At 36.0% G+C, this 46,765-nt stretch carries 44 protein-coding genes and 2 pseudogenes; 33 read left to right on the top strand and 13 right to left on the bottom strand.

The window, feature by feature from the left end:
* From GNY06_RS06560 to era, 8 genes and pseudogenes are all read left to right on the top strand, one after another.
* A pseudogene (locus GNY06_RS06560) lies at positions 1 to 236 on the top strand (hypothetical protein); the annotation flags it as partial.
* 172 nt (positions 237 to 408) lie between these two features.
* Positions 409 to 2,574, top strand: coding sequence for a TonB-dependent receptor (locus GNY06_RS06555; RefSeq protein WP_166519320.1), 2,166 nt, complete (start codon positions 409 to 411; stop codon positions 2,572 to 2,574).
* 252 nt (positions 2,575 to 2,826) lie between these two features.
* Entirely contained in the window at positions 2,827 to 3,489 is a 663-nt protein-coding gene (locus GNY06_RS06550) for a hypothetical protein (RefSeq protein WP_166519319.1), read from the top strand.
* Between the two features lie 648 nt (positions 3,490 to 4,137).
* Positions 4,138 to 4,413: an SRPBCC family protein gene (locus GNY06_RS06545; protein ID WP_166519318.1), complete on the top strand. Its 276-nt coding sequence runs from the start codon at positions 4,138 to 4,140 to the stop codon at positions 4,411 to 4,413.
* Positions 4,414 to 4,428: 15 nt separating this feature from the next.
* Positions 4,429 to 4,863 carry an EVE domain-containing protein gene (locus GNY06_RS06540; protein ID WP_166519317.1) on the top strand — a complete coding sequence of 145 codons (435 nt, stop codon included), beginning with the start codon at positions 4,429 to 4,431 and terminating at the stop codon, positions 4,861 to 4,863.
* A 1,012-nt stretch (positions 4,864 to 5,875) separates the two neighbouring features.
* Entirely contained in the window at positions 5,876 to 6,685 is an 810-nt protein-coding gene (map, locus tag GNY06_RS06535; protein ID WP_166519316.1) for a type I methionyl aminopeptidase, read from the top strand.
* Positions 6,686 to 6,688: 3 nt separating this feature from the next.
* Entirely contained in the window at positions 6,689 to 7,456 is a 768-nt protein-coding gene (locus tag GNY06_RS06530) for a class I SAM-dependent methyltransferase (RefSeq protein ID WP_166519315.1), read from the top strand.
* A gap of 241 nt (positions 7,457 to 7,697) precedes the next feature.
* Positions 7,698 to 8,573, top strand: coding sequence for a GTPase Era (era, locus tag GNY06_RS06525; protein WP_166519314.1), 876 nt, complete (start codon positions 7,698 to 7,700; stop codon positions 8,571 to 8,573).
* Between the two features lie 48 nt (positions 8,574 to 8,621).
* Here the strand turns inward: era and GNY06_RS06520 are convergent, their stop codons facing one another.
* Entirely contained in the window at positions 8,622 to 10,022 is a 1,401-nt protein-coding gene (locus GNY06_RS06520) for an amino acid permease (RefSeq protein WP_166519313.1), read from the bottom strand.
* 143 nt (positions 10,023 to 10,165) lie between these two features.
* On the opposite strand from GNY06_RS06520, the gene GNY06_RS06515 reads away from it, so the two are divergent.
* Together GNY06_RS06515 and GNY06_RS06510 are read left to right on the top strand one after the other, a co-directional pair.
* On the top strand, positions 10,166 to 10,606 hold the full coding sequence (locus GNY06_RS06515) for a hypothetical protein (RefSeq protein WP_166519312.1): 441 nt from the start codon (positions 10,166 to 10,168) through the stop codon (positions 10,604 to 10,606).
* Positions 10,607 to 10,649: 43 nt separating this feature from the next.
* Complete coding sequence (locus GNY06_RS06510) at positions 10,650 to 11,885, top strand: MFS transporter (RefSeq protein WP_244614378.1); 1,236 nt, start codon at positions 10,650 to 10,652, stop codon at positions 11,883 to 11,885.
* A gap of 104 nt (positions 11,886 to 11,989) precedes the next feature.
* Here GNY06_RS06510 and GNY06_RS06505 read toward each other — a convergent pair whose 3' ends face one another.
* Positions 11,990 to 12,550 (bottom strand): TlpA family protein disulfide reductase, encoded by a 561-nt coding sequence (locus GNY06_RS06505; RefSeq protein WP_166519311.1) that lies wholly within the window; start codon positions 12,548 to 12,550, stop codon positions 11,990 to 11,992.
* 268 nt (positions 12,551 to 12,818) lie between these two features.
* Between GNY06_RS06505 and GNY06_RS06500 the strand changes: the two genes are divergently transcribed.
* Complete coding sequence (locus tag GNY06_RS06500; RefSeq protein ID WP_166519310.1) at positions 12,819 to 13,529, top strand: AAA family ATPase; 711 nt, start codon at positions 12,819 to 12,821, stop codon at positions 13,527 to 13,529.
* Positions 13,530 to 13,593: 64 nt separating this feature from the next.
* Here the strand turns inward: GNY06_RS06500 and GNY06_RS06495 are convergent, their stop codons facing one another.
* The 8 genes from GNY06_RS06495 to GNY06_RS06460 form a co-directional block, all read right to left on the bottom strand.
* A complete protein-coding gene (locus GNY06_RS06495; protein ID WP_166519309.1) occupies positions 13,594 to 16,353 on the bottom strand; it encodes a heavy metal translocating P-type ATPase in 2,760 nt (919 codons plus the stop codon).
* Between the two features lie 69 nt (positions 16,354 to 16,422).
* Entirely contained in the window at positions 16,423 to 16,995 is a 573-nt protein-coding gene (locus GNY06_RS06490) for a helix-turn-helix domain-containing protein (RefSeq protein ID WP_244614377.1), read from the bottom strand.
* A complete protein-coding gene (locus tag GNY06_RS06485; RefSeq protein WP_166519308.1) occupies positions 16,995 to 17,384 on the bottom strand; it encodes an acyl-CoA thioesterase in 390 nt (129 codons plus the stop codon). The genes GNY06_RS06490 and GNY06_RS06485 overlap by 1 nt, the downstream gene beginning before the upstream one ends.
* A gap of 260 nt (positions 17,385 to 17,644) precedes the next feature.
* A complete protein-coding gene (locus GNY06_RS06480; RefSeq protein ID WP_166519307.1) occupies positions 17,645 to 17,821 on the bottom strand; it encodes a histone H1 in 177 nt (58 codons plus the stop codon).
* Positions 17,822 to 17,979: 158 nt separating this feature from the next.
* Positions 17,980 to 18,453 carry a 50S ribosomal protein L9 gene (gene rplI / locus GNY06_RS06475; RefSeq protein ID WP_166519306.1) on the bottom strand — a complete coding sequence of 158 codons (474 nt, stop codon included), beginning with the start codon at positions 18,451 to 18,453 and terminating at the stop codon, positions 17,980 to 17,982.
* Between the two features lie 165 nt (positions 18,454 to 18,618).
* Positions 18,619 to 18,921 (bottom strand): 30S ribosomal protein S18, encoded by a 303-nt coding sequence (gene rpsR / locus GNY06_RS06470; protein WP_021347702.1) that lies wholly within the window; start codon positions 18,919 to 18,921, stop codon positions 18,619 to 18,621.
* 25 nt (positions 18,922 to 18,946) lie between these two features.
* Positions 18,947 to 19,288 (bottom strand): 30S ribosomal protein S6, encoded by a 342-nt coding sequence (gene rpsF / locus GNY06_RS06465; RefSeq protein ID WP_166519305.1) that lies wholly within the window; start codon positions 19,286 to 19,288, stop codon positions 18,947 to 18,949.
* Between the two features lie 148 nt (positions 19,289 to 19,436).
* Positions 19,437 to 19,997 carry a TlpA disulfide reductase family protein gene (locus tag GNY06_RS06460; protein WP_166519304.1) on the bottom strand — a complete coding sequence of 187 codons (561 nt, stop codon included), beginning with the start codon at positions 19,995 to 19,997 and terminating at the stop codon, positions 19,437 to 19,439.
* Positions 19,998 to 20,091: 94 nt separating this feature from the next.
* Here GNY06_RS06460 and GNY06_RS06455 point away from each other — a divergent pair, with 94 nt between their 5' ends.
* From GNY06_RS06455 to GNY06_RS06365, 19 genes are all read left to right on the top strand, one after another.
* Entirely contained in the window at positions 20,092 to 21,135 is a 1,044-nt protein-coding gene (locus GNY06_RS06455; RefSeq protein ID WP_244614376.1) for a flavin reductase family protein, read from the top strand.
* A 62-nt stretch (positions 21,136 to 21,197) separates the two neighbouring features.
* Complete coding sequence (locus GNY06_RS06450; RefSeq protein WP_166519302.1) at positions 21,198 to 21,779, top strand: SanA/YdcF family protein; 582 nt, start codon at positions 21,198 to 21,200, stop codon at positions 21,777 to 21,779.
* A gap of 195 nt (positions 21,780 to 21,974) precedes the next feature.
* Positions 21,975 to 22,595: a uridine kinase gene (gene udk, locus GNY06_RS06445; RefSeq protein ID WP_166519301.1), complete on the top strand. Its 621-nt coding sequence runs from the start codon at positions 21,975 to 21,977 to the stop codon at positions 22,593 to 22,595.
* Between the two features lie 2 nt (positions 22,596 to 22,597).
* Positions 22,598 to 22,951: an FtsB family cell division protein gene (locus tag GNY06_RS06440; RefSeq protein WP_166519300.1), complete on the top strand. Its 354-nt coding sequence runs from the start codon at positions 22,598 to 22,600 to the stop codon at positions 22,949 to 22,951.
* Positions 22,952 to 23,097: 146 nt separating this feature from the next.
* Positions 23,098 to 24,252 (top strand): class I SAM-dependent methyltransferase, encoded by a 1,155-nt coding sequence (locus GNY06_RS06435; protein ID WP_166519299.1) that lies wholly within the window; start codon positions 23,098 to 23,100, stop codon positions 24,250 to 24,252.
* Between the two features lie 68 nt (positions 24,253 to 24,320).
* The gene (locus tag GNY06_RS06430) at positions 24,321 to 24,587 is read left to right on the top strand and encodes a hypothetical protein (RefSeq protein WP_166519298.1); all 267 of its coding nucleotides are present in this window, start codon (positions 24,321 to 24,323) and stop codon (positions 24,585 to 24,587) included.
* A gap of 76 nt (positions 24,588 to 24,663) precedes the next feature.
* Entirely contained in the window at positions 24,664 to 26,052 is a 1,389-nt protein-coding gene (locus GNY06_RS06425; protein ID WP_166519297.1) for a dipeptidase, read from the top strand.
* 10 nt (positions 26,053 to 26,062) lie between these two features.
* Positions 26,063 to 26,779 (top strand): SDR family oxidoreductase, encoded by a 717-nt coding sequence (locus tag GNY06_RS06420; protein WP_166519296.1) that lies wholly within the window; start codon positions 26,063 to 26,065, stop codon positions 26,777 to 26,779.
* 74 nt (positions 26,780 to 26,853) lie between these two features.
* A complete protein-coding gene (locus GNY06_RS06415) occupies positions 26,854 to 27,600 on the top strand; it encodes an electron transfer flavoprotein subunit beta/FixA family protein (RefSeq protein ID WP_166519295.1) in 747 nt (248 codons plus the stop codon).
* A gap of 31 nt (positions 27,601 to 27,631) precedes the next feature.
* Positions 27,632 to 28,579: an electron transfer flavoprotein subunit alpha/FixB family protein gene (locus GNY06_RS06410; RefSeq protein WP_166519294.1), complete on the top strand. Its 948-nt coding sequence runs from the start codon at positions 27,632 to 27,634 to the stop codon at positions 28,577 to 28,579.
* A 76-nt stretch (positions 28,580 to 28,655) separates the two neighbouring features.
* Positions 28,656 to 29,249: a bifunctional nuclease family protein gene (locus tag GNY06_RS06405; RefSeq protein ID WP_166519322.1), complete on the top strand. Its 594-nt coding sequence runs from the start codon at positions 28,656 to 28,658 to the stop codon at positions 29,247 to 29,249.
* 32 nt (positions 29,250 to 29,281) lie between these two features.
* Entirely contained in the window at positions 29,282 to 30,658 is a 1,377-nt protein-coding gene (locus GNY06_RS06400) for a nucleoside permease (RefSeq protein WP_166519293.1), read from the top strand.
* Between the two features lie 472 nt (positions 30,659 to 31,130).
* Positions 31,131 to 33,587: a bifunctional aspartate kinase/homoserine dehydrogenase I gene (gene thrA / locus GNY06_RS06395; RefSeq protein WP_166519292.1), complete on the top strand. Its 2,457-nt coding sequence runs from the start codon at positions 31,131 to 31,133 to the stop codon at positions 33,585 to 33,587.
* Positions 33,588 to 33,598: 11 nt separating this feature from the next.
* The gene (locus GNY06_RS06390) at positions 33,599 to 34,525 is read left to right on the top strand and encodes a homoserine kinase (RefSeq protein ID WP_166519291.1); all 927 of its coding nucleotides are present in this window, start codon (positions 33,599 to 33,601) and stop codon (positions 34,523 to 34,525) included.
* Positions 34,526 to 34,539: 14 nt separating this feature from the next.
* Positions 34,540 to 35,829 carry a threonine synthase gene (gene thrC, locus GNY06_RS06385; protein WP_166519290.1) on the top strand — a complete coding sequence of 430 codons (1,290 nt, stop codon included), beginning with the start codon at positions 34,540 to 34,542 and terminating at the stop codon, positions 35,827 to 35,829.
* A gap of 43 nt (positions 35,830 to 35,872) precedes the next feature.
* Positions 35,873 to 36,283 carry a hypothetical protein gene (locus GNY06_RS06380; protein WP_176589985.1) on the top strand — a complete coding sequence of 137 codons (411 nt, stop codon included), beginning with the start codon at positions 35,873 to 35,875 and terminating at the stop codon, positions 36,281 to 36,283.
* An 18-nt stretch (positions 36,284 to 36,301) separates the two neighbouring features.
* Positions 36,302 to 37,480 carry an acetyl-CoA C-acyltransferase gene (locus GNY06_RS06375; RefSeq protein ID WP_166519289.1) on the top strand — a complete coding sequence of 393 codons (1,179 nt, stop codon included), beginning with the start codon at positions 36,302 to 36,304 and terminating at the stop codon, positions 37,478 to 37,480.
* 23 nt (positions 37,481 to 37,503) lie between these two features.
* Positions 37,504 to 38,967, top strand: a complete 1,464-nt coding sequence (locus tag GNY06_RS06370) for an MFS transporter (RefSeq protein ID WP_166519288.1) — start codon at positions 37,504 to 37,506, stop codon at positions 38,965 to 38,967.
* A gap of 438 nt (positions 38,968 to 39,405) precedes the next feature.
* On the top strand, positions 39,406 to 39,825 hold the full coding sequence (locus GNY06_RS06365; RefSeq protein ID WP_166519287.1) for a nucleoside-diphosphate kinase: 420 nt from the start codon (positions 39,406 to 39,408) through the stop codon (positions 39,823 to 39,825).
* 66 nt (positions 39,826 to 39,891) lie between these two features.
* Here the strand turns inward: GNY06_RS06365 and rpe are convergent, their stop codons facing one another.
* The 3 genes from rpe to GNY06_RS06350 all read right to left on the bottom strand — a co-directional run bounded on the left by rpe (position 39,892) and on the right by GNY06_RS06350 (position 42,157).
* A complete protein-coding gene (rpe, locus tag GNY06_RS06360; RefSeq protein ID WP_166519286.1) occupies positions 39,892 to 40,542 on the bottom strand; it encodes a ribulose-phosphate 3-epimerase in 651 nt (216 codons plus the stop codon).
* Positions 40,543 to 40,644: 102 nt separating this feature from the next.
* Positions 40,645 to 41,511, bottom strand: a complete 867-nt coding sequence (locus GNY06_RS06355; protein WP_099512797.1) for a sigma-70 family RNA polymerase sigma factor — start codon at positions 41,509 to 41,511, stop codon at positions 40,645 to 40,647.
* A gap of 298 nt (positions 41,512 to 41,809) precedes the next feature.
* Positions 41,810 to 42,157, bottom strand: coding sequence for a winged helix-turn-helix transcriptional regulator (locus GNY06_RS06350; protein ID WP_166519285.1), 348 nt, complete (start codon positions 42,155 to 42,157; stop codon positions 41,810 to 41,812).
* A gap of 95 nt (positions 42,158 to 42,252) precedes the next feature.
* Here GNY06_RS06350 and GNY06_RS06345 point away from each other — a divergent pair, with 95 nt between their 5' ends.
* The 3 genes and pseudogenes from GNY06_RS06345 to GNY06_RS15635 all read left to right on the top strand — a co-directional run.
* Positions 42,253 to 42,852: a nitroreductase family protein gene (locus GNY06_RS06345; protein WP_166519284.1), complete on the top strand. Its 600-nt coding sequence runs from the start codon at positions 42,253 to 42,255 to the stop codon at positions 42,850 to 42,852.
* Positions 42,853 to 43,181: 329 nt separating this feature from the next.
* The gene (gene uvrA, locus GNY06_RS06340) at positions 43,182 to 46,007 is read left to right on the top strand and encodes an excinuclease ABC subunit UvrA (RefSeq protein WP_166519283.1); all 2,826 of its coding nucleotides are present in this window, start codon (positions 43,182 to 43,184) and stop codon (positions 46,005 to 46,007) included.
* 628 nt (positions 46,008 to 46,635) lie between these two features.
* Positions 46,636 to 46,765 (top strand): annotated as a pseudogene (locus GNY06_RS15635) (IS982 family transposase); the annotation flags it as partial.

The raw sequence follows: 46,765 nt of genomic DNA, 5'->3' as shown, positions 1-46,765 counted from the left end.
TGCCATAGCTTTTAGAAAGAAAATTTACAGAAGTATTGAAGAACTGCAATTAGACTTAAACAAGTTGGTTGTCCTATTACAACAATGAAAGAACGCATACTGGAAAACATTGTTATGGTAAAACACCGATGCAGACGTTTTGGGATAGTAAACCTATTGCAAAAGAGAAATTATTGGAAACTCTTACAGTGGAACAAAAAATCCTTACTTTTGGAAGTAAGGATAATATTGAATAACTGATAATTATTTTAACTCTTAACTGTCAGATTAAGTCGGGGCTAGTACACTTAAACATAATCGGAGAACCAGAGTATCCTACTACACATCTTGAGATTTTACATAGTGATGATATGCTCAACTTATAGTTGAAAAAATTAAAATAACAAGTAATAATTATAATTTAAACGAATGTTAAAGAAATTATTTTATTTGGTCTTCATCTTCATCTATTCAATCATCTATTGTCAAACAGAGATTACAGGGATTGTAATAAGCTCCAATAAGGCTCCGGTTTCGGGAGCTAATGTTTACCTGGAAAATACAATTCTTGGCGATACCAGCAATGAAAAGGGACAATTTAGAATTGTTGTAGAAAAAGCTCAGATGCCTGAAAAAAAAATGGTATTAATTATTAATGCAATCGGATTTGATGATAAAAGAATAAACTTAGAAAATCATGGAACACCCACCCTGAATATTGGAAAAATTGTCCTTGAAAAGGGTTCTAAGTCTATAGATGAAGTTGTTATATCAGCAAATTCTGTTAGTATCGGAAAAAGCAGAGGGGTTGAGCGAATGAATTCGCTTGATGTCGTAATGACCGGAAGTTCCAACGGAGATATTGTTGGTGCTTTACAATCTTTACCGGGAACCCAGAAAGTGGGTGAAGATGGCAAGCTTTATATTCGTGGGGGCGACAGCAACGAACTGGGAACTTACATTGATGGAATGCATGTGTTTTCACCCTACACAGCAAGTGCTCAGGACACTCCATCCCGAGGAAGGTTTTCACCCTTTATTTTCAAAGGGATTAATCTATCTTTAGGGGGATATGAGCTGGAATACGGGCAAGCTTTATCATCTATTTTACCTATGGAAACAAAAGATGTATCAGGTGACTCAAAACTAGGAGTTAATTTTTCTCCATTAAGTGTTGGTGGAGGCGGAACCTTAGGAAGGAAAAACCGATCAGTCTCTTTTAATCTCAATTATACTAATCTTGGTGTTTACAATCAGATATTCCCAGATCGATACAATTGGAAGAAAGATTACAGCAACTTTTCCGGAGAAGGACAGTTTAAAAATACATTTAAAGACCAATCACAGCTTAAAGTTTACTGGGGATATAACAGGACGGATTTTATCAGAGAATATAAAGATATTAATACTTTCCAATCCAGAGATTTAGAATTTTCGGAAAACAATTATTATCTTAATACCACTTATCAGACTAAGCCTAAAAACGGGTTACAGTATTTTGTAGGACTGGCATTCTCAAGATTGGATGATCAGTATAGCAACACCAAGGTTATAGGAGATCATTTTAATGAAGGACAGCAGGAAATCCATTCAAAATTCAGGATCAAAAAAACATTTACAAAATATTATAAGATCACAACCGGTTTTGAGAATTTTATGAGAAATTATGATAACCAATATTATATGAATGGCAACAAGTTGCAGAATCAGAAGCTCCGCTATTTTATATCAGCACTTTTTGCCGATAATCAGTTGAGATTAAAAAAAGGACTATACACCAATATTTCGGCGAGACTGGAGTATAATGACTACAATAATTCATATGTTTTTTACCCTAGACTGTCTTTAGATTATATTTATGAAAAATTTCAGTCTTCATTGATATATGGTAGATATTATCAGTTACCCGGTAATATCATATTGGCAAAAGCAAATAACTTGTCACAAGAGGTTTCGGATCAGTATATTGCGAGTTTGAGCTATGAGAACAGTGGTATTGCCTTAAAAACAGAATTTTATTATAAAAAATACGCGAATTTATGGCTCTTGAAAGACAATCAGTATACCTCAAACGGATATGGTAATAGTAAGGGTTTTGATGTATATTTTTCGGATGACAGGTCTATAAAAAATATTAAATACTCTTTTTCTTATTCTTATAATGATTCTAAAAGGTTGTACAGTAATTATCCTGAACTTGCAAAACCTGCTTTTGCATCAAAACATAATATAAGATTAAATGCACAATATTTTATTTTACCCATTAAAATATATTTGGGAATGACCCATACATTTACAAGCGGAAGGCCATACAATAACCCAGGACTTTCAGGGTTTAATTCATCAAAAACACCTGTATATAATAGCTTGGATGTCAATGCGAGTATTCTCTTGAGTAAAAAAGTAATATTATACGCCTCTCTATCCAATGTATTGGGGCGACAAAATATTTTTACTTACCGATATGCAGATCAGGTAAACAGCAACGGGTTTTACAACAATGAACCTATTATTGCCCCAAGAAAAAGATTTTTCTATTTAGGTGTTTTCATCTCACTTAAAAACAACTCAGCGTATGATGTTTCAAATTTCTAAAAAAAATAGGGGTTCTGATTATTTTATCACTGGGCTTTACAGGATTTGCACAACATAAAATAGCCCTTACCGTTAATATTGAAAATAGCTATATAAAATTTGAGTAATAACGGAAGACTTAACAAGAGATGATCAGTTCCCAATGAGCCTTATGGAATTTCTCATCATCCTTCCGGAAATCCCTCTTTTGAAAATTCTTATTTTTAGGCAAGAAAAATAAAAAGTATATCAATTCACTAAAAAATTAATCTTATGAAATTAAAATTATCTCTGGCAATCCTTTTTTTATTACAACTTACTTGTATGGCTCAATCTAAGCTTTCTTCAGACAAACTTACAAGTAAAGATTATCTTGATTTAGCGCTGGAAAAAGTGAACACAGCTAAAAGCGAAAACGACTTACAAAACTCTATTAATGAAATCAAGAGAATAGAGGGATTAGATAAGAACTACTGGCTTCCTTCCTACTATGTTAGCTATTTTGAATTAACTCAATCTTTCTTTACAAGCCTTGACAAAAAAGAAGCTTTGTTAGCAGACGCAAAAGAAAGAATTGAAAAATTGTTAGAGGATAAATCTTCAGACCAATCAGAGCTGTATACTATTTTAGGATATTATTATTATGCGAAAATAGCTCAAAACCCTCATAAAAACGGACCAATATACTACAAAGATGTTATTGCCAATTATAAAAAGGCCATCTCCATCAATCCGGTTAATCCTAGACCTCGGTACTTATTAGACCTGTTTGAAGATAATGTAAACAGCTTTATGGGGAAAAAAGACTCTAATTTGTGTGAAAAATTACAGAAGGATAAAAAGCTATTTGAGGCCTTCAATATCGCCGATAAGAACTACCCAAATTGGGGAGAGAAGGAAGTATTGGAGCATTTAAAGAATTGTGATAAAGGATAACCAGTCCATATATCTCAAAGTTTAATATGCAAACCAAGCAGAAGTTCAAGAAATACTGCTTGTAGGGAGAATGACCTTAGCTGTTGCCATAGAGGATAATAGGTTTCACAGAATATACTTAATTACGGTGATAAACTAAATGCGGTATGTATCATAGAAGGTGTTTTCTTAATACAGGTCACATTTCATTATCTAAAGGATATAAAGCCGCTGTATCAAAATTGTACAATATTAGGAGCCAGATATTCATGATCAAAAATATTGATTCACTTACGACCAGATGAATATTGAAATGGGCATGCGAAAAAATTGAATTTTATGATGAAACGTCATTACGCCCAATCATTTGAAGGATTCAAGATATAATTTCATCTAAAATAGGGGTGTTGATGTTTATATAATGAATTAATAAAACAGTATCATGGAAATATTAACAATTTAAAAATTTAAATTGATTAAATTCACACAGTTAAAACGCAAATAAAAAAATATGAAAAAAAGTACGTAGCAAAATCGTCAATGATAGGAAGTGTTCTATCCAGCAAAGTCTGGGAAATTTGTAAAGACGTTAATAATTAGAACCGGTGGGATCGTCATATCGAAGCAATAAGACTAGAAGGAGGGTTTTGTGAAGGAGGAAAAATATTGATGAAAGGAGGAGCTCCGGATGAAATACAAATAAATATTACAAATGTTAAAGAGGGTGTCGGATTTTCCGATATGACGGAACTTCCTTTTGGCCATATAAAAACTTTTCATCAAATAGAAGAATTAGAAGGAGGTAACATTCAAATAACTCATCAAGTAGAAGCTATAATTACCGGAGAAAAAGAAAATGAATTCTTTATGGGTAATATTTGGCCAGGAATGCAGGAAGGTTTGTCTGCGGCTGTAGCGAATATTATAACACTAGCCAAGAGTTAATATAGTAGCTTAAAGATGAGAAAATATTGGTGTGGAGTAGCCTCTACAGAGCATATACAAATCGGGAGTAAAGAAGGTTTCTGCCAGTTATGCCATGGTAAGAAAAAACCTTTGGAAAGGATGAATATCGGAGACTGGATTATTTATTATTCTCCTGTATATCAATCTAAATCCAAAGAAAAATGTCAAAAATTTACGGCCATTGGCGAAATAACAGGAGAAGAGGTCTATTCTTTTGAAATGTTTCCTGGCTTTATCCCCTATAGAAGAGATGTAAAATATTATCCCTGCTTGGATGTTTCTATTTATGATCTTTTGGATCAGTTAGATCTGACCAAGGGTACATCCAACTGGGGATATAAATTTAGGTTCGGACATTTTGAGTTATCAGAACACGACTTTAGACTAATATCTTCTTATATGCTAGGTGAAGAGATATTACAATTATAAAAAATAGTGTGGTATAACTAGTATAGAGTAGTTTCTCATTATAGGAATAGGAAAAGGGGATCACATATGGTTTTACAATTCAGGAATTTCTTATTGAGTAGGGCTAAGAAATCTCAATTTATGGACACTTCAAGAGTTCTAAATGTTCAAAAAACTACTAATCCTAAATACACAACAATGTGATATAGCTAAATTTGTACTGAAAAATTAGTGATTAATAATGAAGTGAGATAAAGTTAACATTACTGTCATTCACCTTGAAAAAGCAAAAGCTTTTTATGCTGATATTCCAGGTTTTGAAAGAGTAAGGACCTCTAAAAAAGAAATAGAATTCAAAGTTGGGCGATCTCAATTAATCCTAACGGAATCGGGTAAAAGCGCAAAATATCATTTTACTTTTGAGATTCCAATGAATTTATTGGAATCTGCAGCTAATTGGCTTCAGGAAAAAAACGTTTAGTTAATTTTACTTGATGAAGAAGATTCAGTTTTCATAAATTTAAAAAAATGGAATGCACATTTCAGATGAAAACGTGTTATTGTTCATTATGCGAAATGATCATCAAAACTTATCAAGTCATTTTTTTCCAACAGGAAGTTCTTGGTGTACTTGAAATTGGAGTAGGAGTAGATTTTCTCCTTCAAGTTGCAGAAAAAATGAATAAAATTTATCGATGACCCTATTTTTAAAAAGGGGCGATTCGAGAGGGTTTTGCATTAATAGGTTTAAATACAGGTTTTTATTAATTTAAAAACTTTGTAGAGCTTGGTCTCTCTTCAACAAAAACGATCGCACAATAAAACTATTTAAAGATCGAAATTGAAAATAATACAGTCATACATTCAATACATTTTTAGTAAAAAAAGATACTTTGTGGTAATATATATAAGGGATAAAAACTTGTATCAAATATTTTGCTATCCTTCTGAAGGAGGAAATAAATATTCTTTATTTAAAATATACAGATAAGGCTCAGTTTTTATTAAGTTTGTAATCTCTTTTTTTAATAACATGATTCAACTGAAAACAATAGAAGAAATCAAATTAATGCGCGAGAGTGCTCAGTTGGTTTCCAGGACTTTAGGGATGCTGGCTAAGGAGATTAAGCCAGGTGTCACCACTAAATATTTAGATAAACTGGCGTATCAATACATTAAGGATCACGGTGCTGAACCCGCTTTTTTGGGTTACGGAGGTTTTCCCAATTCTTTATGCATGTCTCCCAATGAGCAGGTCGTTCACGGGTTTCCAACAGATGAAGCTTTAAGAGATGGCGATATTATTTCTGTAGATTGTGGAACCTTACTCAATGGATTTGTAGGGGATCATGCCTATACTTTTGAAGTGGGTGAAGTCTCTGCTGAGGTAAAAAAATTACTAAAGGTGACCAAAGAAAGTCTTTATAAAGGCATAGAGCAATGTGTGCGTGGGAAGAGAATAGGGGATATCTCCTATGCGGTGCAGGAACATGCAGAAAAACATGGCTACGGTGTCGTACGTGAGTTAGTGGGGCATGGTGTAGGAAGGCAGATGCATGAAGATCCGCAAGTTCCCAACTATGGAAAAAAAGGCTCAGGAAAAGTGATTAAAGATGGATTGGTCATTGCTATAGAACCGATGATTAATATGGGAACCGAAAAAGTAAAATTTCATTCCGATGGTTGGACGGTAACCACTCTAGATAGAAAACCTTCAGCCCATTTTGAACACGATGTGGCAGTAGTTAAGGGAAAACCGGTTTTGCTTTCCACCTTCCAGTATATTTATGATGCTTTAGGTATAAAATCCGATGAGGAACAAGCTTTTCAGGTCGATTTATAGCGCATGAAAAAGCTAGCCAAATTTTTGTTAAATAAATTGCCCCGTCCTATGCTCATTAAAATAAGCATAGGTATGCGGCCTCTTATTATATATTTTTTTAAAGGACATCGTTTTGTAGATCCTATAGATGGGAGGTCTTATCGCAAATTTCTCCCCTATGGATATAATAAACAAAGAGAAAATGCTCTTTCACCCGGAACTCTATCTTTAGAAAGACACCGTCTTCTATGGTTGTATTTGCAGCGAGAAACTGATTTTTTTACCAAAAATTATAAGGTCCTTCATATTGCTCCGGAGCAAGAATTTCTCAGAAAATTTAGAAAACAAAAAAATTTAGACTATACCTCTGCTGACCTTTTCTCTCCTATTGTAGATGTAAAAGCAGATATACTCGATTTACCTTTTGAAGATGAAAGCTTTGATATCATCATCTGCAATCACGTATTGGAACATATTGTAGAAGATACAAAAGCTATGGGGGAATTGTATCGTGTAATGCGTAAGGGGGGATGGGGCGTCTTTCAGGTTCCTATGAGACCTCATGTAGAAGATACTTATGAGAATTTTAGTATTACTGATCCTAAGGAAAGGCAAAAACATTTTGGTCAATATGATCATGTCCGATGGTATGGTATGGACTATTTTGACCGCTTGCAGCAGGTCGGATTTCAGGTAGAGGCCAATAGATATTCGCAGCAGTTTTCAACTGAAGACCAAAAGCGCTATAGCATCTTGGCTGATGAAATTCTCCCCATTGTTTTTAAGAGTTAGATCGCCAGATCATCTCTGTCTTTACTAGCAAGTTATATTTTATTTCACCTCTCTATATTAAAGCTAAGAGAGAGTTCTTCTATACACTATTTGCTGAGATCGGATGACTTTTGTAACCCAGATTTGCCTACAAAATATAGGGATAAACCTAACAAAGCGCCCTAAAATCATTCTTTTATTGTTAACTTTGCAGAGGATTTATTTTTTTAGATCTTTTTAATATTCAATTTTAAATTTAAAAATGCATAGAGCAGGTTTTGTTAATATAGTGGGGAAGCCCAATGCAGGAAAGTCTACACTTCTCAATCAGTTGATGGGAGAGAAATTAGCCATTGTCACACAAAAAGCCCAGACCACTAGACATCGTATCTTTGGAATTTACAATGAGGAGGATGTACAGATTGTTTTCTCGGATACTCCTGGTGTATTAGATCCTAAGTATGGTTTACAGGAGAAAATGATGGAATTTGTAAAAGAGAGTTTACAAGATGCGGATGTTTTTCTTTTTCTCGTAGACGTTACAGATAAAACGCCACCTTCGGAATTTTTAATTGAGAAACTCAATAAAATTCCTGTACCTGTACTAATCCTTATTAATAAAGTAGATCAGGCTGATCAAAAAATAATGGAGGATACCGTAACTTTGTGGCACGAGCGAATACCTAAAGCGGAAATATTACCGATTTCGGCACTTAACGCTTATAACACCGAGTATATTTTACCCAAATTAAAATCTTTGTTACCTGAAAGTCCACCTTATTACGATAAAGATCAGTTTACGGATAAGTCAGAGCGTTTCTTTGTCAATGAGACCATTCGGGAAAAAATCCTTTTAAACTATGAAAAGGAAATTCCATATTCTGTTGAAGTCGTTACCGAGCTTTTCAAGGATAAAGGTGAGATGATTTTTATTGATAGTATAATTTATGTAGAAAGGGATACCCAAAAGGGTATACTCATCGGTCATAAGGGAGAAGCGATTAAGAAAGTAGGCACACAAGCTCGTCTGGATTTAGAGAAATTTTTTGGAAAAAAAGTTCACCTCAATCTGTTTGTCAAAGTAAAAAAGGATTGGCGGAAAAACGACAGAGACCTTAAAAACTTTGGTTATCGTTAATAAAAAACTTATTGGTTAGTATAAAAAAGGGGCTTTAAAGCCCCTTTTTTATGATTTTTTCTTCAACCAATAGCAGATATAAAGAAAGATGAGCCAAATAGGAATCAGCTCCAAAGAAATTTTTAAGCCTGTAAACCACATTACCACTAAAACGCCAAATAGAAAGACGAGACATATATAGTTAGATAGGGGATATAAAAAGGCTGGAAACTTCGTTTTTTCAGTATGGGAAGTTTTAAATTTTATATGGGTACAGCTAATCATAATCCAATTGATAACCATTGTAGAAACCACCAGGGACATTAAGATATGAAGTGCTTGGTCTGGTATAACTTTATTGATAATAATAGAAATACCGACGAAGATAGCCGAGGCTAATATAGCCATAACAGGTACCCCAGTCTTGCTCAGCTTAGACAATAATTGAGGCGCATTTTTTTGCTCAGCAAGGCCATATAACATGCGGCTATTGCTGTACACACAACTGTTGTATACAGAAAGTGCAGCGGTTAAAACAATAATATTGAGAACATTGGCGATTAGACTTGTAAAGTAGACTGTTTTTCCGGCGATGGTGAATTGTAGCCCCTCTAATCTGTTGAAAACCATAACGAAAGGACTACTCCCTTCTGTGATATCTACCCACGGGGAAAGAGAGAATAAAATGATTAAAGCGCCTACATAAAAAATTAGAATTCTATAAATAACCTGATTGGTGGCTTTGGGTATATTTTTTTCTGGATCTTCTGCCTCTGCTGCCGTAATACCAATAAGTTCCAATCCCCCAAAAGAAAACATGATAAGTGCCATAGCAGCCACCAGGCCCTGGTAAGCTCCACTAGAAGAAGTACTGAGCCAGCCTTTAGGCAAAAAGCCGCCCTTATTCCATAAATTCGAGATTGCTGCATTATCACCTCCTGTGCCGCTAATGAGTAAATAGCTTCCAAATAAGATCATAGCGATAATGGCCACTACTTTTACAATAGAAAACCAGAATTCTGCTTCACCATACACCTTTACCGAGGTTAAATTCAGTGCATTAATGGCAATAAAGAAAAATAAACTAGACATCCATAAGGGGATCTCCGGCCACCAAAATTGTATATACACACCAATAGCCGTAAGTTCCGACATACTGACAAGAATATACAATAGCCAGTAATTCCACCCAGAAGCAAATCCTGCAAAAGGACCCCAATACTTATAGGCAAAGTGGCTAAAGCTGCCCGATACCGGTTCCTGTACTACCATTTCACCTAATTGTCGCATAATGAAAAAGGCGATAATACCCGCTATAATATAACCTAAAATTACAGCAGGCCCTGCTAAAACAGCAGCAGGGCCAATTCCTAGAAATAACCCCGTACCAATGGCTCCGCCTAGGGCGATAAGCTGGATGTGACGATTCTGTAAGCCTCGTTCTAATTTTTTCTTTTCTGAAGTCTCCAATGTTGATTTTACTTATTTTGATTATTTTAATATTTTAGCGCATAAAAATAATGTTTTATTACATTAAATCCTAGCTGTACATATATTTAGACGTAAAGTATGGAATATCGAAATTATATTATTGTAGAAATAAAAATCATAAGATGAATAAAGTAAATTTATTGATGGAGGTCAAGCGGATTGCATTGGAAAAAGTAGTACATTTAGAAAAGCTTATTTCCGCCACCAGAGCTTCTAATAATGATACCAAAAGCAGTATGGGCGATAAGTATGAAACTTCCAGAGAGATGTTGCAACAGGAAATCAATAGATTGTTATCCCAGCGTTCAGAAGTACAGCAGCAGTTGGAAGTTTTGAAAAATATGACTTCAAAAGCTTCAACAATTGTGGGTATAGGGGCATACGTGCAAACCTCAATGGGTAATTTTTATATTTCGGAGAGTTTGGGTAAACTCAAAATGGAGGGAATGGATATAATCGCTGTTTCTGAGAAATCACCTTTGGTGCACTCTATGCTAAGAAAGAAGTCTGGAGATGATTTTGAACTCAACGGAAAAAATCAGAAAATTTTAAACATCTGTTAGTGAGGGGTTATTGATTTTTATACTGTTTTAAATACATCAAAAAATGGGATTACTGGGGCTATATGCCAATTCTTTTAGAGGATTATCAAAGGAAGCTTGGATGCTTTCTATTGTCATGCTGATCAACCGAACCGGAACTATGGTTTTGCCTTTTTTAGGAGTATACATGACGGATCAACTCAATTTTAGTATTAAAGAATCTGGAATGGTGTTGAGTTTCTATGGAATAGGAGCTGTTATAGGATCCTGGTTAGGAGGCTATTTTACGGATAAATTTGGAGAATACAGGGTGCAATCTATCAGTTTATTTCTAAGTGCTCCATTATTCCTGTTGATTCCCTTATTTCCAAGCGTAAAGGCTATGGCTTGTATTATTTTGGTGCAAAGTATTATTAGTGAAACCTTTCGCCCAGCAAATTCTGTAGCCATTACCAAATACGCTAAAATAGGAAACTTAACAAGAGCCTTCTCCCTGAACAGAATGGCTGTTAACCTTGGTTTTTCTATAGGTCCTGCTATGGGTGGAATTTTATCTGCAATTTCCTATGAGCTACTTTTTGTAACCAATGCGCTAGGTGCTTTAGTTGCCGGTATTGTATATGTAAGATTTTTTAGAAGAAGGCATAAAATATATCAGGGGAGACAGCGTATAAGACAAAAGCTTGTAGAAAAAGAAGCGGTCGAGAAGCATCAATCCCCATATAAGGATTTTCCGTTCTTGGTGTATTGTTTTTTATGCACCCTATTTTCCATCTGTTTTTTTCAGTTTTTCAATACCCTTCCACTTTTTTATAAACAGGAAGTACATCTAGATGCCCCGACCATAGGGTATATTCTAGGTTATGGAGGTTTTATTGTCGTTATATTGGAAATGTTAGTGGTAGATTATGCTGAACGTCATTTTACCATGGCCAAAACTCTTTTATATGGGATTCTGATGTGTGGTATAGCCTATCTGATATTGGTTGTCAACCACCATATGGCTTTACTATTACTATCCATGTCGTTATTAAGCATTGGTGAAATTTTGGTACTTCCTTTTATGGTGACCATTACCGCCTTACGTTCCGGTAAAAATAATCAGGGAGCCTACATGGGGCTTAGTGGGATCACCTTTTCCATCGCTTTTATTATCACACCACTTTTGGGAACCAATATTGCCAATGAATTAGGTTTTAACACCCTATGGTTAGGAACAGGGGCTATTTTGGTCTCCACGGCAATAGCTATGTATATTGTGATTCGCTGGCTTTTTCCTCGTGTTGAGCAGCATCATTAAGTCATTCTGTTTATTTTAATAGCTTTATGTAGCAGATGATCTTGGAATTGATATCGTTGTGACGGCAATAGCTCTGTTTTTTTTTGCCTTAGATTATCCTGAAGTCATTTTGTTTGTTTTAATTGTTTTATAAAGCTGATTAGCTTGGGATCGGCATAGTTGGTCAATCCCTCCGATTGGTATACCATATGGGTATTTTTGTCCAGAATAATACTGGTGGGAAGCTTACCTCTGAAGAAATCCTGTGGTATCGTCCCATTGGCGAAGTAAAGGGGAAGAGAGAATCCCTGATCCTGGAATAGCTTTTCGGCTTTGATCTGCTGACCTTCTACTTCCAGAATAATGAAGACAACCTCTCTGTCTTCGGCAAAATGCTGGTATAAGGACTCTATGGTGGGCAGTTCCGCAATACAGGGAGGACACCAGGTTGCCCAAAAGTTAATAAAAACAATTTTTCCTTTCAACGCACTCAAGTCGGTGATACGTCCATTAACATCTTTTAGGGACATGGCCTTTGTTGTAGAGAGAGCAGCAGGGTGTTTTGCTAAGTTGGGCTTGAAAAATCCCATATATATAAGGCTTCGCTGTATAAAAACCTTTACCTCTGGCACAAAAATAAGCCCTAAGGTCAATGCAAAAAGCAAAATATTGATTAAGCGTTTCATGTGGTAAATATAGATAAATTAGCTTTGTTTGGGTATTCATGATGGATTGAGAAGTGCACAGCGCAAAGATTCAGTATTGAAATCCGATAAGAGCATTTTTTCTTCAATGATCAAAATAGCCAAACAAAGGTGTTTTATTGTGCACCTAGGGTAAAAATAGTAAGAATATAGAAAGCAGAGCAGCCAAACGATATAAAGTAGTATAGAAAATATCATCCACGATCAATGCCATATTCTGTAACTTTACCGATCAAAAAAACTAGAGATAATGAGTGTAACAGGTTTTCTGATTGAGGATAAAGAAAAAGTTAAATGGGAAGATGTTTTTCTAGATAAAGGCAGTCGGAAGAGACTAGACCAGTTGATCAAAGAATTCAGGTATCTCGATGAGCTTAAGAAATATCATCTCCCAGTGAACAATAAAATTCTTTTGCATGGTTGTTCAGGTTGTGGTAAGACCCTTACAGCAAAAGCTATCGCTACGCAATTAAATAAACCCTTCTATATATTGGATCTCTGTAATTTTATCTCCTCCAGAATAGGAGATACCGCTAAAAATATCAGAATGATATTTGATAAGGTCAATAGAGAAAATGCTATTTTATTTCTAGATGAATTTGATCACATAGGAAAAATGCGGGGGAATGATGACAAGGATGTGGGAGAAATGCGTCGCCTGGTCAATACTGTTATTCAGCTGATAGATGGTTTTTCCGAAAAAGCACTCTTGATAGCCGCGACCAATCATATCCAAATTTTAGATGTAGCATTGGTGAGACGGTTTCAGTTAAAGATACATTTTGAAATGCCTTCAGATGAAGAACTCAAAAGTTATTATACTTTCTTACTGGAACAGTTTCCGGAAAGAATACGAGTGGTTCCAGAATGTTTTGGTATTTCATTTGCAGAGGCTCGAGATTCTATTTATACCTTAATAAAAGCTCGTTTAATTCATGAGTTAGAAAAAGATATAGTTTAGCCTTAGCTTTTTTTCAGTATGGAAAATAAAAAAGCTATATCTCTGATATAGCCCTGTAAACATTTTATAGTTTCGCTTTATTTAGCCTTAAGGAATTTGCGATTACGGATACCGAGCTACAGCTCATCGCAGCCGCCGCAATCATAGGGGAGAGCAGAAGCCCAAAAGAGGGATACAATATGCCTGCTGCAATGGGAATACCCAAAGCATTGTAGAGAAATGCAAAAAGCAGGTTCTGTTTGACATTGCGTACGAGTTTTTCACTCAACACCCGTGCCTTTACCAAGGCTTTTAGATCTCCTTTTAATAAGGTTATTTGTGCACTTTCTATAGCCACATCAGTACCTGTTCCCATGGCGATACCTATATCCGATTGGGCTAAAGCCGGTGCATCATTAATGCCATCTCCTGCCATGGCAACGATTTTTCCTTGCTGTTGTAATTTTTTTATTTCAATGAGCTTATCTTCCGGCAAAGCCTGTGCTACATAGTGTTGGATACCGAGCTGGTCGGCTACGCTTCGTGCCGTTTTGGCATTGTCGCCGGTCATCATCATTACCTCAATTCCCATCTTCATTAAATCTTGCACAGCTTCCTTAGCCGTCGTTTTTACAGGATCTGAAAAGGAAAAGAAGCCGGCTAAATGTTGGTCGATACAAATAAACGACACGGTTTTTCCTTGCTCTTGTTCTTCTGTTACTTGTGCAGAGAGGCTAGCGCTAATGGAGTGTTTATACTTTTTCAGCAGGCTTTCATTTCCCACCCATATTTCTTTAGCGCTCACATTTCCAGAAATGCCCATTCCTGAAATATTTTTAAAATCAGAGGCTTGTTCTAGGATCAGATGATGTTCTTTCGCCTTATTGATAATGGCTTCAGCTAATGGGTGGGTGCTATTTTGGTTAAGGCTTGCGGCAAATTGCAATAGTTTTTTTTCTGTAAAATTGCCAATTACTTCAATATGATCCACTGTAGCACGCCCTTCGGTGAGGGTTCCCGTTTTGTCGGTTACCAGGATATTGACCTTAGATAATTTTTCCAGTGCCTCCGCATTTTTAATGAGAATACCATTTTTGGCTCCTTTTCCTATTCCCACCATAACCGACATGGGGGTGGCTAAGCCCAGAGCACACGGGCAGGCAATAATAAGTACAGCCAAAAGGTTGGCAAATGCATAAATAAATTTTGGAGAAGGCCCCCAGACACTCCATATAGCAAAGGTTAGTACCGCAATAAAGACAACAGCCGGAACAAAGATGGCTGCAACTTTATCGGTAAATTTTTGAATAGGAGCTTTACTTCTGCTGGCCTCATTCACCATCCGAATAATTTGAGCGAGTAGTGTTTCTTCTCCAACACGTTTTGCTTTCATCAGAAAAGTATTGTTTCCGTTTACTGTTCCGGATATCACAGCATCCCCTTCTTTTTTATCGACAGGAAGAGGTTCTCCAGTAATCATTCCCTCATCTACAGCAGCATATCCTTCAGTGATAATGCCGTCTACAGGAATTTTATCACCGGCTTTTACTTTAAGGATATCACCTATTTGAATATGGTCGACTGCGATTTTTTTATCCTGTCCGTTTTCTACTCGAGTGGCTTTTGTAGGGGACAATTTTATCAGTTCCTTTATTGCCGAATTGGTTTTAGAATGCGCTTTTGCTTCCATCAATTGTCCCAGGAGAACGAGGGTGAAAATAACACATACCGACTCGAAGTAGAAACTTTCCCTTCCGTGATGATCTTTAAATTCTTGTGGAATAATCCCAGGAAATAATAAAGCGGTTAAACTGTAAATGAAAGCCGCACAGGCACCTAAGCCTATAAGGCTAAACATGTTGAGCTTCCAAGTTTTAAAGGAGATCCATGCCCTTTCAAAAAACATCCACGCCGTATAGAATACAATAGGCAGGGTGAGTCCCATTTGCAACCAGCCATTGAGGTGGTGAGGGACAACCTTAGAAATGGGGTTTCCGGGGATCATCCCCCCCATAGACAATATGAATACCGGTAAAGTCAAAACTATTGAAACCCATAACTTGCTTACCAAATCTTTATAAGCAGTATCTTCATCCTCTTTAGGTGTTGCAGAAACCAAATCCATACCGCATATGGAGCAATTTCCAGGGGTCTCTTGTACAATTTCCGGGTGCATAGGACAAGTGTAGAGTATCGTTCTCTTTAAATCTGGAATTTTTTCCAGATTCATCCCACATACGGGACAACTTCCAAAGTTATCGTATAACTTGTCTCCCTCACATTGCATAGGACAATAATACTTCCCAGCCGATGATGAGGTGACTTTGGGTATTTCTTTAGATTGGTGATTTCCACAACAGGATCCGCTAGGCGGTGTGGGATTATTTTCTAAAGCTTCAATCGGACTTAAAAACATCCCACATACGCCACATCTTCCAGGTTTACTATAGACTTTATCTTTTTCGCATTTCATGGGGCAGATGTAGCGCCCGCTATCCGATTCTTGCTGAGGGATAGCAAGGGCATCATACGTAGCGGAAGAGCAACATGAGGATTCACCTGCCGTATATTTTTTCATTTCCTCTTTCAGATGTCCCACAGAGGGTAACGAATTAGAAGAACAACAAGGGGATTTGCTAGTTTCTTTTTCCAGGATGTAGTTTCCAGCCTCTTGTAACTTTTTCTCAATAAGATCTTCTGGAAACGAACCTTCAAAAATAATATGGGCCAAGGGCGGATGAAGTTGGATCTGAGCTGAAACCCCTTCAATTTGATTTATTTTATTCTCTATTTTACTGCGACAGCCATCACAGGACATTCCCTTTATTACGAATGTTTTTCTCATAATGCTGATTTTACACAGCAAAGTTCGACAATACAAAGAAGGGAGTTGTTATAAATGTAGGGGGAAAGTTTATGAAATTATGATTTTATCTAGTGGATAACGCAGTTTATTTTTGGCTTTTTGGAATTGAGAAGGAGATAAGCCTGTCACTTTTTTAAATTGGGAAGATAGGTGTTGTAGACTTTTGTAACCTAACATATCTGCAATTTGGGTTAGCGAATACTCTTTATAGGTTAAGAGTTCTTTTACCTTTTCTATTTTCTGAAAAATATAGTATTGTTCTAAGGTAATATTTTCAGTTTGAGAAAACAATTTGGAAAGGCTACTGTATTCTTTATGGGTATGATCACTCAGAAAACTGGATAGTTTAAAGTGTTCTTCTATATCCAAACCCTGCACTTTTTGTAGAATTAAGGTTTTTATTTTTTCAATGAGTTGCAGGGGATAATCTTTTAAAATTTCAAAACCTTGCTCCTTTAAGGCTAGCTCCAACTCTCGCAATTGCTCCTGAGTTAGTGAGGCACGCGTAATAGCAGTCCCTAACTCAAGATTTTCTAAAGCGATATCTAAATTTTTAAAGATGTTTTCAATAGAGGATATACATCTTGGGCATACCATATTTTTAATATATAGTTCCATCATTATTCAGGGAATCTATCATGAGGATATTCTATTTTTGTTTTTCCATGGGGGGTGGGTTTGCCATTTTCGTCAAGGCTTACCATGATGATTTTATCTATTTTTATAATCGTTTGTCGGGTCATTTTATTTCTGACTTCGCACGAAAGAGTGATCGAAGTTCGGCCAAAGGCTGTAGCCAAAATTCCTATTTCGATAATATCCCCTTGATTGGCGGAGTGAATAAAATTAATTTCAGATATAAACTTGGTAACACAGCGTGGATTCTCCAATTGAATAATCGCATAAAGCGCTGCCTCCTCATCTATCCACTGTAAAAGTCTACCCCCGAAAAGAGATTGATTGGGATTTAAATCTTCTGGCTTTACCCATTTTCGAGTATGGAAATTCATTGTCATCGTAACCTTCTATTTTTTGCAAAAGTAGTAAACTTCTAACGATTATGAAGAGGCTTTTGATGTATCATTTAGAATTTGGGCTATTGAAAAATTCAATAAGTATTGATAGTCTTTAAGCTGAAAATGTATTTCAGTCTTTAAAAAGAGGGTGAGAAGAGATTGATTCTCTTTTTTCCTTAAAAACATTTAAAGGATGAAGAGTAGATAAATAAAAACAACCGATGAATTATCATCGGTTGTTTCGCAAATACTTGTTATTTTTTAGATTCTTCAACAGAAACTTTTCTAAAGTCTTTCAACAGTTTGCTTAACTCTAAAGCTGCTTTACGGGCTCTTGTTCCAGCTGCTTTATTCCCTTTCTCCAACTGAAGATTAGAATCTGTTTTAAAAACTTCAAATTCCTGTGCGATTTTGTCTAATAGTTCTTGCATATAATATATTTTAGGATTGCAAATATAAAATAATACTTTCTTATAAAGAATATTATCCCTATAAATATCATCGATATTTATTTTTTTGGATGAATCTATAAAAAAATAAACATCCTCCCCAGCGGGAGGATGAAAAAGTATTAAAAATAGCCTGTGAATTAAGCTTCTTTTTTAGCTTCTACTGGAGCATCAGAAATGATTTCAAAATCATAGTCGTGTTCTACATTTCTGTGAAGTCTTACCTTAGCCGTAAATTTACCAATTCTCTTAATGGTATTGCCTGGAATCTTGATGAATTTTTTCTCGATTTCCACTCCTGCTTTAGAGAAAGCTTCTGCAAGATCGGCATTGTTGATAGAACCAAAAAGCTTATCGCCCGTACCCACTTTCGCAGGAATGCTTAAGCTTATTTTCTTAAGTTGTTCAATTTTAGCCGTTGCAGCTGCAACTAATTTAGCTTCTTCTTCTTTTCTGGTTTCTAAAGTCGCTTCTAAAGCAGCTTTATTTTTAGGAGTTGCTAATACAGCATAACCTTGAGGAATAAGAAAGTTACGAGCGTAACCTGGCTTTACATCAAGGGTATCAAATTCTAGTCCTAAATTCTCAACGTCTTTTTTTAAAATAATTTGCATTGTTGTTGTCCTTTAATAGATTAAGGATTTCAAGATATAAACCAGGCCATTTGCTTAGAGTTCTCGTCTTTGAAATCTGTAATCAAGTTAGAATGAAATTTATTGATTCAGCAACAAAAGAAGCAATACTTAATAGTATGCTTCCTTTATTATAATTTTGTCTTATTATTTTAAAAGATCTGCAACGTAAGGCATTAAAGCCAAATGTCTAGCTCTTTTAATAGCTGCAGAAACCTTTCTTTGATATTTTAAAGAAGTTCCCGTATATCTTCTTGGAAGAATTTTGCCCTGTTCGTTTACAAATTGTAGCAAAAAGTCAGCATCTTTGTAGTCTACATGCTTAATTCCATATTTCTTGAAGCGACAGAATTTCTTCTGTGTTTTAGTATTGATATCTAAGGGAGTAAGAAATTTTACTTCAGACTCACCACCTTGAGCGGCTTGTTGTGCCATTTCATCTATTGCCATTGTCTTTAAGATTTTTAAGGGTTAATTAAGCTTTTTGAGTTTTCAATTTTGCTCTCCTTGCCACTGCATAATCTACAGCGTGCTTATCCATTTTAGTAGTTAAGTAACGGATTACTCTCTCGTCACGTTTGTACGCTAACTCTAAATTAGCAACAACCTCTCCTTCACCTTTAAATTCGATTAAAGTGTAGAATCCATTTTTCTTCAACTGGATAGGGTAAGCTAGCTTTTTAAGTCCCCAGTTTTCTTTAGCAACGATTTCGCAACCATTCTCTTTAAGAAGGTCTTCGATTTTTTTAACTGCTTCCTCCACCTGCGCGTCAGATAGAACGGGAGTCAAAATGAAAACAGTTTCGTAATTGTTCATAATATTAAAAATTTGTTTTTTTATTTCGAGCTGCAAAACTAGTCTATTATTTCGGTTTATACAAATAGATTCTAAAAAACTCTTTAAAAAAAGGTGTACTGATAAATGTTTAAAGAGTTACCAGATAAGATATTCTGGAAAAGAACACCTATTGAAAACTCTTAATTTTATGGTGAAACTCTTCTGCAGTAAAGGATCCCATTTTTTCTTCTATTTTGTTGCCTTTTGAGATTCTGGTAAAGGGAATAGACCCTCCGTCCCATGATTGGGTGTGATTCTGTGCAAAGTTTTCGGTGGCATTTTTCATATCAAATAAAACAATATGGTGGCTTAGACCTTGTATATTGCCAAATTCCTTCACTTTAGTATCCCAGTCTTCAGGTGCGTCTACACTTACAAAGGTAAATTTAGTTTTTTTCCCTTTTAATTTTTCCATTTCTGCCTTAAAGTGTGGGATTTCCATCATGCAGGGTCCACACCATGTGGCGAAAAAATTCGTAATGTATAGGGTATCATTATCTTTTGTTTTCAGCAGATCGGCTAATTTATTTTCATCATATACCACGAAATTGTTGCTAGAGGCTAAACTGTCGGAAGGAGGTAAACTCTCTGCGTTATCTACAGTGGTAGGCGAAATTACCGGGGAGTCTGATTTTTTACATTCTATAAGCACCAGTAGGGCCACAAGCCCGAAGAGTAGCTTTTTCATTTTTTTTATATAATTTTGTATCATAATGTCAGATAGCTTTACCATAAGAAACCCTATCCAATTCCATTGGCTAAAATTAGTCAAAAAAAAACGATTGACAAAAAATAGCTTTTCCCTCAGCTTTGAGGTTCCTGATTCACTAAAGAAAGCTTTTTTATACAATTCGGGGCAGTATTCCAGTATAAAATGGGGTGGTAAGCAACGCGACTACTCCTATACTTCTGCACCTTATGAGGAGTGCTTAAGTTTTGGGATTAAGTTTAAAGGCTGTGATAGTTTTGCTTATCAGCTTTACCAGCAGTTAGAGGAAGGAGAGGGGGTAGAAGTCTCTGAGCCCAGAGGGCGGTTTACAATAGCGCTAAAACCGAATGAAAAGAGAAGTATTTTAGGATTTGCCGCAGGAATAGGCATTAGCCCCATTATCAGCCATCTTAAAAATATACTTTATCACGAACCATATACCCGTTTTTTTTTATTTTACAGTAATAGAGATAAAGAGAGTATTCCCTTTATAGAAGAATTATCTCGTTTGCAGGGGCTGTATTCGGATAGGTTACAGATTTTCTTTTTCTTCTCTAGAGAGCAGGCTGAAAACCCTCTGTTCCAAGGAAGATTAGATGAAGCAAAGCTGAGTTTAATCATCAATCAAATTCTTCATTTGGATGAAGAGGATGAAGAGTCTACGATCTGGGATGCTACGGATGAAGTTTTGATATGTGGACCGGGTGGTATGATTAAGTCGATCGCGAATGCATGTTATAAGAGGGGGATTCGAAAGAAGAATATTCATTTCGAGCTCTTTGAAGAATTTAATGAAGATATTTACGAAATAGAGGAAACCTTACCTATTATTAAAGACATCAATGTGAAATTCACACTACAGGGAAGGAACTATCAATATGATATTCCTTCTAACGAAACTCCGATATTATCGGCCTTATTAGAAGCTGGATTTAATATTCCATATTCTTGTAAATCAGGCATATGCGGTTCGTGTAGATGTCGACTGACCAAAGGTAAAGTTTATATGGTAGAAAATGACTACTTAACAGAGAAAGAAGTGGAGTGGGGGTTAGTGTTACCTTGTGTAGGAATAGCATTAACAAAGGATATTAATCTAAATTTTGACAATAGCTGAAGAAAAATCTGTACATAGGAGTAAAGGCGTGTGGCTACGGTATAGAATTTATAATTTTGCTGATGTTTTTAGCGAATTTTTGGGTTATTTCCCTCACTGAAGGGAGGACTTTTAAAAAAATCAGTAAAATTCCCACTCAAAAATGTGCCTTGGTATTGGGAACTTCTCCTAAAACTAGAGAAGGTAGAGCCAATCCATATTTTATTAGCCGTTTGGAAGCCGTAATGGCTCTTTATAACCTAGGTAAAATAAAGAGAATTATTGTAAGCGGAGAGAAAAGTCGAAATTACGATGAGCCTCATGCTATGAAAAATTATTTGATCTATAACGGGGGAATTCCGGAATATTCAATTATCGAAGATCCGGGAGGATTTAATACCCAAACCAGTATATCCAGGTGTAAATATATTTATCAGGAACATAATATTATTATTGTTTCTCAGAGATTTCATAATGTCAGAGCCTTATTTATTGCAAGAAAAGAGAAGATGAATGCTTATGCTTTTGATGCCAAAGATATCAATGCCAAAGAGAGCTTTTATCGTAATCACGCGCGTGAATTTCTAGCGCGAGTCAAAGCTGTAGTTTTGTATATACTCAATATTTCTCCTCATATTTCCGGAGATAAGATAAATATTGAGTAAAGAGACTGCTTTTTGTACAAGATTTTTTTCTATATGAGAGGTGAAAAATAAAGGCAATCTATACTGATACAAAGAGTAAAAAGTTTTAATCTTCACTTTTGGTAAGCTTAATTCTATCGAGTTGATTTTACGGCTTATAGATAAAATATAAAGAAATTTTAAGGATTTTTTTTATCTTTGCCAAAATAAAAATAAATGCTTGTAATAGGTATAGCAGGAGGTACAGGATCAGGGAAAACTACCGTAGTTAACAGAATTCTTCAGAAGCTTAATATTGAAGGGGTTAATGTTCTTTCGCAGGATAATTATTATTTAGACAATCAACATCTTAGTTTAGCAGAAAGAGAAAAACTGAATTATGATCATCCAAAATCCATAGATTTCCGATTGCTTTTAGACCATGTAACAAAATTAAAAAATCATAAAGAGATTGATCAACCTGTTTATTCCTTTGTTACCCATAGTCGTACCGGAGACCATATTTTGATAGAACCTAAGAATGTTTTAATAGTAGAGGGCATTTTAGTGCTTACGAATAAAGAGTTATTAAAAGAATTCGATCTTAAAGTCTTTGTTCATGCAGATTCAGACGAAAGGCTTATCAGAAGGATAAAAAGAGATACTCAGGAAAGAGGTCGCGATTTAGAGGAGGTGTTACATCGTTATCAGACTACGCTAAAACCTATGCATAATGAATTTATAGAACCTTCTAAAAATGAGGCTGATATTATTATTCCAAATATGAGACATAATAATGTAGCCATTGATTTTTTAACAACAGTAATCAATAATTCGTTAAAGAAACAAAGTGTATAAAAATGCATCATCTTATTAAAGGTATAAAAAAACCATCTCGAGAATTTAGATTTTTCCGTACGTATATTTTAAATAAATATGTGATTACCATTATTGTTTTTTTGATTTGGATGACCTTTTTTGATAGCACTTCGTTTTTAGTCATCAATGAGCTCAATAGTGAGATTAGAAAATATGAAGAGCAGTTGGATTATTATAAAAAAGAGTATTATAAGAACGACGCTATTTATAAGAAACTCATGTTTAATAAATCTGAACGTGAGAGGTTTGCACGTGAAAACTATTTTATGAAGAAAAAAAATGAAGAGATTTTCATATTAGTAGTCGATAGTATTAAGAGTCAGGAAAAGCCATAATCATGTTTTTAGGAAAAGTGCTTCCATCGATTTGATGTATAAAGAGAAAGAAAGGGCTTAGTATTTTAAAGCCTTTTCTCTTTTTAATCCTGTGCATTTATTTCGTTTTCATTGAAAAAGATAAAAACCTTAAAACCATCTGAAAAATGGATTTTACTACGATTTTTCGCCCCGAAGTTCGCCAATTTATAAAAGAAAATATTCACAAGGATCTGACGAAGCTATTATTGTCGAATTCTCCTTTTGAGGACATTAGTATGCAGCAGATCGCACAACAGATAAAAGGATGTCGTATTGCCGAAAAAAAATTTCCATTTCTGTTGAAGGAAGGCATTGTTTTTCCACCCCAGCTTAACCTTGAGCAATCGTCCTCTCAGGCTACGGCCATTTTTAAAGCGAGCTTATTTGGAGGCGAAAGTTTACTAGATCTCACCTGTGGTTATGGTATAGATGCTTATTATCTTTCTGAAAATTTTAAAGCAACTACTCTTGTAGAACAAAATCGCGAGTTACTTGATATTGTAAAGCACAATTGGTCTATTCTCAATAAGACCCACGTACTTTATCTTCATCAGGAAATCAGCTTTTTTTTGCAAAATAATACCGAGAGGTTTTCTTTGATATATTTGGATCCTGCGAGGAGGGATATGCATAATCACAAAAAATTTCTTCTAAAAGATTTATCTCCCGACATTATCAATATCGGAGATGAGTTGCTTAAATTCTCAGACAAAATACTTATAAAATTGTCCCCCTTAATGGATATATCGATGCTGATTTCACAGGTGAAAGCGATATCATATATTTATATTATAGCGGTAAAAAATGAGGTCAAAGAACTGCTCATTGTTATAGATAAGGCTTATGATGATGAGTTATCTTTAAGGGTTTGTAATCTGCAAAGTAATGATCCCGATTTAGAAATTCCCTACTCAGCCTTGCATGCATCAGTAGCCTCCTATGGAGAAGTTTCCTCCTATTTATATATTCCCAACAATGCACTCTTAAAATCGGGAGCCTTTAATTTTATCTCGGAGTATTTCCAGTTAGAAAAACTCCATCCCAATACTCAGTTGTATACTTCTAACCATAAAATTGAAAATTTTCCAGGCCGTGTTTTAAAAATTGTGTCTACCGATGCTAAGGCTATCAAAAAAGGAGAACGGTTTAATATTATTGCAAAGAACTATCCTTTGACACCTGAGCAGATAAAAAAAAAATATAAGATAAAAGATGGAGGAAATCAGTATTTAATTTTTACCCAAAGTCGCCAGAGGAAGCTTATTTTAAAATCAATTTAAATTACTTTATCCATTATTTGCCACAGAAGTCGATAATTATTAATTTTGGCAGCGTTAATAAAAAAGACATGAAAAAATATATTCTATCTGCCGTAATCATTATGAGTTTAGCTTCGTGCAATCTACCCCAGGGAGGTAATAAAAACAGGGTGAAAATTACCGATGAAGTGCAGCGTTATTCTGATGATATGATACCTGCTCAAAAGGAGCCTCAATTTGGGCCTCATTCGGTTACAACACCTGCTCCGTCCATAGACAGCAGTCAGTCTGCTCACTCTAAAACGGTCAACGATTCTGCGCAGGCTGTGACAGGCCAGGTAGAAGCTCAAAAATAATTAAAATTAAAAAGCATATAAAAATGCCTTGCCTTTTGCAGGGCATTTTTTATATTTACTTAAATTAAAAAATACTATGTCAGAAACCCAAAATTACATCCAAGAACATAAACAACGCTTTTTGGATGAACTTTGTGATTTATTAAAAATAGCATCTATCAGCGCCGATCCAGCTTACAGTAAAGAGGTTTTATCTTGTGCTGAGATGGTGGCAAAACATTTAACAGAAGCAGGTGCAGAACAAGTCGAAATTTGTAATACCAAGGGTTATCCCATAGTATATGGCGAGAAAATAATCGATCCTAAATTACCTACAGTTTTAATATATGGTCATTATGATGTACAGCCTCCAGATCCTTTGGAGTTGTGGGAGAGTGGTCCTTTTGAACCCGTAGTAAAGACGACTCCTTTACACCCTGAAGGGGCTGTCTTCGCAAGAGGCTCAGCCGACGATAAAGGTCAGTTTTTTATGCATGTAAAAGCTTTTGAAGCAATGATAAAAAGCCATACTTTGCCGTGTAACGTAAAATTTATTATAGAAGGTGAAGAAGAAGTAGGATCTGTAAGTCTCGGTGACTGGATCACAGCGAATAAGGAGAAATTAAAAAACGATGTTATTCTTATTTCCGACACCCATATTTACTCTAAAGAACAACCTACTGTCACTACGGGACTTAGAGGTCTTAGCTATGTAGAAGTAGAAGTGGAGGGACCCAATAGAGACTTACATTCCGGTCTTTACGGAGGGGCCGTTCCCAATCCTTTACATGTTTTATCTAGAATGATCTCCCAACTAATAGATGAGGAGGGAAAAATCACCATCGATGGTTTTTATGATAATGTAGAAGAGGTATCTCCGGAAGAGAGAGTAGAAATGAATAAATTAAAAGATGATCCCGAGGGCTTCAAGCAATCGATTGGTTTAAAAGATACAGAGGGAGAGAGGGGATACACCACATTGGAGAGAACTTCTATAAGACCTACTTTAGATGCCAATGGTATATGGGGAGGGTATATTGGTGAAGGTGCTAAGACTGTAATTCCTTCCAAAGCATTTGCTAAGATATCTATGCGTTTAGTTCCTTATCAAACACCTGAGGAGATTACTGAAAAATTCAGTCGATATTTTCATAAAATAGCGCCTAAAAATGTAACAATAAAAGTCACACCTCACCACGGAGGAATGCCATATGTCTTACCTATTGATACGGACGAATATAAGGCCGCAAAGATGGCTATGGAAAAAGCTTTTGGTACAGAAGTATTGCCCTATAGAAGTGGGGGGAGTATTCCTATTACTTCATTATTTGAGCAGGTATTGGGAAGTAAATCCGTACTTATGGGCTTTGGATTAGATTCTGATGCCATCCATTCTCCCAATGAACATTATGGATTGTTTAATTTCTATAAGGGAATCGAGTCTATTCCTTATTTTTTTCAATATTATGCAGAATTAAAAAAATAAATTACAACAGATGTTGAAAAATAAAATTGCGTACATTACCGGTGGCACAAAAGGCATAGGCTTTGGTATCGCTCGTGTTTTATTAGAGGCTGGGATGAAAGTTGCGATTAGCGGTCGGAAATTAGAAAATGCAGAAGTCTCAGCAAAACAACTTTGTCAGGATACTTCAAGAATGCTAGCTTTACAATCCGATGTTAGAAATTTTGAAGATGAAGTAAGAGCTTTACAGCAGGTGAAAGATTATTTTGGAGGGGTAGACCTCGTGGTCTCCAATGCTGGTATAGGCCGTTTTGCTTCCGTAGATGAGCTCTCGCCTGAAGCTTGGCATGAAATGATAGACACCAATCTGAACGGGGTCTTTCATACCTTAAAAGCATCTGTAGAGCTGTTGAAAAAATCTAAGGGATATTTTATTTCCATTGCTAGTTTAGCCGGGAGTCATGTTTTTGCTCAAGGTGCAGGTTATAATGCCTCTAAATTTGGAGCGGTAGGATTCACTCAGGCCGCAATGTTGGATCTGAGAAAATATCATATTAAAGTTTCCACCTTACTGCCAGGATCGGTAAAATCCCATTTTAACGAAAATATACCCAGTCAGGATGATGATTGGAAAATTCAGCCAGAAGATATAGGGTCACTAATTGTAGATATTATAAAGATGGATCCTAGGGTATTGCCCTCAAAAATTGAAATAAGACCTACCTTACCAAAGTTATATGATAATTAGTATGCTATGTATATATTTTTATTATGCATGCATAGTGTTTTTTATTAACTTAGCCTAAATTCAATATACCTATTATGAAAATATTAGTATGTATAAGCAGTGTACCTGATACCACTGCCAAAATAAACTTCACGGCGGATAAATCCGCATTCGATAAAAATGGAATTCAATGGGTGATTAATCCTCTTGATGAATTTGCTTTAACCAAAGCTATAAATTTGCAAAATTCTTTAGGTGCTACAGTAAGTGTAATCAATGTAGGAGGAGCAGAAACAGAATCTGTGATCAGAAAATGCTTGGCAATTGGAGCAAATGATGCAGTGAGAGTAAATATAGAACCGGGAGATAGTCTATCAGCTGCAAAAGGTATTGCTAAAGTAGCCCAAGACGGAGGCTATGATCTCATTCTTGCAGGAAGAGAATCTATAGATTATAATGGAGGAGCCGTACCTGGCATGGTGGCTCAGTTGTTAAATCAGCCTTTTGTAAATGCCTGTGTAGGCTTAGAAATTAAAGATGGAGCAGCGACTGCAGTTAGAGAAATTGAAGGAGGGAAGGAAACTATTTCAGTAAAATTACCAGCAGTTATCGCTGGGCAAAAAGGTATAGTAGAAGAAAAAGATCTTATTATACCCAATATGAGAGGGATTATGTCTGCCAGAACCAAGCCATTACAAGTGGTAGAACCTTCAACAACCGAGGTTAAAGTTGAAGCGGTTTCTTTCGATAGCGCTCCACCGAGAGCAGCTGTAAAGCTGGTTGCTCAAGACAATTTAGACGAGCTGGTAAAACTACTTCATGAAGAAGCAAAAGTGATCTAGTATTATTTTCTAACTTTTTAAATCTACAAAAATGGCAATATTCGTATATGCAGAAAATATAAATGGTGTTTACAAAAAAGCAGCTTTTGAAGCGGTTTCGTATGCTAAAGCAATCGCAGAAAAAAATGGAGATGAGGTAACAGCTATCAGTATCAACCCTACTGATGATTCCGCTATTTTATACCAGTATGGAGCAAATAAAGTAATCCATATTAAAGGAGAGTCGCTCAAAAATTTCAGTGCAAAGTCTTACATGCAAGCTTTGAGTGAGGTGTTTGATGGCAATATCATTGTCTTTCCTCATACCACCGATGCCTCTTCTATTGCGCCCATGTTGGCGATTTCTAAAGAGGCCTCTTTAATTACGAATGTTATAGCAGCTCCAGAATCTATACAACCTTTTCAGGTAAAAAGGAAAGCGTTTTCGGGTAAAGCTTATATGGAAGCAAAAGCAGAGGATACTAAGGTAGTACTTAGCGTTTCTCAGAATGCCTTTGGTATTAAACAAGTTCCGGTGGAAGGAGTGGAAGAAGTTAAAAATCTTTCGATATCCAATGATGATATCCAAGTTCTCAACCATGAACAATCTTCGGGTAAATTAGATCTCAAAGAGGCAGAAATTGTGGTTTCTGCTGGCAGAGGTCTAAAAGGACCAGAAAATTGGGGAATGATTGAGGAGCTAGCACAAGTGTTGGGAGCTGCTATTGCGAGTTCTAAACCTGTAGCCGATATAGGCTGGAGGCCTCATTCTGAACACGTTGGACAGACAGGGAAAGCCATATCGCCGAATCTTTATATCGCTGTCGGAATTTCAGGAGCTATTCAACATTTAGCAGGGGTGAATGCTTCCAAAACCATTGTCGTAATTAATAATGATCCTGAAGCACCCTTCTTTAAAGCCGCTGATTATGGGGTGGTTGGGGATGCCTTTCAGGTGGTTCCAGCATTAACTGAAAAAATAAAAGCATTTAAAGGCTAATTAATTTTGAAGTAAAATTGTTTAAAATCATACAAACATCGTGGCTTATTGCTACGATGTTTTTATATTTGTAGCCATGGATTATAAGAGACTCATCATAAGAGGTATTTCATACAGCCAAACCCAAATGGGGGCTTATGCGCTCATTCTAGAGCAGGAGGAAACAGGTATAAAACTCCCGGTTGTTATCGGTAATTATGAAGCACAATCTATTTCGCTGGGCTTAGAAAAAGATATTCAGCCCCCTCGTCCTTTAACACATGACCTTTTCTCTAAATTTATCACCACTGTAGGTTATCAACTCGAAAGTATTATTATCTATCAAATTCTTGATGGTGTCTTTTTTTCTAATTTAATCCTCAAAAATCGCCAAAACGAGCAACTTATTTTGGATGCCCGTACTTCAGATGCAGTAGCTATGGCTGTACGTTTCAATGCTCCCATCTATACTACGGAACAAGTACTTACCGAAGCGGGTATTATGCTAGAATTATCCGAAATAGATAATGCTAATCAAAAACCCCATGAGGAAGAGATTAAAGAAGGCTATGAAGTTTATATGTTAGAAGAACTTCAAGCTATGCTAGATAAAGCTGTTCTTGAAGAAGATTTTGATACAGCTTTGGAGTTACAACAGGAAATAAAAAAAAGAAAAAAGAATATTGACTAATTTCAACTGTTTGACCTACATTATTTAAATATATGAATATAAAACTACGATTGACCCTGCTTAACTTTTTTCAGTTTTTTACGTGGGGGGCTTGGCTCATTACTTTTGGCAATTATTGGATAGGAAACAAGCAATGGGATTTAACTACGTTTGGAGAAGTTTTTGGTACCATGGGGATTGCTTCTATTTTAATGCCGACACTTTCAGGTATTATTGCTGACAGATGGATGAATGCGGAACGTCTTTACGGGATTTTGCAAATTCTATATGCCTGTACTTTATTCTACCTACCTCAGGTAAACACGCCGGATGGTTTCTTTTGGATTATGCTGATCGCCATGTGTTTTTACATGCCTACTATTGCATTGAGTAATTCTATCTCTTATACCGTTTTAAAAAATAACAATAAAGATGTGGTTAAAGATTTCCCTTCAATAAGAGTGTGGGGAACTATTGGCTTTATCACGGCTATGTGGATCACCAATCTTTCTGGGAGTAAATCTAATGAATATCAATTCTATATAGCGGGTACATCGGCTTTATGTTTAGGGCTTTATGCTTTTTTATTACCCAAATGTCCCCCTCAAAAATTACAAAATAAAAATGCCAATCTCTTTCAGATCCTTGGATTGGATGCCTTTAAGCTGTTTGCAAATTATAAAATAGCCCTATTTTTTATATTCTCTATGTTCCTGGGCGGCGCATTGCAATTAACCAATGCATATGGGGATGTTTTTTTAGATGAGTTTAAATATTTTCCAAAATTTGCAGAGTCCTTCGTGGTGAGATATTCCACTATCATATTGTCTATTTCTCAGGTTTCTGAAACGCTTTTTATCCTAGCCATTCCTTTTTTCTTAAGGAAGTATGGTATTAAAAAAGTGATGTTAATATCCATGCTGGCATGGGTGCTTCGCTTCGGATTATTAGGTTTAGGGAATCCCACCTCAGGATTATGGATGATTATCTTATCTTGTATTATTTATGGTATGGCTTTCGATTTCTTTAATATTTCGGGTTCTTTGTTTATTGAAACCAATACAGATGCGAAAATCCGATCTTCAGCTCAAGGTTTATTTATGATGATGACCAATGGCTTTGGAGCCGTATTGGGAAGCTTCACTTCAGGACGCCTTAGCGATAAGTTCTTCACCCATAGTTATACCAATGCGGCGGATCTTTCCGGGTATCTCGAAACAAGTATTGACAACAAGTATTTTATAAGAATTTTATCCGAAAAAAAAATAGATATTTTGGCTAACGGCATGCTCTCCCGACCTATTGTGGTGCATGAATGGACCGGAATTTGGATTGCCTTTGCTCTCTATGCCCTTGTTATTGCAGTCTTATTTGCTGTTTTCTTCAGGCACAAGCATAAGCCAGAGGATGTTATGGCTGTAGGACATTAGTTCTTTTAAAAATATAAAAGTATAGATCATCGGCTTTTATAAAGTAACGGCTTTAAATTTTTAGAAATATAAAAAATCCATGTGATTATCAGCACATGGATTTTTGCTTTATGTATTTTAGGGCAACCTACGGATAAAGTAAAGAGCGCTTTTATTTTAAGCACAGGGAGAATCGCCTAAATTGATTATTAAACCTTATATTCAAAGGATTTTAAGATTTGAATGGACTTTAAATAAATTTCAAATACAACTTTTTTATAAAAAATTTTGTGGATTTATTTTTTGTATCTACATTTACGCTGTCTTTAAAAGAATAAATGAACCAAAATATAATTACAACTACCATTACAACGTCCACAACAATTATTCAATTGCTGAGGAAAGGGTTGTATTAATATTTAGAAAAATAATAAAAATAACATCAAGCCTTTCTGTAGATCAGAAGGGCTTTTTTAGTAGGAAAAATATTGATATGAAAATTTTAAAATTTGGAGGTACTTCCGTAGGAAGTATAAAAGGGATTAAAAAATTAAAATTGATTGTAGAGCGCGAAAAAGAAGACCATCAAGCTTTATTTGTGGTATGCTCTTCCTTTGCGGGAACAACCAATGCCTTATTAGAAGCTGCAGAAAAGGCTTGGCATCAGTTGGATTTTCACGAAATTCTAGAGGAAATAGAACATCGTCACTATGAGATAATCAGGGAAATATTACCCATATCAGCACAAAATTCATTATTGATGCTGGTGAAAAGTAATTTCAACATGTTGGAGGATTTACTTTCCAGTGTTGCACATTTGGGTGAATTGTCGGATAGGGCTAAATCTAAAATTATAGCATTGGGAGAGCAACTTTCATGTCCTATTATTACAGCCTATTTCAATACATTTCTACAAGCCGAATTTAAGGACGCTCGCGATTTGATTGTAACCAATTCCAATTACCTGAAAGCAGAAGTAGATTTTGAGATTACCAATCAAAATATTCAGCAATGGGCAAAAGATCTGGCACCTAAAGTTTATATCATTACAGGATTTATCGCTGCAGATCTACAGCATACTACTACCACTCTGGGAAGAGGTGGTTCCGATTATACAGCCGCTATATTCGGAGCTAGCCTCAATGCTTCGGAAATACAAATATGGACAGATGTAAACGGCTTTATGACAGCAGATCCTAGGCGGGTAAAAAATGCGTATTCCTTAGAGTATCTAAGTTATGAGGAAGCTATGGAGCTTTCTTATTTTGGGGCTAAAGTTATTTATCCCCCTTCTTTGGTGCCTGTCGTTGCAAAAAAAATACCGATTTCTATTAGGAATACTTTCGATCCAGAACATGTGGGAACTAAGATTTATACGCATCGAAAAGTACAGGATAAAGCTCTAATTACAGGAATATCTTCTGTAGATAAAGTGGCATTAGTGAATATTGTAGGCGGTGGTATGGTAGGTCTTAAGGGATTTAGTGCGCGTCTTTTTAGTACGCTTTCCAGGGCTAATATCAATATTATTCTCATCACCCAAGCGAGTTCCGAACACAGTATTTCATTGGGCATCTCGAATGAAGATAGTGCTAAAGTTCAACAAGTTTTAAGAGAAGAATTTCAAGTAGAAATAGAAGCTAAAAAACTCCACCCCCCCCAAGTGTTATACGATTTGAGTATTGTAGCCATTGTGGGAGAAAGGATGAAGAATACCAAAGGAATAAGTGGGAAACTCTTTAGCACTTTGGGTAAACATCACATTAATGTAGCTGCTATTGCTCAAGGATCCTCCGAATTAAATATTTCTGCAGTCATTTCAGAAAAGGATCTCTCCAAAGCTTTAAATGTCATCCACGATGCTTTTCTTTTGTCACCGATAAAAACATATCATATTTTTTGTGTAGGAACGGGTAATATAGGGCGAGAGTTTTTAAGGCAAATTCATCAAGAGTCTAAAAATTTAATCGAGAAGCATAAAATAGAGATTAAAGTTGTAGGTATAGCGAATACCCGAAAAATGCTTCTTTCTCAGGAGGAGGTTCCCATCGATACATTCACGTGGGAAGAAATGCTGGCTAATGAGGGTATATTAGCAGATTTACAAAGTTTTATTCAGTCTGTGAAAAACTATGCCTTACCCAATAGCGTATTTATAGATAATACATCTAGTAAAAAGGTGGTAGGTTATTATGAAGATTTATTCGGCAATAACATCTCGGTGGTTACCTGTAATAAAATCAGCAATTCGGAGAACTATGCCCAGTATTTACAATTAAAACATCTTGCCGAAAAACACAGCGTAAACTTTTTATATGAGACCAATGTTGGTGCGGGATTACCCATTATCAAAACCCTTAATGATCTTCTTATAAGCGGAGATGAAATCCTAAAAATAGAAGCCATACTCTCCGGAACGATTTCCTACATATTCAATAATTATACAGGTGATACAACTTTTGCAGAAGTAGTGAGGAAAGCCCAGGAGTTAGGTTTTACAGAACCGGATCCACGCGATGATCTCAATGGATTAGATTTTTCAAGAAAAATGCTGATTCTGGCACGTGAAAATGCATGGAATATAGAACTTTCACAGGTTGAAATTAAAAATTTCCTTCCAGAAGCCTGCTTAAATGCCCATTCTGTAGAAGATTTCTATGCACAACTGGAAATTTATGAAAGCTACTTTGCAGCCTATAAAAATAAGGCAGCCCAGGAAAATAAAAAATTACGACTCATTGGAATATTGGAAAATTACCAAATTAAAGTAGAAGTGAGAATGGTGGATTCAGATCACGCATTTTACAATCTCTCGGGGAGTGATAATATTATCTCTTTTACAACAACCCGTTATAAAGATACTCCATTGGTGGTCAAAGGTCCTGGTGCGGGTGCTGCCGTAACGGCAGCTGGAGTGTTCGCTGATTTAGTAAGAGTTACCGCCTTATAAAAGTAAAGTCTATGAAAAAAGTAAAATGCTATGCTCCGGCTACTGTAGCGAATGTCGTATGTGGATATGATATTCTAGGTTTTGCTATTGAAAACCCTGGAGACCAAGTTATTGTTTCCTTTAATCACACCCATACAACACGTATCACCAAAATAGAGGGAGATGAGGGTAAATTGCCTTTAGATGTTAAAAAAAATGTGGTAGGACATGTTGTCAATTTATTTCTGGAAAAAGTTAAATCTCGTCAGGGGGTGGATATTGAATTGTATAAAAAAATGCCCTTAAATAGCGGATTGGGATCTAGTGCAGCTAGTAGTGTGGCTGCATTGGTCGCTATAAATGAGCTTTTTGAAAATCCATTGACTAAAGGTGAGCTTTTGCCTCTCGCGATGGAAGGAGAGCGCTTGGCCTCTGGAAATGCTCATGCTGATAATGTGGCACCATCTTTATTAGGAGGCTTGGTTTTGATAAGAAGTTATGAGCCTTTGGATGTTATTAAGCTTCCTTTTATAAAAGATTTATTTGTGGTTTCTGTACATCCTGATATCAATGTTCCTACAGGGGAAGCCAGAAAGATTCTAAAACAGCAGATCCCATTGCAGAAGGCTATAGAACAATGGGGGAATGTAGCAGGATTGGTATCGGGCTTTTGTACAGGTGATATGGATTTGGTGGGTAGAAGTATGAAGGATGTCATTATAGAACCTATTCGGTCTATGCTGATTCCTTTTTTTTGCGAAATGAAAGAAATTGCATTGGAGAATAAGGCTATAGGTTTTGGAATCTCTGGCTCCGGACCTTCGGTTTTTGCTCTATGCAAGAATAAAGATCAAGCCGACGAAATTTCTGATCGTCTTTATCATCTTCTCAATAGGCATCAGATTAAAAGCGAATCTCAGGTTACCAAAATGAATAATAAAGGAGCTCTAATCATCTAAAATAAAGAATAATTATGCAATATTTATCAATAAAAACACAAGAGTTAGTTAGTATAAAACAGGCCGTAATTAATGGATTAGCAGGGGATGGTAGCCTTTATATGCCAGAGAACATTCCACCACTCCCCCCTTCATTTTTTAGAGATATCCAGAATAAAACCCTTCCAGAGATTGGTTTTGAGGTTGCAAAACAATTTGTAGGAAATACGATCCCTCCTAAGGTGTTAGAAGACATGCTAGAGGAAGTTTTGAATTTTGATATTCCTGTGAGCCTTATCCGAGATTCTATTTACAGTTTGGAACTTTTTCATGGTCCCACCCTGGCTTTTAAAGATATCGGAGCCAGGTTTATGGCCCGACTCATGTCTTATTATGCAGAAGGACAGCCCATGAAGGTGATTGTGGCCACTTCTGGAGATACTGGGAGTGCCGTGGCCGCAGGCTTTTATAAAGTTCCGGGGATTCAGGTTTACATTTTATATCCTAAGGGCAAGATAAGCCCCCTTCAGGAAAAGCAGCTTACCATCTGGGGACACAATATAAAAGCATTAGAAATAGAGGGTACTTTTGATGATTGTCAGGCGCTGGCGAAACAACTTTTAGCAGATAGAGAGCTCCGAAAATATCATTTGACTTCAGCCAACAGTATCAATATTTCCAGGCTTATTCCCCAAAGTTTTTATTATTTTTGGGCCTATGCACAATTAAAAAAAAATCACAAAAAAATTGTTTTCAGTGTACCTAGTGGTAATTTCGGAAATCTCACTGCCGGCTTATTTGCTTATAAGATGGGTTTACCGGTAGAGCGATTTATAGCCTCTACGAATATCAATAATATAGTACCTAAGTATCTTTCCACCGGAGAATATAAGCCTAGAGCCTCAAAATCAACGCTTAGCAATGCAATGGATGTGGGGAATCCTAGTAATTTTGAACGAATGAAGGCCTTATTTGATGGGAATTTAGATCAGTTTAAAGCTTTGATGTCTGGATATTATTTTACAGATGAACAGACCCAAGCGGCCATTCATAATGTACATAAAGAATTTGGCTATATTCTAGATCCGCATGGGGCAGTGGCTTATTTGGGGCTTTGTGCCTACCTGAAGGATAGTGGCAGGAACCTTAATGGTGTAATCTTGGAAACGGCTCACCCTGCAAAATTTATAGAAACTGTTGAAAAGAGTATTTCTGCTCGCCTGGTTATCCCTGCGCGTCTTTCCGAGTTTAAGCAAAAAGAAAAAATAGTGCATTTGTTTCCTGTGGACTTCCGGCAGATAAAAGATTTTGTTAAAACCTCCTAAAGAAAAGCATTTTCAGCTTTAGTATTTTTTGTATTTTAGTAAAATGAATTCAGCTGTGAAGAAAGTAGCTTTAGCAGGTTGTTTATTAGTGTTGATAGGAAGTTTTTTCCCTTTAGTACATATTCCTCTGATAGGAAATTGGAACTATTGGAAGCTAGACCAAGGTTTATCGATTATCGTATGGTCGCTGACATTGGCTGCTTTTGTTAGTATACTTTTGGATAAAGTCAGATTTAGTCGGATTTTTGGAATAGTTTTATTGGTCTTATTTGTAGTGACTCTATACGCTATAAAATCAAAATCCATAGATTTTTTCAGTTTTATTCCTTTAAAAAAAATTCGAAATGTTATGGTAGACCTCGTAAAACCCTCCTGGGGATGGTTTATTGAATTTATAGGTGTATTTTTAATCCTCTTGGCAAAAAATAACAAAAATAAAAGTTTAGAATTATAAAAAACTAAAATCAAATACATGAAAGAAGTATTCGTAGTATCTGCAGTCAGAACACCCATAGGCAGTTTTATGGGTGGCCTTTCTACTATCCCGGCGACACGATTAGGCTCAATTGCAATAAAAGGAGCACTCGACAAAATAGATTTGAATCCGGAAGAGATACAGGAGGTTTATATGGGTAATGTATTACAAGCCGGTATAGGACAAGCTCCTGCAAAACAGGCTGCTTTAGGAGCAGGCCTTGCGGATACTACCCCTGCTACAACGATTAATAAAGTTTGTGCCTCTGGTATGAAAGCGGTAATGATGGCTGCCCAGTCCATAAAAGCAGGTGATGTGGATGTTATTGTTGCAGGGGGTATGGAGAATATGTCGCAGGTTCCTCATTATATAGAGGGGAGAAAGGGCGTTAAGCTGGGTGATATGAAGTTGCAAGATGGACTCATTAAGGATGGATTAACCGATGTATATAGCAAGCAACATATGGGAAACTGTGCGGAACGCTGTGCTGCAGAATATAAAATCTCTCGTGAAGATCAGGATAAATTTGCCATTCAGTCTTACCAAAGAGCAGCTCGGGCCTGGGCTGAAAAGAAATTTGATGCGGAAATAATTCCGGTATCTATTCCCCAGAGAAAAGGGGATCCCCTTATTTTCGAGGAAGATGAGGAGTATAAGAACGTGAATTTTGATAGAATTTCTAGCTTGCCCACAGTCTTTACTAAAGAAAATGGGAGTGTTACAGCTGCCAATGCCTCTACACTAAATGATGGCGCTTCTGCTCTTATTTTAATGTCCAAAGAAAAAATGGAGAGCCTCGGTCTTCGTCCGTTAGCAAAAATTATAGCTTATGCCGATGCAGCTCAAGCTCCGGAATGGTTTACAACAGCGCCTGCTAAGGCTTTACCTTTGGCATTGGAAAAGGCAAACCTAAGAATAGAAGAAATTGATTTTTTTGAATTTAACGAGGCTTTTTCAGTAGTGGCACTCGCCAACAATCAGATTTTGGGATTAAACACGGATATCGTGAACATCCATGGAGGAGCAGTGGCTTTAGGTCATCCTTTGGGGAATTCTGGTTCTAGAATTATCGTTACGCTTATAAATGTTTTAAAGCAAAAAAAGGCGCGCTACGGAGCTGCCGCTATATGTAATGGGGGTGGGGGAGCTTCTGCTATTGTGATTGAGAACATTTAAAAATTCAAATTATAGGCTATTTCATGATAACAGAAAATACCAAGAACAACAAAAAGGTAATGAAGGCTTGGGCTTTTTACGATTGGGCCAATTCCGTATATTCCTTGGTCATCACCTCTACCATATTCCCAATATATTATGCTGTCATCACCACTGCATATGAAAAAGATGAATATATAGCAAACACTCATAAATGGATAAAAATCCCGGTGAGTAATACCATTCATATTTTTGGTAATGAATACCATCCAAACGCTATTTATGGATATTCTCTTACCATATCTTTTTTTATCGTGGTATTTTTATCACCCATTTTATCAGCTTTAGCCGATACGATAGGAAATAAAAAGGCTTTTTTACAATTTTTTTGCTATCTGGGGGCTACCTCCTGTATGGGGTTAGCATTGTTTACGAGCATGAATACAGTTTTCTTGGGCTTACTCTTTAGCATTACAGCCAGTGTTGGTTTTTGGGGGAGTTTGGTATTCTACAATTCCTTTTTACCTGATATTGCCTCACCGGATAAACAAGATGAACTTTCAGCCCAAGGCTATATCTATGGTTATATAGGTTCTGTTATTTTAGTAGTCATTTGTTTGCTTCTTATCATGTTTGTAGCTAAAACGCCACAACAAGCAACTCAGCTTACGCGGGTTAGCTTTCTGCTAACCGGAGCCTGGTGGTTTGGCTTTTCCCAATATACCTTTAAACACCTCCCAAAATTTGGAAAATTAACTCATAAGTTGCCCAAAGATATTGTTTTGCTAAATGTTAAAAATTTCTTCAAAAATCATAAAGATAACGGAGGCTATTTACATGTAGTAAAGGAAAACATGCTTTTTTACAAGGAAATTGTAAAAGAAAGTTTTAGAGAGCTTTTTAAAGTAGGAAATAAGTTATTTGCGACTCCTAATTTAAAGTATTTCCTGATCAGCTTCTTTTTTTATAGCATAGGAATGCAAACCATATTCTTGATGGCACCGCTTTTTGGAAAAAGTGAAATTAACCTACCTCAAGAGAAGTTAATTCTGGTACTTATTATTATTCAAATTGAAGCTATTTTCGGAGCGATGTTTTTTTCGTGGTTAGCGAAGAGAATAGGAAATAAAAGTGTGATTAGCATGGCTGTGGTGATATGGCTGATCGCTTGCTTTTTCGCTTATTATCTTAATAAAGAAAATCCTCAGGTAGAATATCAGTTTTATGGAGTAGCCAGTATCGTAGGTTTGGTAATGGGAGGATTACAAGCCATGTCGCGCTCTACTTTTAGTAAATTGTTACCTGAAGATAGTATGGAAAATACTACCTATTTCAGTTTTTATGATGTACTCGAAAAATTAGCCATTATGTTGGGTACATTTATATTTGCCACCCTCATAGAAAAATATAATGATATGAGGTTTGCGGCGCTTTCGATGACAATTTTTTTCGGCTTAGGATTAATATTCATACGTTTCTTGAAATTAGAAAAAAGAAGTTGGAATTAAAAAACCCTGACTATTGTCAGGGTAAAACTTAATAACCATGAAAACTCAATTAACATGAGAATCTGTTATAGATAATCAATATCTATGCCAATAAGAGAAAATAGCGATAGGCTAAGGATTTCCAACGTTAAATACTTGTCATTCAGTAGTATTATAATCAAAGGAATGATGCTTAAAATATGCAATATTCCCCCCCCCTTTATGAGGAAGCCTTTAGAGATTGATGTTTTAAAATTTTCTACATGAATAGAAAGAAGATGTAAGTAAGATTAAAAGACAGGCACTATTTAATATAAAAACCTATCTTCGTGAAAACCTTATCCTAGTTTTTCAGATTTAAAATCATACTCAATAAGTTCTTGATTATAATTTTGCCCGAATCTCATCCGAAAGCAAAATGATTTTCGTATTTTTGCAAGGCAAATTTAATACATAACAATGTCAGGACAAATTACCTTTACTATGATTAAACCAGATGCTGTGGCAGATGGTTATATCGGTGCGATTTTAGGAAAAATTACAGAAGCGGGATTTAAAATTAAGGCGATGAAACTTACCCAATTAAGCCTTGCCGATGCAAAGAAATTCTACGAAGTACATGCGGAAAGACCTTTTTACGGAGAGTTGGTAGACTTTATGTCATCGGGGCCTATTGTTGCAGCTATTCTTGAGAAGGAGAATGCTGTTGAAGATTTTAGAAAGCTTATTGGTGCTACCAATCCTGCTGAAGCCGCTGAAGGAACGATTAGAAAAATGTATGCAAGATCCATAGGTGAAAATGCAGTTCATGGTTCTGATTCTGACGAAAATGCATTAATTGAAGCTTCTTTTCACTTTGCTGGCAGAGAGATATTTTAAAATTTCATTATAAATAAAAAAAGCGACCTTTTAAAGGTCGCTTTTTTTATTTAGCTTAGGGCTTTATTATTTTTTTAACATTTCAATCGTAGCAGTAGGGTTCGGAGAAGAGAAGATGGCATTTCCAGCCACTAAAACATCCGCTCCCGATTTGAATAGTAAAGCTGCATTATGTTGATTTACCCCACCGTCAACCTGTATCAAAGTATTGGTTTCATACTGTTGAATCAATGCCTTGGTTTGATGTATCTTTTTATAAGTATGCTCAATGAATTTCTGACCACCAAATCCTGGATTTACACTCATAAGAAGTACCAAATCTATATCCATTATAGTATCTTCCAAGACAGAGACAGGAGTAGAGGGATTGAGTACTACACCAGCTTTTACACCCAGATCTTTGATTTGATGAATATTTCTATGTAAATGCGTGCATGCTTCGTAATGAATTGAGATTAAATCTGCACCTTCCTTTACAAAATCTTTCACATATTTTTCAGGCTCTACAATCATTAAATGAACGTCGATAAATTTTGTGGCGTATTGCTTGATGGTTTTCATCACTGGGAAACCAAAAGAGATATTTGGTACAAAGCGGCCATCCATAACATCCACATGAAACCAATCGGCGGGACTTTTATTAATCATTTCAATGTCTTTTTGTAGATTTCCGAAGTCTGCTGAAAGTATAGAAGGAGCGATGAGTTTATTTTTCATTTTTAGATTTTAATTTTTAACAAAAAAGAGGACAAAGTTTTTTTAAAGCTTTGTCCTATATTATTAAATATTCAGAATATTATCATTTCCGAGAGAGTAGAGTTATTTCCCTAAATAAGATTTAAGAATTTTACTTCTGCTGTTGTGTTTTAATCGTTTAATCGCTTTTTCTTTAATTTGGCGCACGCGCTCCCGAGTTAAATCAAATGTTTCACCGATTTCTTCTAACGTCATAGGGTGTTTACCGTTCAAACCGAAATACAGTCTTACCAAATCAGCTTCTCGTGGTGTCAAAGTATTTAAAGCTCTTTCAATTTCAATTTGCAATGATTCCAGCATCAGGTCTTTATCCGGAGATGGAGATTCTCCAGAGCGAAGGACATCGTAAAGGTTAGAATCTTCACCTTCTACCAAAGGAGCATCCATAGAGAGGTGTCTTCCCGAGTTTTTCATAGACTCTTTGATGTCCTCTTCGCTCATATCTAGCACTTCGGCTAATTCTTCAGGAGAAGGAGGTCTTTCATTTTCCTGCTCTAAGTGGGCGTAAGCTTTGTTAATTTTATTGATGGAACCGATCTTATTCAATGGAAGACGTACAATTCTAGATTGTTCTGCCAAAGCTTGCAGGATGGACTGTCGAATCCACCATACCGCATAGGATATAAATTTAAATCCTCTGGTTTCATCATAGCGCTTAGCAGCTTTCATGAGGCCTAGGTTTCCTTCGTTAATCAAATCAGGAAGAGAAAGACCTTGATTTTGATATTGTTTGGATACCGATACTACGAAACGCAAGTTAGCTTTAATTAATTTTTCTAAAGCAATTCTGTCTCCAGCACGAATTTTTTGGGCTAAATCCACTTCTTCATCAGCGGTAATAAGTTCTACCTTCCCAATTTCCTGAAGGTACTTGTCTAACGATGCAGTTTCCCTGTTGGTTACTTGCTTGGTAATTTTAAGTTGTCTCATAGTAAAAATACTCACCCCGAAATAAAGGGCTCCACAGACTTATACGTTGCAAAGAGCAGAAAGGTTACAATTTATTATTTTTTTAGAAATTTATTTTATAAAATAAAAGCAAAAATAAGTAAAGTCGCAAAATAACTTATAAAATAGGGAGGCCGGTTATGTCCCATTTATAGGCTATGGGAGCCTGTCATTTATTAATATATTTTTATGATTAAATGAAAACTTTAAGATCAGAATACCCATGAGGAGAATCCCAATGTTGATTTTATCAAGCAACACAGGTTGCGGTTTAAAAATATCACTTTATTTTCTCAATCTCCTCATGGGTTTCAGCGGCATCCTTTCCCCATTGAGCAATATCTTTAAGGAGGGGGATAAGCGTTTTTCCAAATTTTGTTAATTCGTAATCTACCTTTAGAGGAGGTTTGCTTGTGTGTACAGTACGGGTAATCAGTCCGTTGGCTTCCATTTCTTTTAATTGTAAACTCAATGTCCGCTCGGTGATGAGTGAACATTCTTTCCTCAATTCACTATATCGTTTTTTTTCTATTAAATGAATGAGGATGACTGCTTTCCATTTTCCGCCTATGTATCTCATAGTCAAACTTGTACTGCATGGATATGATTTATCACCTATCTTATACATCTGTTACTATCTTTTTTAACTGTTATTGTAAAGGTAAATAACTATACTTAATTTAGCAACATTAAAAAATATAGTATAATTTAAAATTTACGCATATGGATTTTTTAGATCTTATGAAGAACAGGTATACCACTAAGAAGTATAATACCGATAAAAAAGTTTCAGATAAAAAAATTTTAGAACTAAAAGAAATTTTACATTTAAGCGCTTCCTCTATTAATAGCCAGCCGTGGACGTTTATTTTTATTTCGGATGAAAAAATCAAGCATCAGCTGGCAGAGGTTTCTTATCTCAACGAACAAAGAGTTAAAGAGTCCAGCCACTTGGTGGTATTTGCTGCAATTGATGATGTGGAATATTTTGAAAAACGCCTTCAAAAAAATAGACCCAGTGCGATGGGGTATTATAACGAATTCCTAAAACCGAAAGGGGAGACTCACATCAAATCGTGGATGAAGCACCAAGTATATCTATCTCTAGGTTTTTTTCTTTCAGCTTGTGCCAGTATGGGGATTGATAGCACACCAATGGAGGGTATTCAAAATGAGGAATATGACAGTATACTTTCATTGAGCGGATATAAAACCGTATTTGCTGTTGCTATCGGTTATAGAGATGTTGAAGATGTTAATCAGCCTAATATTACTTCTAAATCTCGTTTGCCTTTACAAAATATAATCACAAGCTTATCATAAATAGTAGAGCTCATTTTCAAAGCCTGTAAAACTTGTGTAAGGCATGAATTCTTCTGATTTGAAAGCAGGTTGTATAATAGATCTTCACAAAGGTTTCTACTTATTTGATCAACCTACCCTCTATATTTGTTATAGAGGGTAGGCTATATAATGAATAGGTGAACTGTCACTTACTTATTAATTGATTCACGGAATAAGCAAAGACCTCCTTACTAAAATACTTTTAACCACCCATGAAAAAAGCTCTTTGAAGCATAGAGGAGCCCTATATTGCTAAAGACATCACTATAGCCAAAAATTAGCCAAATCATTACTATCTTTGTAATCTTATGAAAAATACCGATTTCATTGAAATTTATGGTGCTCGGGAGCATAATTTAAAAGACATTAATGTTAAAATACCTCGTAATGAATTGGTTGTGATTACCGGTTTATCGGGGAGTGGTAAATCTTCTTTGGCTTTTGATACTATATTTGCTGAAGGTCAACGGCGGTATATTGAGACTTTTTCAGTCTATGCCCGACAATTTTTAGGTGGTTTGGAAAGACCAGATGTGGATAAAATTGAAGGATTATCTCCTGTGATTGCCATAGAGCAGAAGACCACTTCTAAAAATCCTCGCTCTACAGTTGGAACGGTTACCGAACTATATGATTTTTTGAGACTTCTTTACGCTAGAGTATCAGATGCTTATTCTACAAACTCGGGAGAAAGAATGATTGGATACACCGAAGATCAGATTTTGGAAGCTATTCGAAAAACCTATAAAGATCAAAAAATATTGCTTCTGTCTCCAGTGGTAAGAGCTAGAAAAGGCCATTATCGAGAGCTTTTTGCTCAATATTCTAAAAAGGGTTATTTGCAGGCGAGGGTCGATGGAAAACTTATGGATATAGATCCCGATTTAAAGCTCGACCGTTATAAAACTCATGATATAGAAATCGTTGTTGATCGGTTACTTATAGGAGAGAGTGTTTCCGAATCTAGAATTCAGAAATCTCTGTCTACAGCTCTAAAACTGGGAGAAGGCGTTGTAATGATTCAGAAATTTGGCGAAGAAAATTTCAGATATTACAGTAAAAATCTTATGGATCCCCTCAGCGGATCCTCTATTCCCTTACCTGAGCCTAATACTTTTTCATTCAATTCTCCTAAAGGAAGTTGCCCTAGATGCAAAGGTTTGGGAAATATAAAGAAAATAAATCCTGATTTTTTTGTAGAAAATCCTAAACTATCTATCTTACAAGGTGGTTTATTGCCTTTAGAAGATCTTAAAAATAATAAATGGCTGTTGAGTCAAATTAAAGCTATTCTAGAGTTTTATCACCTAGGTTTGTCCACACCCTTTAGCAAAATTCCTCAGGAGGTTCTCAATTTTATCTACAAGGGAAAGCATCCGGAGATTGTCAAAGATTTATCACATGCTGGTATCAGCAAAAAAATAAAAATCAATTTTGAGGGGCTTATTCCTTTTTTAGAACAAATTATAGAAGATAAGGATAGTTATGAAGCCAGCATAATAGAAAGACATTTTACAACCGATGAAACTTGCCCCGACTGCCAAGGGGCCAGGCTTCATACTGATAGTTTGCAGTTTAAAATAGGGGGTAAAAATATTTATGAAGTGAGCAGTTTACCTCTGTCGGAGCTCCGAAAGTGGTTAGAGGATGTGAAAGATAGTTTTTCGGAAAAAAATAAAATCATAGCGCATGAAATTTTAAAGGAAATTCAAAATCGGCTAGGTTTTCTCTTGGACGTAGGTTTGGATTATTTAAGTCTAAGTCGCGCTACCAGGACCCTATCTGGGGGGGAATCTCAGCGAATTCGTCTGGCTACACAGATTGGTTCACAGTTGGTCAATGTATTGTATATACTGGATGAACCTTCTATAGGATTACACCAAAGAGATAATGAACGTCTCATTCATTCTTTGAAAAATTTAAGAAATATAGGCAATTCCGTACTGGTGGTAGAGCACGATAAGGATATGATCTTAGCAGCAGATCATATTTTGGATATAGGGCCTAAGGCAGGAAAGTATGGAGGAGAGGTCCTATGGCAGGGAACGCCCGACCAATTATTAAAAGCCAATACCCTTACTGCTGATTATATTACCGGTAAGCGGAAAATAGAAACTTTATCAGAAAGAAGAAAAGGTAATGGACATTCTATTCTATTGAAGGGTGCAAGAGGAAATAATCTTAAAAATGTAAACTTAGAAATCCCTTTAGGCAAATTGGTGGTGGTTACTGGAATCTCGGGGAGTGGAAAATCTTCATTGATTAGCGGAACGCTCTATCCAATATTAAACAGACATTTCTATAGAAGTGCACAAGAAGCTTTACCTTATCGGAGTATAGAGGGGATAGAGCATATTGATAAGATTGTAGATGTAGATCAAACTCCTATTGGTAGGACACCACGTTCTAATCCGGCCACTTATACAGGGGTTTTTACGGATATACGCACTCTTTTTGCTGAATTATTGGAATCTAAGATAAGAGGCTATAAACCGGGTAGGTTTTCGTTTAACGTAAAAGGAGGACGTTGCGAGACCTGTCAGGGCGCGGGTTTGAAATTAATAGAGATGAATTTTCTTCCTGATGTATATGTACATTGTGAAACTTGTCATGGAAAAAGATTTAATAGAGAAACTCTGGAAGTCCGTTATAAAGGCAAATCTATTTCTGATGTGTTGGAAATGACCATTAATGAAGCGGTGGAATTCTTTCAGCCGTTGCCTAAAATATACACTAAGGTAAAAACCCTACAAGAAGTAGGTTTAGGTTATATTAGCTTAGGTCAACAGTCAACTACACTTTCTGGTGGGGAAGCTCAGCGTATAAAATTGGCTACCGAGCTAGCTAAGAAACAGACCGGGAACACTTTATATCTTTTAGATGAACCTACGACTGGACTCCATTTTGAAGATGTAAAAGTCTTGCTCAATGCTATAGAACGCTTAATAGATTTGGGAAATTCCTTTGTTATTATTGAGCATAATATGGATATTATTAAATCCGCAGATCATATTATTGATATGGGGCCTGAAGGAGGAAAATACGGTGGGGAAATTATCGCGGAAGGAACCCCCGAGCAAATCGTTAAAAACAAAAAGAGCATGACCGCTAAGTTTTTGAAAAAAGAATTGTAAAGAAAACCTGATGAATACAGAAAAAAGAATTCAAATGGATCTGGCGTATCATGCTGCGTTAAAGTTAAATCGTAAAAACGCGTTTAGCAACCTTTCTATATTCTCAAAAAACGCTGAATGAACTAAATAGTTGCATATGTAGCTGGACTGAAACAAAGCCAGTTGCTACTAAGGAAACTGGTTTGTTTATACTGGAAGCGCTTTTAACGTCTAATTTTCCAGAACATCGCTGTTCCAGACAGTATAAAGCTAGTCCCACCAGAGGCATGAAGGAGATTCCGGAGTGGGCTAAAAGGAATTAATAATATAACCTCGCCTTTTGGTGGGGTTTATTCTTTAAACGTCTTTTTGAGTTTTCGAATTTTCAGGTGCTAAAAATCATTGCTTTTGAAAAACAAGCCAGCGAAGGAGATCAAAAATGAGAGGTTCGCTTTAGGCAAAAGTGTTGTAGTATTTATAAGGCAAGATATAAAATTATGATTCAATACCTCAATTTTTGTCTTTAAGATTGAATAGTTTAAAAGTTTATAAAGAATAACCTGTTGTGCATTTAGAGAATATACTGGAAAAAGATTGTTTATTTGATTGAAAAACCGTATATTTAATTGGATATCAATTAATTAAATACATGAACAATCTTATTCAAAATTACGAAATTATTTTAAGAGAATTGACAAAAATCTGCAGTCATATCAAAACTACTAAGAAAATAAGAGTTCCAAAACTCTCTGATTTGGAACTTGTTGCACTCAATATCA

Source organism: Elizabethkingia argenteiflava (assembly GCF_009904105.1).
GTDB classification, from domain to species: domain Bacteria; phylum Bacteroidota; class Bacteroidia; order Flavobacteriales; family Weeksellaceae; genus Elizabethkingia; species Elizabethkingia argenteiflava.
The sequence above is the reverse complement of the archived record's forward strand: the minus strand, read 5'-3'. Positions and strand labels throughout refer to the sequence as shown.

Coding starts and splice junctions, on each gene's coding strand:
- GNY06_RS06555 (WP_166519320.1), top strand. CDS start 409: ATGTTAAAGAAATTATTTTATTTGGTCTTCATCTTCATCTATTCAATC.
- GNY06_RS06550 (WP_166519319.1), top strand. CDS start 2,827: ATGAAATTAAAATTATCTCTGGCAATCCTTTTTTTATTACAACTTACT.
- GNY06_RS06545 (WP_166519318.1), top strand. CDS start 4,138: ATGAAAGGAGGAGCTCCGGATGAAATACAAATAAATATTACAAATGTT.
- GNY06_RS06540 (WP_166519317.1), top strand. CDS start 4,429: ATGAGAAAATATTGGTGTGGAGTAGCCTCTACAGAGCATATACAAATC.
- map (WP_166519316.1), top strand. CDS start 5,876: ATGATTCAACTGAAAACAATAGAAGAAATCAAATTAATGCGCGAGAGT.
- GNY06_RS06530 (WP_166519315.1), top strand. CDS start 6,689: ATGAAAAAGCTAGCCAAATTTTTGTTAAATAAATTGCCCCGTCCTATG.
- era (WP_166519314.1), top strand. CDS start 7,698: ATGCATAGAGCAGGTTTTGTTAATATAGTGGGGAAGCCCAATGCAGGA.
- GNY06_RS06515 (WP_166519312.1), top strand. CDS start 10,166: ATGAATAAAGTAAATTTATTGATGGAGGTCAAGCGGATTGCATTGGAA.
- GNY06_RS06510 (WP_244614378.1), top strand. CDS start 10,650: ATGGGATTACTGGGGCTATATGCCAATTCTTTTAGAGGATTATCAAAG.
- GNY06_RS06505 (WP_166519311.1), bottom strand. CDS start 12,550: ATGAAACGCTTAATCAATATTTTGCTTTTTGCATTGACCTTAGGGCTT.
- GNY06_RS06500 (WP_166519310.1), top strand. CDS start 12,819: ATGAGTGTAACAGGTTTTCTGATTGAGGATAAAGAAAAAGTTAAATGG.
- GNY06_RS06495 (WP_166519309.1), bottom strand. CDS start 16,353: ATGAGAAAAACATTCGTAATAAAGGGAATGTCCTGTGATGGCTGTCGC.
- GNY06_RS06490 (WP_244614377.1), bottom strand. CDS start 16,995: ATGATGGAACTATATATTAAAAATATGGTATGCCCAAGATGTATATCC.
- GNY06_RS06485 (WP_166519308.1), bottom strand. CDS start 17,384: ATGAATTTCCATACTCGAAAATGGGTAAAGCCAGAAGATTTAAATCCC.
- GNY06_RS06480 (WP_166519307.1), bottom strand. CDS start 17,821: ATGCAAGAACTATTAGACAAAATCGCACAGGAATTTGAAGTTTTTAAA.
- rplI (WP_166519306.1), bottom strand. CDS start 18,453: ATGCAAATTATTTTAAAAAAAGACGTTGAGAATTTAGGACTAGAATTT.
- rpsR (WP_021347702.1), bottom strand. CDS start 18,921: ATGGCAATAGATGAAATGGCACAACAAGCCGCTCAAGGTGGTGAGTCT.
- rpsF (WP_166519305.1), bottom strand. CDS start 19,288: ATGAACAATTACGAAACTGTTTTCATTTTGACTCCCGTTCTATCTGAC.
- GNY06_RS06460 (WP_166519304.1), bottom strand. CDS start 19,997: ATGAAAAAGCTACTCTTCGGGCTTGTGGCCCTACTGGTGCTTATAGAA.
- GNY06_RS06450 (WP_166519302.1), top strand. CDS start 21,198: ATGTTTTTAGCGAATTTTTGGGTTATTTCCCTCACTGAAGGGAGGACT.
- udk (WP_166519301.1), top strand. CDS start 21,975: ATGCTTGTAATAGGTATAGCAGGAGGTACAGGATCAGGGAAAACTACC.
- GNY06_RS06440 (WP_166519300.1), top strand. CDS start 22,598: ATGCATCATCTTATTAAAGGTATAAAAAAACCATCTCGAGAATTTAGA.
- GNY06_RS06435 (WP_166519299.1), top strand. CDS start 23,098: ATGGATTTTACTACGATTTTTCGCCCCGAAGTTCGCCAATTTATAAAA.
- GNY06_RS06430 (WP_166519298.1), top strand. CDS start 24,321: ATGAAAAAATATATTCTATCTGCCGTAATCATTATGAGTTTAGCTTCG.
- GNY06_RS06425 (WP_166519297.1), top strand. CDS start 24,664: ATGTCAGAAACCCAAAATTACATCCAAGAACATAAACAACGCTTTTTG.
- GNY06_RS06420 (WP_166519296.1), top strand. CDS start 26,063: ATGTTGAAAAATAAAATTGCGTACATTACCGGTGGCACAAAAGGCATA.
- GNY06_RS06415 (WP_166519295.1), top strand. CDS start 26,854: ATGAAAATATTAGTATGTATAAGCAGTGTACCTGATACCACTGCCAAA.
- GNY06_RS06410 (WP_166519294.1), top strand. CDS start 27,632: ATGGCAATATTCGTATATGCAGAAAATATAAATGGTGTTTACAAAAAA.
- GNY06_RS06405 (WP_166519322.1), top strand. CDS start 28,656: ATGGATTATAAGAGACTCATCATAAGAGGTATTTCATACAGCCAAACC.
- GNY06_RS06400 (WP_166519293.1), top strand. CDS start 29,282: ATGAATATAAAACTACGATTGACCCTGCTTAACTTTTTTCAGTTTTTT.
- thrA (WP_166519292.1), top strand. CDS start 31,131: ATGAAAATTTTAAAATTTGGAGGTACTTCCGTAGGAAGTATAAAAGGG.
- GNY06_RS06390 (WP_166519291.1), top strand. CDS start 33,599: ATGAAAAAAGTAAAATGCTATGCTCCGGCTACTGTAGCGAATGTCGTA.
- thrC (WP_166519290.1), top strand. CDS start 34,540: ATGCAATATTTATCAATAAAAACACAAGAGTTAGTTAGTATAAAACAG.
- GNY06_RS06380 (WP_176589985.1), top strand. CDS start 35,873: ATGAATTCAGCTGTGAAGAAAGTAGCTTTAGCAGGTTGTTTATTAGTG.
- GNY06_RS06375 (WP_166519289.1), top strand. CDS start 36,302: ATGAAAGAAGTATTCGTAGTATCTGCAGTCAGAACACCCATAGGCAGT.
- GNY06_RS06370 (WP_166519288.1), top strand. CDS start 37,504: ATGATAACAGAAAATACCAAGAACAACAAAAAGGTAATGAAGGCTTGG.
- GNY06_RS06365 (WP_166519287.1), top strand. CDS start 39,406: ATGTCAGGACAAATTACCTTTACTATGATTAAACCAGATGCTGTGGCA.
- rpe (WP_166519286.1), bottom strand. CDS start 40,542: ATGAAAAATAAACTCATCGCTCCTTCTATACTTTCAGCAGACTTCGGA.
- GNY06_RS06355 (WP_099512797.1), bottom strand. CDS start 41,511: ATGAGACAACTTAAAATTACCAAGCAAGTAACCAACAGGGAAACTGCA.
- GNY06_RS06350 (WP_166519285.1), bottom strand. CDS start 42,157: ATGTATAAGATAGGTGATAAATCATATCCATGCAGTACAAGTTTGACT.
- GNY06_RS06345 (WP_166519284.1), top strand. CDS start 42,253: ATGGATTTTTTAGATCTTATGAAGAACAGGTATACCACTAAGAAGTAT.
- uvrA (WP_166519283.1), top strand. CDS start 43,182: ATGAAAAATACCGATTTCATTGAAATTTATGGTGCTCGGGAGCATAAT.